General features: G+C 47.4%; 51 protein-coding genes and 2 pseudogenes (2 of these 53 only partly in view). 38 read left to right on the plus strand and 15 right to left on the minus strand.

The window, feature by feature from the left end; translation table 11 throughout:
* From yesR to MHH79_RS03915, 15 genes are all read left to right on the plus strand, one after another.
* A protein-coding gene (gene yesR, locus MHH79_RS03845; RefSeq protein ID WP_063335648.1) for a rhamnogalacturonyl hydrolase YesR crosses the window boundary here: on the plus strand, positions 1-100 show its 3' portion. Its footprint begins 935 nt before the window's first position; only the last 100 of its 1,035 coding nucleotides appear in the window; the start codon falls outside the window, past its left edge; it ends in the stop codon at positions 98-100.
* A gap of 22 nt (positions 101-122) precedes the next feature.
* Positions 123-2,408 carry a transcriptional regulator YesS gene (gene yesS / locus MHH79_RS03850; protein ID WP_340035001.1) on the plus strand — a complete coding sequence of 762 codons (2,286 nt, stop codon included), beginning with the start codon at positions 123-125 and terminating at the stop codon, positions 2,406-2,408.
* Positions 2,409-2,421: 13 nt separating this feature from the next.
* Complete coding sequence (rhgT, locus tag MHH79_RS03855; RefSeq protein WP_309529802.1) at positions 2,422-3,120, plus strand: rhamnogalacturonan acetylesterase; 699 nt, start codon at positions 2,422-2,424, stop codon at positions 3,118-3,120.
* Positions 3,113-3,775 carry a YesU family protein gene (locus MHH79_RS03860; RefSeq protein ID WP_063335651.1) on the plus strand — a complete coding sequence of 221 codons (663 nt, stop codon included), beginning with the start codon at positions 3,113-3,115 and terminating at the stop codon, positions 3,773-3,775. The genes rhgT and MHH79_RS03860 overlap by 8 nt, the downstream gene beginning before the upstream one ends.
* On the plus strand, positions 3,772-4,398 hold the full coding sequence (locus tag MHH79_RS03865) for a YesL family protein (protein WP_100506761.1): 627 nt from the start codon (positions 3,772-3,774) through the stop codon (positions 4,396-4,398). Before MHH79_RS03860 ends, MHH79_RS03865 begins: the two co-directional genes overlap by 4 nt.
* Before the next feature lie 120 nt (positions 4,399-4,518).
* The gene (rhgW, locus tag MHH79_RS03870) at positions 4,519-6,381 is read left to right on the plus strand and encodes a rhamnogalacturonan lyase (RefSeq protein WP_100506762.1); all 1,863 of its coding nucleotides are present in this window, start codon (positions 4,519-4,521) and stop codon (positions 6,379-6,381) included.
* Positions 6,382-6,426: 45 nt separating this feature from the next.
* Complete coding sequence (gene rhgX / locus MHH79_RS03875; RefSeq protein WP_100506763.1) at positions 6,427-8,265, plus strand: rhamnogalacturonan exolyase; 1,839 nt, start codon at positions 6,427-6,429, stop codon at positions 8,263-8,265.
* Positions 8,266-8,423: 158 nt separating this feature from the next.
* The gene (locus MHH79_RS03880; RefSeq protein WP_015482927.1) at positions 8,424-9,077 is read left to right on the plus strand and encodes a rhamnogalacturonan acetylesterase; all 654 of its coding nucleotides are present in this window, start codon (positions 8,424-8,426) and stop codon (positions 9,075-9,077) included.
* 7 nt (positions 9,078-9,084) lie between these two features.
* Positions 9,085-11,076 (plus strand): beta-galactosidase YesZ, encoded by a 1,992-nt coding sequence (gene yesZ, locus MHH79_RS03885; RefSeq protein ID WP_251218297.1) that lies wholly within the window; start codon positions 9,085-9,087, stop codon positions 11,074-11,076.
* Positions 11,077-11,119: 43 nt separating this feature from the next.
* On the plus strand, positions 11,120-13,693 hold the full coding sequence (locus tag MHH79_RS03890) for a hypothetical protein (RefSeq protein ID WP_063335656.1): 2,574 nt from the start codon (positions 11,120-11,122) through the stop codon (positions 13,691-13,693).
* Between the two features lie 121 nt (positions 13,694-13,814).
* The gene (locus tag MHH79_RS03895; protein WP_015482930.1) at positions 13,815-15,323 is read left to right on the plus strand and encodes an extracellular solute-binding protein; all 1,509 of its coding nucleotides are present in this window, start codon (positions 13,815-13,817) and stop codon (positions 15,321-15,323) included.
* A 54-nt stretch (positions 15,324-15,377) separates the two neighbouring features.
* Complete coding sequence (locus MHH79_RS03900; RefSeq protein WP_063335657.1) at positions 15,378-16,334, plus strand: sugar ABC transporter permease; 957 nt, start codon at positions 15,378-15,380, stop codon at positions 16,332-16,334.
* A gap of 14 nt (positions 16,335-16,348) precedes the next feature.
* A complete protein-coding gene (locus MHH79_RS03905; RefSeq protein WP_003242715.1) occupies positions 16,349-17,236 on the plus strand; it encodes a carbohydrate ABC transporter permease in 888 nt (295 codons plus the stop codon).
* 8 nt (positions 17,237-17,244) lie between these two features.
* Positions 17,245-18,585, plus strand: a complete 1,341-nt coding sequence (gene lplD / locus MHH79_RS03910; RefSeq protein ID WP_063335658.1) for an alpha-galacturonidase LplD — start codon at positions 17,245-17,247, stop codon at positions 18,583-18,585.
* Positions 18,586-18,659: 74 nt separating this feature from the next.
* Positions 18,660-19,355, plus strand: coding sequence for a DUF421 domain-containing protein (locus MHH79_RS03915; RefSeq protein ID WP_063335659.1), 696 nt, complete (start codon positions 18,660-18,662; stop codon positions 19,353-19,355).
* A gap of 36 nt (positions 19,356-19,391) precedes the next feature.
* Here MHH79_RS03915 and hmoA read toward each other — a convergent pair whose 3' ends face one another.
* From hmoA to MHH79_RS03930, 3 genes are all read right to left on the minus strand, one after another.
* Entirely contained in the window at positions 19,392-19,718 is a 327-nt protein-coding gene (gene hmoA / locus MHH79_RS03920) for a heme-degrading oxygenase HmoA (RefSeq protein ID WP_003243958.1), read from the minus strand.
* Positions 19,719-19,821: 103 nt separating this feature from the next.
* Positions 19,822-20,184 (minus strand): VOC family protein, encoded by a 363-nt coding sequence (locus MHH79_RS03925; protein WP_003233803.1) that lies wholly within the window; start codon positions 20,182-20,184, stop codon positions 19,822-19,824.
* Between the two features lie 91 nt (positions 20,185-20,275).
* On the minus strand, positions 20,276-20,770 hold the full coding sequence (locus MHH79_RS03930) for a hypothetical protein (protein WP_326225685.1): 495 nt from the start codon (positions 20,768-20,770) through the stop codon (positions 20,276-20,278).
* Between the two features lie 197 nt (positions 20,771-20,967).
* Here MHH79_RS03930 and MHH79_RS03935 point away from each other — a divergent pair, with 197 nt between their 5' ends.
* From MHH79_RS03935 to MHH79_RS03950, 4 genes are all read left to right on the plus strand, one after another.
* On the plus strand, positions 20,968-21,840 hold the full coding sequence (locus tag MHH79_RS03935) for an STAS domain-containing protein (RefSeq protein ID WP_015482933.1): 873 nt from the start codon (positions 20,968-20,970) through the stop codon (positions 21,838-21,840).
* Positions 21,841-21,994: 154 nt separating this feature from the next.
* Positions 21,995-22,162 (plus strand): YezD family protein, encoded by a 168-nt coding sequence (locus MHH79_RS03940; RefSeq protein WP_003244522.1) that lies wholly within the window; start codon positions 21,995-21,997, stop codon positions 22,160-22,162.
* A gap of 109 nt (positions 22,163-22,271) precedes the next feature.
* A complete protein-coding gene (locus MHH79_RS03945) occupies positions 22,272-22,916 on the plus strand; it encodes a Bax inhibitor-1 family protein (RefSeq protein WP_003244397.1) in 645 nt (214 codons plus the stop codon).
* Positions 22,917-23,027: 111 nt separating this feature from the next.
* The gene (locus MHH79_RS03950) at positions 23,028-23,123 is read left to right on the plus strand and encodes a transporter (RefSeq protein ID WP_251218298.1); all 96 of its coding nucleotides are present in this window, start codon (positions 23,028-23,030) and stop codon (positions 23,121-23,123) included.
* Between the two features lie 23 nt (positions 23,124-23,146).
* Here MHH79_RS03950 and yetL read toward each other — a convergent pair.
* Positions 23,147-23,470, minus strand: a pseudogene (gene yetL, locus MHH79_RS03955) (transcriptional regulator YetL); the annotation flags it as partial.
* On the opposite strand from yetL, the pseudogene MHH79_RS03960 reads away from it, so the two are divergent.
* Positions 23,471-23,680, plus strand: a pseudogene (locus MHH79_RS03960) (oxidoreductase); the annotation flags it as partial. It abuts the pseudogene before it with no gap.
* A 34-nt stretch (positions 23,681-23,714) separates the two neighbouring features.
* On the opposite strand, the gene MHH79_RS03965 reads toward MHH79_RS03960, so the two are convergent.
* Positions 23,715-24,785, minus strand: a complete 1,071-nt coding sequence (locus tag MHH79_RS03965) for a DUF3900 domain-containing protein (protein WP_003233793.1) — start codon at positions 24,783-24,785, stop codon at positions 23,715-23,717.
* Positions 24,786-24,934: 149 nt separating this feature from the next.
* Here MHH79_RS03965 and cypD point away from each other — a divergent pair, with 149 nt between their 5' ends.
* From cypD to MHH79_RS04000, 7 genes are all read left to right on the plus strand, one after another.
* Positions 24,935-28,120 (plus strand): bifunctional P-450/NADPH--P450 reductase, encoded by a 3,186-nt coding sequence (cypD, locus tag MHH79_RS03970; protein WP_340035002.1) that lies wholly within the window; start codon positions 24,935-24,937, stop codon positions 28,118-28,120.
* A 701-nt stretch (positions 28,121-28,821) separates the two neighbouring features.
* Entirely contained in the window at positions 28,822-30,741 is a 1,920-nt protein-coding gene (gene ltaS1 / locus MHH79_RS03975; protein WP_251218342.1) for a lipoteichoic acid synthase LtaS1, read from the plus strand.
* 237 nt (positions 30,742-30,978) lie between these two features.
* On the plus strand, positions 30,979-31,743 hold the full coding sequence (locus MHH79_RS03980; protein ID WP_070548693.1) for a glucose-1-phosphate cytidylyltransferase: 765 nt from the start codon (positions 30,979-30,981) through the stop codon (positions 31,741-31,743).
* Between the two features lie 6 nt (positions 31,744-31,749).
* The gene (locus MHH79_RS03985; RefSeq protein ID WP_063335666.1) at positions 31,750-32,718 is read left to right on the plus strand and encodes a GDP-mannose 4,6-dehydratase; all 969 of its coding nucleotides are present in this window, start codon (positions 31,750-31,752) and stop codon (positions 32,716-32,718) included.
* 23 nt (positions 32,719-32,741) lie between these two features.
* Positions 32,742-33,653: a putative nucleotide-diphospho-sugar transferase gene (locus tag MHH79_RS03990; RefSeq protein ID WP_015482936.1), complete on the plus strand. Its 912-nt coding sequence runs from the start codon at positions 32,742-32,744 to the stop codon at positions 33,651-33,653.
* A gap of 28 nt (positions 33,654-33,681) precedes the next feature.
* Positions 33,682-34,860 carry a glycosyltransferase family 2 protein gene (locus tag MHH79_RS03995; protein ID WP_015383062.1) on the plus strand — a complete coding sequence of 393 codons (1,179 nt, stop codon included), beginning with the start codon at positions 33,682-33,684 and terminating at the stop codon, positions 34,858-34,860.
* A complete protein-coding gene (locus MHH79_RS04000; protein ID WP_015482937.1) occupies positions 34,861-35,796 on the plus strand; it encodes a putative nucleotide-diphospho-sugar transferase in 936 nt (311 codons plus the stop codon).
* A 29-nt stretch (positions 35,797-35,825) separates the two neighbouring features.
* Here the strand turns inward: MHH79_RS04000 and MHH79_RS04005 are convergent, their stop codons facing one another.
* The 3 genes from MHH79_RS04005 to MHH79_RS04015 form a co-directional block, all read right to left on the minus strand.
* Positions 35,826-37,055 (minus strand): MFS transporter, encoded by a 1,230-nt coding sequence (locus MHH79_RS04005; protein ID WP_063335667.1) that lies wholly within the window; start codon positions 37,053-37,055, stop codon positions 35,826-35,828.
* Between the two features lie 111 nt (positions 37,056-37,166).
* The gene (locus MHH79_RS04010) at positions 37,167-37,874 is read right to left on the minus strand and encodes a YjjG family noncanonical pyrimidine nucleotidase (RefSeq protein WP_327844157.1); all 708 of its coding nucleotides are present in this window, start codon (positions 37,872-37,874) and stop codon (positions 37,167-37,169) included.
* Between the two features lie 91 nt (positions 37,875-37,965).
* Positions 37,966-39,351: an amino acid permease gene (locus MHH79_RS04015; RefSeq protein WP_003233771.1), complete on the minus strand. Its 1,386-nt coding sequence runs from the start codon at positions 39,349-39,351 to the stop codon at positions 37,966-37,968.
* Between the two features lie 249 nt (positions 39,352-39,600).
* Between MHH79_RS04015 and yfmT the strand changes: the two genes are divergently transcribed.
* From yfmT to MHH79_RS04050, 7 genes are all read left to right on the plus strand, one after another.
* A complete protein-coding gene (yfmT, locus tag MHH79_RS04020) occupies positions 39,601-41,058 on the plus strand; it encodes a benzaldehyde dehydrogenase (RefSeq protein ID WP_340035003.1) in 1,458 nt (485 codons plus the stop codon).
* 13 nt (positions 41,059-41,071) lie between these two features.
* Complete coding sequence (locus MHH79_RS04025) at positions 41,072-41,932, plus strand: methyl-accepting chemotaxis protein (protein ID WP_003233767.1); 861 nt, start codon at positions 41,072-41,074, stop codon at positions 41,930-41,932.
* A 133-nt stretch (positions 41,933-42,065) separates the two neighbouring features.
* Positions 42,066-43,955 carry an ABC-F family ATP-binding cassette domain-containing protein gene (locus tag MHH79_RS04030; protein WP_063335668.1) on the plus strand — a complete coding sequence of 630 codons (1,890 nt, stop codon included), beginning with the start codon at positions 42,066-42,068 and terminating at the stop codon, positions 43,953-43,955.
* 122 nt (positions 43,956-44,077) lie between these two features.
* Positions 44,078-44,524, plus strand: a complete 447-nt coding sequence (locus MHH79_RS04035) for a YfmQ family protein (protein WP_015482940.1) — start codon at positions 44,078-44,080, stop codon at positions 44,522-44,524.
* A gap of 124 nt (positions 44,525-44,648) precedes the next feature.
* A complete protein-coding gene (locus MHH79_RS04040; protein ID WP_014476107.1) occupies positions 44,649-45,071 on the plus strand; it encodes a MerR family transcriptional regulator in 423 nt (140 codons plus the stop codon).
* Between the two features lie 64 nt (positions 45,072-45,135).
* Entirely contained in the window at positions 45,136-46,326 is a 1,191-nt protein-coding gene (locus MHH79_RS04045; RefSeq protein WP_003233759.1) for an MFS transporter, read from the plus strand.
* A gap of 561 nt (positions 46,327-46,887) precedes the next feature.
* Positions 46,888-47,118 (plus strand): hypothetical protein, encoded by a 231-nt coding sequence (locus tag MHH79_RS04050; RefSeq protein WP_063335669.1) that lies wholly within the window; start codon positions 46,888-46,890, stop codon positions 47,116-47,118.
* 41 nt (positions 47,119-47,159) lie between these two features.
* Here MHH79_RS04050 and MHH79_RS04055 read toward each other — a convergent pair whose 3' ends face one another.
* Positions 47,160-48,716, minus strand: a complete 1,557-nt coding sequence (locus MHH79_RS04055) for an ABC-F family ATP-binding cassette domain-containing protein (protein WP_014476110.1) — start codon at positions 48,714-48,716, stop codon at positions 47,160-47,162.
* 172 nt (positions 48,717-48,888) lie between these two features.
* Here MHH79_RS04055 and MHH79_RS04060 point away from each other — a divergent pair, with 172 nt between their 5' ends.
* Complete coding sequence (locus tag MHH79_RS04060) at positions 48,889-50,019, plus strand: DEAD/DEAH box helicase (RefSeq protein WP_015482943.1); 1,131 nt, start codon at positions 48,889-48,891, stop codon at positions 50,017-50,019.
* A 66-nt stretch (positions 50,020-50,085) separates the two neighbouring features.
* A complete protein-coding gene (locus tag MHH79_RS04065) occupies positions 50,086-50,532 on the plus strand; it encodes a GNAT family N-acetyltransferase (RefSeq protein WP_100506775.1) in 447 nt (148 codons plus the stop codon).
* 52 nt (positions 50,533-50,584) lie between these two features.
* Here MHH79_RS04065 and MHH79_RS04070 read toward each other — a convergent pair whose 3' ends face one another.
* The 6 genes from MHH79_RS04070 to MHH79_RS04095 all read right to left on the minus strand — a co-directional run bounded on the left by MHH79_RS04070 (position 50,585) and on the right by MHH79_RS04095 (position 56,019).
* A complete protein-coding gene (locus MHH79_RS04070; protein ID WP_047182266.1) occupies positions 50,585-51,604 on the minus strand; it encodes an NADP-dependent oxidoreductase in 1,020 nt (339 codons plus the stop codon).
* A gap of 104 nt (positions 51,605-51,708) precedes the next feature.
* Positions 51,709-52,509, minus strand: coding sequence for a Fe(3+)-citrate ABC transporter ATP-binding protein YfmF (gene yfmF / locus MHH79_RS04075; RefSeq protein WP_003233737.1), 801 nt, complete (start codon positions 52,507-52,509; stop codon positions 51,709-51,711).
* A 12-nt stretch (positions 52,510-52,521) separates the two neighbouring features.
* Positions 52,522-53,523: a Fe(3+)-citrate ABC transporter permease YfmE gene (yfmE, locus tag MHH79_RS04080; protein WP_340035004.1), complete on the minus strand. Its 1,002-nt coding sequence runs from the start codon at positions 53,521-53,523 to the stop codon at positions 52,522-52,524.
* Entirely contained in the window at positions 53,520-54,521 is a 1,002-nt protein-coding gene (fecD, locus tag MHH79_RS04085) for a Fe(3+) dicitrate ABC transporter permease FecD (RefSeq protein ID WP_015482945.1), read from the minus strand. Before fecD ends, yfmE begins: the two co-directional genes overlap by 4 nt.
* 72 nt (positions 54,522-54,593) lie before the next feature.
* A complete protein-coding gene (gene yfmC, locus MHH79_RS04090) occupies positions 54,594-55,541 on the minus strand; it encodes a Fe(3+)-citrate ABC transporter substrate-binding protein YfmC (RefSeq protein ID WP_049140630.1) in 948 nt (315 codons plus the stop codon).
* 109 nt (positions 55,542-55,650) lie between these two features.
* Complete coding sequence (locus MHH79_RS04095; RefSeq protein ID WP_003233730.1) at positions 55,651-56,019, minus strand: YfmB family protein; 369 nt, start codon at positions 56,017-56,019, stop codon at positions 55,651-55,653.
* A 243-nt stretch (positions 56,020-56,262) separates the two neighbouring features.
* On the opposite strand from MHH79_RS04095, the gene MHH79_RS04100 reads away from it, so the two are divergent.
* Positions 56,263-56,610 (plus strand): general stress protein, encoded by a 348-nt coding sequence (locus MHH79_RS04100; protein WP_003233729.1) that lies wholly within the window; start codon positions 56,263-56,265, stop codon positions 56,608-56,610.
* 189 nt (positions 56,611-56,799) lie between these two features.
* A protein-coding gene (locus MHH79_RS04105) for a pectate lyase (protein ID WP_340035005.1) crosses the window boundary here: on the plus strand, positions 56,800-57,671 show its 5' portion. The gene runs 391 nt beyond the window's last position; 872 of the gene's 1,263 nt are visible here — the first part of the coding sequence; it begins with the start codon at positions 56,800-56,802; its stop codon lies off the right edge, out of view.

Consider the following 57,671-nt stretch of genomic DNA (forward strand, 5'->3'; position numbering starts at 1 on the left):
CAAACAGGTGCCTTACAAACGAATACAAGGATGGGGGCAGGGACTTGCGCTGACGTTTCTTGCTGATGTTTTGAAAACGAAAAAACGCGTGTATCAGTAAAGACAGCGGCGGGGGGAAAGGGATGAAAAAACAGCCTCAACAGAAGGAACGGGTTTCTCGCTGGAAGGGAACGTATTTCAAAAGAAACTTTGTCTTCATTTTGCTGATTGCCTGTATTCCCGGATTGCTGACTGGCGGCGCAATCTACTTTCTTTCGATCGACAAGGTGGAGAAAGAGCTGCAGAGATCGCATGAAACACAGGTGGCGCGTGAGGTCAGCCGAATAGATGAGAAGCTGGGAGTGCTTGAACTGGCACTCACCCAGATGGCCTACGATTCTTCACTGATGAACGGATTGGCCGAGAGGGATTTGGAGAAAGACTATACGTTCTCCTATCAATTAACGAAAAAGCTGTTTCTTTTGCGGGACCAGCAGCCGCTGATCGAGCAGGCTTCCATCTTTCTGAACAGCCCCCGGCCACTTGTGCTGAGCCCTGAATACAGCGCTTTGACAGAACAGGAGGCGCTTCGCAAGTATCGCTCGCTGCTTGCCTCAGACCACAGCATTTATTGGAAACGGTCGGGAAACCAAGCGATGCTGATCCAGCTCATTCCGGGCGCGGCGGAGAAACCGTTCGGCGCGATCATGCTGGCGGTTGATCCGAAAGAAATGGAATCAATCCTGCAAAGCTTGTCCCCCTATCCTGATGGCAGTGCGCTGCTTTTAGATCAAAATCAAGAGGTGCTGTTTCATGAAGGGGAAAAAGATTTTGAAAAGACTTTACTTCAAGAGATAAAAAAACAGCCTGCTGAGAAAGGCCATTTTCAGATGGAATGGGAAGGCAAGGTGTATTCTGTCTCCTTTGGAGAAATGAACCGGATGCATCAGCAATGGACCTTTGTGTCAGCGGCGCCTCTTTCAGCTATTACAGCGCCGATGGTATTTTTATCAAAAGTGATCATCGTGATGCTGGTCATTTGCATCGGTTTGGCGGTATGCATGACATGGTATGCATCAAAAAAAATCTATCGTCCCATTCAGCATTTGCTTGGCTTGTTTACCGGAGGAGAGAAGAAAGTATGGCAGGCGTCCGGGCAGGATGAATTCAAGTGGATTGAAAAGAGATGGCAGGATCTATCCCTTGAAAGCCGGAAGCTCCAAGAGCAGCTTCTGCGGCAGACGCCCCATATGAAAAAGAGTTTTTTGCAGCATCTCTTGCAGGGTGATTTTTACTATGACAACGAGGAAAGCCTCAGATTGCGGATGGAGGAGGCTGGCTGGAACATTGACGGAAACGCGTTTCATGTGCTTGATCTTCAGGTGACAGGGCTCCGCTGTGAAAAAAGCATCTTCCGTGAAGGTGATGAACAGCTTGCCGTGTTTACCCTGACCAATCTGGCTGAGGAATTGGCGGATAAACGCGTTTTTCAGCTCTCCATACTTGATATCGGCCGGCTTTCTGTCACCGTTCTTGTGATGAAAACAAACAGCTCTGATCTGAAGGCGTATATAACGGAGCTGGCACGCCAATTTGGGGATGTAACCGGACTATGCCTGACCTCGACATTGAGCAGCAAAACGGAGCGTATCACGGAAATCCCTTCTTTATTTCAGAATGTGAAAAGCGGCAAATCCCGCAGGCAGTTTGCTAACCGGGATCAGGTCATTGATTTGCAGGCCGACTTTCCTCAGAATGAGCAGTTCGCTCCTTATTACCCTTTTGAGCTGGAAAAACAAATTGTTCAGGCCATCCGGCTGGAAAGAAAACAGGAAGCCAAGGAACTGATAGATGGATGTATGAATGAACTGGCGGAAAAGGCGTCCATAGACAGGCATGTGCATTCCGCCCTGATTCAGCTGTTTTCCCGCATTCAGGAGGATATTTTACATTCCGGGCTCAATCCCAGCGAACTGTTTCAGCACCGGAATCCGTTTCTTGATATTTCAGAATTGCGCGAACCTAACGAAGCGGCGGCCTGGCTGATGGATGTAGTGGTGACGCCTTACCTTTCCAAGCTTGAGGGCAGAAAAAACAGACAGCAAAAGCAGCTGGCAGAACGTGTGATTGCGATGATTCACGAACAGTATATGGCGGACATTTCATTGGAAAGCTGTGCCGATGCGCTTGGCATGAATTCATATACGTTAAGCAAGGCATTTAAGCAAGTGACCGGTATTAATTTTATCGATTATGTGACCCAGATCAGAATCGAAAAGGCGAAAGAACTGCTGGTCAATACGAATAAAAAAATTCATGACGTGTCAGAAGAAGTCGGCTACCGCCACAATTACTTTAACCGGATTTTCAAAAAACAGGTCGGCATGCCGCCGGGTGTCTTCAGGCAAATGTATCAGGAAACGCCGTGAAAGGAGAGAACATGTGATGAAGAAACCGATTCAAGTATTTTTAGCGGGAGATTCCACTGTGAGTGACTGCCCGCCTCATGAAGCGCCGATGGCGGGGTGGGGGCAGGTATTCGGGCAATTGTTTTCAGAAGATGTGCTGGTCCGCAATCATGCCAAAGGTGGAGCGAGCACCAATTCTTTTGTGGAGGAAGGAAGGCTTCAAGCAATTGCTGAACGCATCACACAAGGCGATTATCTGTTGATTCAATTCGGCCACAATGACCAAAAACCGCGGGGGACGAAGCCGTACTCCACATTTCAGCAGTTTCTTACCTTGTTTGCAGATACGGCACGCGAAAAGGGCGCGCATCCTGTTTTCGTCACATCGGTGCAGCGCCGCCGCTTTGATGAAAACGGACGGATCGAGCATACGCTCGGTGAGTATCCCGATGCGATGAAAGCACTGGCGAAGGAGCTCGATGTACCTGTGGTTGATCTGCTTGCGAAAACAAAGGTGCTGTATGAAGCATACGGGCCGGAGGAGTCGAAGCGATTGTTCGTTTGGTTTCAGCCGAATGAACATCCGAATTACCCGGACGGCATTGAGGACAATACGCATTTTTCGGAAGAAGGTGCAATGGAGGTTGCGAAGCTTGTGGCAGAAGGCATTGAAGAGCTCGGACTTCCGCTTAAGGACCATCTTGTGAGCCGGGAGGGGAAAGAACATGTATAAGGAAGGCGCTTGCCTGTATCGCAATCCGCTCCGGTCTAAAAGCGATGTGAAGGACTGGCGGATGGAGGGAGGCGGACAGATCTCATTTGACGATCACAGCTTGCACCTGTCACATGTCCAGGACGAAGCGCACTTTGTCTTTTGGTGTCCGGAAACCTTTCCAGACGGCATCATTGTGACATGGGACTTCTCTCCGATCGAGCAGCCTGGACTGTGTATGCTGTTTTTTGCCGCTGCGGGTATAAGCGGCGAGGATTTGTTTGACCCAAGTCTCAGGAAAAGAACAGGAACATACCCTGAGTATCATTCAGGAGATATCAATGCCCTCCACCTGTCATATTTCCGCAGAAAATACCCGGAGGAAAGAGCATTCCGCACCTGCAATTTAAGAAAAAGCCGCGGTTTCCACCTCGCCGCAATGGGGGCCGATCCGCTGCCTTCTCCAGACGACGCTGATTCTCCGTATCGTATGAAGCTGATCAAAGACAAAGGCTATGTGCATTTTTCAATCAATGGTCTGCCCATTCTTGAGTGGATGGACGACGGCAGCACATATGGGCCTGTGTTAACAAAAGGAAAAATCGGGTTCCGGCAGATGGCCCCCATGAAAGCCGCTTACAGGGATTTTGCCGTGCATCAAGCGGTGAGAAGATGAAGACGACTGTAACGGATGCGCTTTATGCAGGCTGCGAAGCGGTGGTGAAAATAGCATGGCTCAACGGTCTGTGGCTGTTGTTTACACTTTTGGGCGGCGTTCTTTTCGGATGGGCGCCGAGCACAGCCGCGATGTGTGCCGTTATAAGGAAATGGCTGATGGGGCAAAAGGATGTCCCGGTATTTCCGTTATTTCTCGATACCTATAAAAAAGAGTTTTTCAAGGTTAATGCGATTGGATTGGCGTTTTCGGCTCTTTTGCTCATATTGTCCGCGAACTATCATTATTTTTCTGCCAGTACGGATTGGCTGTCCTTTGCCGTAACAAGCTGCACGCTGCTTGCAGGGCTTTTGTATATCATCACGCTGATGTATGTGTTTCCCCTTTATGTGCATTACCAGCTCCCGCTTCGCAAATATATTCCGCAGGCACTGCTTTTTGGCGCCATGAGACCGCTGACGACCGGCTGTATGCTGATCGGGTGCGGATTTGTCCTTTATTTGCTGTATACGCTTCCTGGCCTGATTCCGTTTTACGGCCCATGTTTATTTGGGCTTGTGTTGATGTTTTTTGCTCTTAGGGGATTTCAAAAGACGGAGGCCCAGCATCATCAAGCCGGGTAACAAAAAAATGACAAATACGCAAAAAAGTGCAGTGTCCGAAATAGGCAGATGCAAAAAAGTGAAATTGAAGACAGCTCACACAGCGCATAAAATCCAATTTAAGTAAGCGCTTACAGATAAATGAGAAGGAGCTGTCTGATGATTACACGAAGGAAACGCATGTTTACTGCTGTTACGTTGCTGGTCTTGTTGGTGATGGGAGCCTCTGTATGTCCTGTGAAAGCTGAAGGGGCAGCGCGGCAGATGGAAGCGCTGAACCGGGGGCTTGTAGCGGTCAAGACGGACGGGGGCATTTTTGTCAGCTGGCGGTTTCTTGGAACCGAAAACGCATCTGTTTTGTTCAATGTGTACAGAGACGGGCAAAAACTGAATGCTGCGCCTGTCAAAACCACGAACTATGTGGATAAAAACGGATCGACGGGCTCAACGTATACGGTTCGAGCTGTTGTAAACGGTACCGAACAGCCGGCTTCTGAAAAAGCCTCCGTATGGGCGCAGCCGTATCATTCCGTCCCGCTGGATAAACCGGCTGGCGGCACGACGCCAAAGGGTGAAGCTTACACGTACAGCGCTAATGACGCAAGTGTTGGCGATGTGGATGGTGACGGGCAATACGAGCTGATCCTGAAATGGGACCCTTCTAACTCAAAAGACAATTCACAGGATGGCTATACGGGTGACGTGCTGATTGACGCATATAAACTGGACGGCACAAAGTTATGGCGGATCAATCTCGGCAAAAACATCAGAGCGGGCGCGCACTACACCCAGTTTATGGTGTATGACCTTGATGGTGACGGAAAAGCGGAAGTAGCAATGAAAACGGCAGACGGGACAAAAGACGGCACGGGTAAAGTAATTGGAAATGCCAATGCTGATTACAGAAATGAACAGGGGCGTGTGCTTTCAGGCCCTGAATATCTCACTGTGTTTCAAGGTTCAACCGGGAAAGAGCTTGTCACTGCAAATTTTGAACCGGCGCGCGGTAATGTGTCGGATTGGGGAGACAGCTACGGCAACCGTGTTGACCGTTTTCTCGCCGGCATTGCCTACCTTGATGGGCAGCGGCCGAGCCTGATCATGACCAGAGGGTATTACGCTAAAACCATGCTAGTTGCCTATAACTTCAGGGATGGAAAGCTGTCAAAGCTTTGGACGCTGGACTCCTCAAAGTCAGGAAATGAAGCGTTTGCCGGACAGGGGAATCACAACCTGAGCATCGCGGACGTTGACGGGGATGGAAAAGATGAGATTATTTTCGGCTCAATGGCTGTTGATCATGACGGGAAAGGCATGTACTCGACCGGCTTAGGCCATGGGGATGCCCTCCATACAGGAGATCTTGATCCGGGCCGGCCGGGGCTTGAGGTGTTTCAAGTTCATGAGGACAAAAATGCAAAATACGGCTTATCTTTCCGGGATGCTGCAACCGGAAAAATCCTTTGGGGCGTTTATGCCGGCAAGGATGTAGGCCGGGGAATGGCTGCTGATATTGACCCGCGTTATCCGGGACAGGAGGTGTGGGCAAACGGTTCTCTCTACTCATCGAAAGGGGCCAAAATTGGAAGCGGGGCTCCGTCCTCGACCAACTTCGGCATCTGGTGGGACGGCGATCTGCTGCGGGAACAGCTGGACAGCAACCGAATTGATAAGTGGGATTATCAAAACGGCGTATCGAAAAATGTGCTGACTGCATCAGGCGCAGCATCTAACAACGGCACAAAAGCAACACCGGCGCTTCAGGCTGATCTGCTCGGTGACTGGCGCGAGGAAGTCGTGTGGAGAACGGAGGACAGCAGTGCTCTGCGCATTTACACGACGACCATTCCGACTGAGCACAGGCTGTATACGCTGACGCACGATCCGGTGTACCGGCTTGGCATCGCCTGGCAAAATGTCGCCTATAACCAGCCGCCGCACACAAGCTTCTTTTTAGGAGACGGCATGGCGGAACAGCCAAAACCAAATATGTATACGCCTTAACTGAAAGGGGGAAGGAACGGGCTGCGCGCAGCCCGTTCCCATCAAATGAAACCAAAAAAGAGGCAAATGGAATACTTGACCAGAGGTTTGATTGCAGTAAAGACAGAACAGGGCGTGTTTGTCAGCTGGCGTTTTCTCGGCACGGATCATGAAACGACGGCTTTTCACCTTTATCGGGACGGAATGCGGATTACTCGCGAGCCGATCCTGGACAGCACTAATTTTCTCGATCAAAACGGAACGGCTGACTCTGTTTATCAAGTGGCGGCTGTCAATAAAGGACGGGAAGAAAAGCTTTCCAAGGAAGCTCGTGTTTGGCAGGAAAATGTCCTGGAGGTTCCGCTTGCAAAACCGGAAGACGGTATCACGCCGGACGGAAAGCCGTACACTTACAGCGCCAATGATGCCAGTGTCGGGGATGTAGACGGGGATGGAGAATATGAAATGATCCTGAAGTGGGACCCGTCCAATTCAAAAGACAACGCTCATGACGGTTATACCGGGGAGGTGCTCATAGATGCCTATAAACTGGACGGCACCTTTTTGTGGCGCATCAACCTCGGCAGAAACATCAGAGCGGGTGCTCATTACACGCAATTTATGGTGTATGACCTGGATGGTGACGGAAAAGCAGAAATCGCCATGAAAACAGCTGACGGCACAACAGACGGGAAAGGACATATCATCGGTGATGAGCAGGCCGATTTTAGAAACGAACAGGGCAGAATTTTGTCCGGTCCGGAATATTTGACTGTGTTTAAAGGAGAAACCGGTGAGGCACTCACGACCGTGGAATATGAACCGCCCCGCGGCAAGCTGGAGGATTGGGGAGACGGATATGGAAACCGGATGGACCGTTTTCTCGCTGGAATCGCTTATTTGGATGGGGAGCGGCCGAGCCTTGTAATGGCGCGCGGCTACTATACGAGAGCCGTGCTCGTGGCATACGATTTCAGAAACGGAAGGCTCAAAAAACGCTGGGTATTTGACTCCAACCATCCGGGACATGAAGCGTACGCAGGACAGGGGAACCACAGCTTGAGCGTGGCGGACGTAGATGGAGACGGAAAAGATGAAATCATATACGGCGCAATGGCGGTCGATCATGACGGAACCGGCCTGTATACAACGGGGCTCGGGCACGGAGACGCGATGCATGTAGGGGATCTGGACCCATCACGAAAAGGGCTTGAAGTGTTCCAGGTGCATGAGGACGCCACAAAGCCGTACGGACTGTCACTGCGAGATGCCGGAACCGGTGAGATATTATGGGGCGTCCATGCTGGAACTGACGTTGGCCGGGGCATGGCGGCTCATATTGATCCAAGCTACAAAGGGGCGCTCGTCTGGGGAATTGATCCGCCGGGCAATGATGGCATGTCGTATGGGCTTTTCACGAGCAAAGGCGAAAAAATCAGCGACAAAGCGCCCGCTTCAGCCAATTTCGCCATCTGGTGGGACGGCGATCTGGTCAGAGAACTGCTTGATCATGACTGGGACGGAACGATTGGCAGGCCAAAGATTGAAAAATGGGATGCTGAAAAGCGCTGTCTGAAGACGATATTTCAGCCGGCCGGCGTGCTGTCCAACAACGGCACGAAAGGAAACCCGGTTCTTCAGGCCAACCTGTTCGGAGACTGGCGGGAAGAAGTGATATGGAGAACGGAAGACAGCAGCGCGTTCCGTATCTATACAACGACACATCTCACCCGCCACCGCTTTTACACGCTGATGCATGATCCGGTTTACAGGCTCGGCATCGCCTGGCAGAATACCGCCTACAACCAGCCGCCGCACACGAGCTTTTACCTCGGAACGGGAATGAAAAAACCGCCGAAGCCCGCCCTGTACATAGCGGGAAGTAAAGCGGAGGCGCCGCTGTAGGAGGACTAAGAGATAAGACGCAAAGGCTGAACGCTACGACAAGATGATTAACGAACGGGCAGGACAAACCAATGCTCAAGCGCCTGTACGCACCTGTCTTTTTCAAGGGAAGAGCTATCCGTGATGGAAGCTGTATAAAAAACGAGGGGGAATGAAAAATGGCAAATCATATTTATCTTGCCGGCGATTCGACTGTTCAAACGTATGGAGACAGCACAAATCAAGGGGGCTGGGGGCAGTTTCTCGGCTCGCATTTGCCGGAGCATATTCAAGTGATCAACAGAGCGATCGGGGGAAGAAGCTCGAAAACATTTGTGGAAGAGGGCAGGCTTCAGGCAATCCTTGATGTGATCGAGCCGGATGATTGGCTGTTCGTGCAGATGGGCCATAATGACGCGTCGAAAAATAAGCCGGAACGCTACACCGAGCCCTATACCACCTACAAAGAATATTTAAAGCAGTATATCGCTGGCGCGCGGGAAAAAGGTGCCCACCCGCTTCTCATTACCCCCGTAGCCCGCTTTCATTACGAAAACGGCGTGTTTTTGAACGATTTTCCTGATTACTGCATTGCCATGAAGCAGACGGCTGAAGAGGAGAATGTCCAGCTCATTGATCTGATGGAGAAAAGCCTTGCTTTCTTTACTGAGAAGGGCGAGGAAAAAGTATACACCTATTTTATGATTTCAGAAGGGATTAACGATTACACGCATTTTACAAAAAAAGGCGCAAATGAAATGGCGAAACTTGTGGCAAAAGGCATAAAGGAGCTCGGCCTGCCATTGACAGAATCGATCATCAAAGAAAGGTGAAAATGTGATGAGAAAACTCTATCATGGCGCTTGCTATTATCCGGAATTATGGGATGAAGAGACGATTCAGCAGGACATTGACATCATGCGTGAAGTTGGCGTAAATGTTGTGCGGATCGGCGAATTTGCCTGGTCTGTCATGGAACCTGAAGAAGGAAAAATTGACGTCGGTTTTTTCAAAGAAATCATCGCCCGGCTGTATGATAGCGGGATCGAAACGATTATGTGCACGCCGACGCCTACCCCGCCGATTTGGTTCTCACATGGCCGGCCCGAACGCATGCATGTCAATGAAAAAAGAGAGATCATGGGGCATGGCTCCCGTCAGCATGCCTGTACGAACAACCCGTATTTCCGAAAAAAAGCCGCCGTCATCACCACAGCCATCGCCAAGGAGCTTGGCCGGCTCCCGGGGCTGATCGGATGGCAGCTAGACAATGAGTTTAAATGCCATGTTGCAGAATGCATGTGTGAGACATGCTTGCGCTTATGGCATGACTGGCTCAAAAATCGCTACGGGGTGATTGAGCGCTTGAATGAAGCTTGGGGAACCGATGTGTGGAGCGAAACCTATCAGACGTTTGAGCAAGTCCCGCAGCCGGGACCGGCCCCGTTTCTGCATCATGCCTCTTTACGCACTATGTATCAGCTGTTTTCGATGGAGATGATCGCTTCGTTTGCGGATGAACAGGCCAAAATCATCCGCTGCTATTCAGATGCGCCGATCACGCATAACGGATCAGTCATGTTCAGCGTGGACAATGAGCGAATGTTTCAGAATCTCGATTTTGCCTCCTATGACACGTACGCTTCGCAGGAAAACGCCTCTGCCTTTTTATTGAACTGTGATTTATGGAGAAATCTGAAACAGGCGCGCCCGTTTTGGATTTTGGAAACGAGTCCGTCGTATGCTGCCTCGCTTGAAAGCTCCGCTTACCCGCACGCAGACGGGTATTTGCAGGCTGAAGCCGTATCGTCCTACGCCTTAGGAAGCCAGGGGTTTTGCTACTGGCTATGGCGACAGCAGCGTTCAGGCAGCGAGATTTCCCACGGTTCGGTTCTCAGTGCCTGGGGCGAACCCACCATCGGCTACCAAAATGTGCTGGCGGTTGAGCGGGCAAGAAAGGAAATCGAGCCTGTTATTCTATCAACTAAACCCGTTCAAGCCGAGGCGGCGATGACTTACTCTGACAGAGCCAAAGCATTTATTAAAACTGAGCCTCATTGGGGACTCCGGCATCGTTCGCTTGTGACGCATTTTTATGAACGTATTCTCAACACGGGGATTCACCGTGACCTTATTCCGGAAGGCGCTCCGCTGGACGGCTACCGTTTGCTGTTTACGCCATTTGTGCCGTATTTGTCTTCTGAATTTATCAAAAAAGCTTCGGCATTCGCTGAAGCGGGCGGCATCTGGATCGCCGGTCCGCTGACAGGAGGGCGCACATGCGAGCATACCATTCATACCGATTGCGGACTTGGCGAACTTGAGAAAACGTCAGGGATCAAAACACTGTTTACCTTTCCGATGAATGAGAACGTGAATACAGGAAAAGCGTTTGGCATCACGGCGCCGCTTGGGCTGTGGAGCGCGGTGTTTGACACAGAGAGCGGAAACACCCTTGGCACGGTTGAATCAGGACCGGGGGCGGGCCATGCTTTTCTGACGGAACGGAATTACGGCGAGGGGAAAATTGTCATGCTGGGCTCGCTTCCATCCGGGAAAGAAGGGGATGCGATGCTGGAAGCGCTCGTCAGGCATTACGCGGAGGAAGCTGTTATTTCCAGCCGGTCGGATGTTACGCCCGGCACGATCGTTGCCCCGCGCAAAGGCGATAGCGGCCTTGTGTGGATCATCGTGAATATGGATGGAAAAGGAGGAAGTGTGACACTGCCGGAAGCGGGAACAGATCTGTTGACGCACCGCTTGGAAAAGGCGGGGAGGCTGGCGGTCGGACCGCATGAATACCGTGTGATTCAATTTGACAATCACAGCTGATTCTTTGCATCGAATCAGCTTTTTTCTATGGAGGGAGAGACCGATGAAAAAGATCAAATGGTTATCAGGACAGCCAAAGGTGACAAGCGGCGTGACGTGGGGCGTGCCATGGAAAAAAGGAGAATTAAAAAAGGGTGACCGTCTGGCGCTTATGAATGAAAACGCGGAAACGCGATATGTGCAAAGCGAACCGTCGGCCTATTGGCCGGACGGGAGCATCAAGTGGACGAAGCACGCGGCGGTGTTTGGCGGTAAGGAAAACCAAAGCTTTATCGTGCAAAAAAGAGAAGTCCCGCAGCCAACTGAATCGCTCAGCATTCATGAGACAGAGCATGATATCCAAGTGGATACAGGAGCACTCGTTTGTACCATTCATAAAACAGGATCCGATTTCATTCAATCATTGCAGATCAACGGAAAGCCGATCGCCGCAGGTGGGAGGCTCGTTGCCATAAGAGAAACGAGAAAAGAGTCGGCGGCGGAAACGGTTCTTTTGCATGAAAGGTCTGTCAGCTTTATCAAACGGTCGGCGATTGAGCAGAGTGGTCCTGTCAAAGCAGTAGTCAAAATCGAGGGAGTGCATGTGCTCCATAAAACGAATGAAGAATGGCTGCCGTTTGTCATCCGATTGGCGTTTTATGCCGGGCTGTCTGAGATCGGCCTTGTGCACACGCAGCTGATTGACAGGAACGGTAAACAAGAATTCATTAAGGGCCTCGGCATCGAATTTGCCCTTTTTTTGGAGGGGGAGCCGTACAACCGCCATTTCCGGTTTGCGGGAGAGAAAGGGATGTATAAAGAACCCGTCCAGCTGTTTGGCACACGTAAATTCAATGAACGATATCCGCTTTATGAAAAACAAATCAATGGCGAAATGCTGTCTCCAGATGAAGAGCATAAGGAATGGTTTGCACATGGCACACAGAATGCGGTTTGGGACGATGTGAAGCTTGTTCAGGATTCCAGCGATCATTACAGCCTGTCAAAACGGACCGGAAAAGATTATGCGTGGGTTGGAATGCTGCATGGCAGCCGGGCGAAGGGGCTCTGCTATGCGGGCGGAAAAAATGGCGGTGTGGCTCTCGGCCTGCGGTATTTCTTTGAGAAATATCCTTCAGCACTGGAAATCACAGGTCTTGCCGGCAGCCGCCCCAAAATGACTATCTGGCTTTGGCCCCCAGACGGCGAAGCGATGGATTTGCGGCATTATACAGGAAACACCCACGTGGCCAGCGCGTATGAAGGCTTTGATGAAATGCTTTCTGATCCGACAGGCATTGCGAACACAAATGAAATCAGCCTGGCGTGCTTTTCGCACATGCCGTCTGACGAAGTCCTCAATGCGCTCGCTGACAAATGGCAGGCGCCGCCGCTCATTGTATGCGAGCCGGACGTCTATTACGAATCAAAAGCACTCGGGGTTTGGAGCATCATTGACACATCCCATCCGCTCAAAAAAGAGCTGGAAGAACAGCTCGATGCGGCCTTTCTGTTTTATAAAAAGGAAGTAGAGCAACGCAGATGGTACGGTTTTTGGCATTATGGCGATGTCATGCATACGTATGACCCGATCCGGCATATGTGGCGGTACGATCTCGGCGGATACGCATGGCAAAACAATGAGCTCGTTCCGACCTTATGGCTGTGGCAGGCGTTTTTCCGCTCAGGCAGAGAGGATATGTTTCGCATGGCAGAAGCCATGACCCGCCATACGAGCGAAACGGACAGCTTTCACCTCGGTGAATACGCAGGGCTTGGTTCACGGCATAACGTTGTGCACTGGGGATGCGGCTGCAAGGAAGCGAGAATCAGCATGGCCGGGCTTTATAAATTCTATTATTATCTGACGGGTGATGAGCGGACGGGAGATCTTTTGACAGAAGTGAAGGATGCCGATTATGCCCTCGTCAAAACCGATCCGATGCGCGCTTTTTACGAGAAAGGCAAGCACCCGACTCACGCCAGAACGGGACCGGACTGGGCGGCGTTTTGCTCGAACTGGCTGGCGGAATGGGAGCGGACCGAAAATCCGGAATATCTCAAAAAAATCGAAACGGGAATCAACTGTCTGAAGCGGCTGCCGCTCCGCTTATTATCCGGCCCGACATTTGAATATGACCCGGCGACCTCGATGCTTCATCACATGGGAGACGGCATTGCGGGCGGATATCATATGATCATTGCCTTCGGCGCGCCGCAAGTGTGGATGGAGCTAGCTGAGCTTCTTGATGACCGGGAATGGGAGGATATGCTGAGTGAATTCGGCGAATTTTACACACTCAGTGATGAGGAAAAACGGAAAAAAAGCGGAGGCGCTCTTCATGACGGGCATTTTCACTGGCCGATGTTCGCCGCCGGTATGACAGCCTACGCCGCGAGAAAAAAGCAAGATCCTCATCTCGCCGCCAATGCGTGGAATCTTTTGCTCGATGATAAGCTCAGCCATACGCCGCTTCCGATCAAACCGGAGCGCATCGAGACATGGACGCAGCTAGAGGAGCTTCCATGGGTGACAACGAACACTGTCTCTCAATGGTGTTTAAATGTCATAGCGGCGCTGGAACTGATCGGAGATTCCCTTCCGGCAAAAAAAGAAACATCGGGCAAAAAAGGATAACAGCCGGAATTTCATAGGAGAAATGGTGCAAAAAATGAAGATTGCAAGAATTTATGTAAGCGCTTTATATTGAGAGGGGCAAAGGGGAAATGCAAATTGAAAAAAGGGGGACTTACGCATCATGAAAATAAGAATGCGAAAAAAATGGATGGCCTTGCCGCTTGCTGCCATGATGATCGCCGGATGCAGCCATTCGGAAACTTCCAATTCAGCAAGCGGTTCGAAAGATACGATCAAAATTATGGCGCCGCTTTTATCGCCGGAAAGCCCGAGTGATAAGAGCCCTTCATTAAAAGCGCTCGAAAAATACACAGGCAAAGAGATTAAGGTCACATGGGTGCCTGATTCATCCTACAACGACAAATTCAACATCGTCATGGCTTCAGGAGAGATGCCTCACGCGATTGTTATTAAAGATAAGTCAGCCGGCTTTATCAAGTCTGTCAAAGCAGGGGCGTTTTGGGAACTGTCTCCTTATTTAAAAGACTACAAGAATGTAAGCCAGGCAGATGAAAAGATTTTGAAGAACAGCTCGGTGAACGGCGAGGTGTACGGAATCTACAGAACGAGGGACCTGATCAGGGCGTGTATGATTATCAGAACCGACTGGCTGAAAAATGTCGGTCTGGATATGCCGGAAACGCTTGATGATTTCTATGAAGTGCTGAAAGCCTTTAAGGAAAAAGATCCTGACGGAAATGGCAAGGATGATACGTACGGCATGGTCGTGCCGAAATGGATGGGACTCGGCAACGGAAGCCCATGGGATGTTCTGCAAATCTGGTTCGGCGCTCCGAACCGCTACGGTGTTGAAAACGGAAAGCTGATTCCGGATTTTACAACGAAGGAATACATGGATGCGCTCACGTTTTTTAAAAAGCTCTATGATGAGGGCTTGATCAATAAGGACTTTGCTGTCATGGATTCTGCGAAGTGGAATGATCCGGTTGTAAAAGGAAAAGCGGGTGTCATCGTTGATACAGGCTCAAGAGCGTCTCAAATCCAAAGCGCGATGGAGGAGGCGGATGAGTCGAACAAGGATATCATTGATATCGTCGGCTCGCTTGAGGGACCGAATGGCAAGCGCACCTTCCCGACATCTGGATATTCAGGCATGATCGCGATACCAAAATCAAGCGTCAAAACCGAAAAAGAGCTGAAAGAGGTGCTGTCCTTCCTCGATAAGATGAATGATAAGGAAGCGCAGATTCTCACGAACAACGGAGTGAAGGGCCGCAATTACGAGCTCAAGGACGGCGTATTCACCTCACTTGAAAAAAACAACAAATCTCTCCTGTATGAGCATGAAGGCTTGGCACAGTTCAGCATGTCGATTCCGAAAAGCGAGTATTACATCGAAGACCAGAAAACCAAGCTCTTCCAGCATCGCAAGGACATCATAACCGAAGGAGAAAAAATAGCGGTCTTTAACCCGGCTGAGTCGCTTGTATCTGATGTCTATACCCAAAAAGGAGCCCAGCTTGACAACATCATCCTCGACGCGAGAACACAATTTATCATTGGAGAAATTGATGAAAAAGGGTTCGATGATGCAGTGGAGCTTTGGAAAAAAAGCGGCGGCAATGAACTGATGAAGGACTTGAACAAATTGTATCAATCGTCAAAATAAACCGATGCGCCTGCCTTTCGGCGGGCGCCCCGGTATCACGAAAGGAGAACAGATATGGAAACAGTGCCGAAGAAGGGAGATTCACCTGTTCTCACCGCTGGAAAAGGCATCAGCTGGATGGCTGCGCTCAAACGGGACAAATGGCTTTATCTTCTTCTTATTCCCGGTCTGCTTTATTTCTTGATTTTCAAATACTTGCCGATGTGGGGTGTGCTGATCGCTTTTAAAGACTATTCGCCATATCTCGGCTTCTGGAAAAGCGAATGGGTCGGCTTTGATTTTTTCAAAGACTTTTTTATGAATCCGGATTTTTTCCGGCTGCTGCGCAACACCCTCATGCTGGCGAGCCTGGATCTTTTGTTTGCCTTTCCCGCGCCTCTCATTTTGGCCCTGCTTTTGAATGAGGTAAGAAAGGCCGTGTATAAAAGATGTATCCAAACCTTTATTTACGTACCCCATTTTGTATCATGGACAATTGTGGTCAGCATCACCTTCGTTTTCTTTACTGTCGATACAGGTGTGATCAACAAATTGATTATGAAACTGACAGGTGAGCAGATTTCTTTCTTGTCGGATGCAGACTGGTTCCGGCCGATGATTGTGATGCAAAGCATTTGGAAGGAGACAGGCTGGGGAACGATTCTATTTTTGGCAGCGCTTGCTACGGTTGATCAAGAGCAGTATGAAGCGGCCATCATGGACGGAGCGGGGCGGTTCAGGAGAATGTGGCATATTACGATGCCGGCGATTAGAAGCACCATTATCGTTTTGTTGATTTTAAGAATCGGCAGCTTTTTGAATCTGGGCTTTGAACAGGTGTATTTGATGACGAACTCGCTCAACCGCAGTGTGGCTGACATCTTCGACACGTATGTGTACATGATGGGGATTACCCAAGGGGCGTATAGCTACAGCACGGCGGTCGGTTTGTTTAAATCAGTTGTCGGGATTATCTTGATTTTTGGCGCCAATTACATTGCGAAAAAGTTTGATCAGGAAGGATTGTTTTAGAGGAGGGGAGAGGTATGGCTGAAATTCACACGATGCACAACACCAAAGCCGGACGGGTGTTTGACGTCTGCAACATTCTGTTTCTCGGCGGTGTCGGCGCGATTACCATTTTGCCGTTTTTGTATATTATCGCCGGTTCCTTTGCGACAGAAGCGGAACTCGCCCAGCGGAGCTTCTTTATTTTCCCGAAAACCTTTACACTTGATGCTTACAAGTATGTGTTTTCGACACCGACGTTCCTTCGAAGCATGGGTGTGTCCATCTTCATCACCGTGGTCGGGACGGCTGTACAGCTGTTTTTCACCTTCACGATGGCGTATCCGCTGGCGAAGCGGCATGTGAAGGGACGGAATCTGCTGTTGAATCTGGTGATTTTCTCCATGCTGTTTTCAGGCGGCATGATTCCGACGTACCTTGTCGTAAAATCACTTGGCCTTTTGGATACGTATTGGGCATTGATTCTGCCGATGGCAATTAATCCGTTCAACCTTATTATTATCAAAAACTTCTTTCAGCAGCTGCCGCGCGAGCTGGAGGAATCAGCAAAAATTGACGGCTGTTCCGAAATCGGCGTCTTCTGGCGGATCGCCCTGCCACTGTCAAAGCCGGTTATTGCGACCTTTGCGCTGTTTTATGCGGTCGGGATTTGGAATGATTTCTTCCACGCTCTCTTATATATCAATGACAGTGCAAAATGGCCGCTGCAAATGGTGCTTCGCCAAGTCACGATTTTATCGGATTTAACGGCGACCAATGGCGATACGATGCAAAATGCCGTTCCGCCGGAGCAGGGAATTAAACTCGCTGTCATTGTCATTGCGACGCTGCCGATTTTGGCGGTCTATCCATTTTTACAAAAACACTTTGCAAAGGGAATGCTGATCGGTTCGGTGAAAGGCTGAGAAAGGGAGTGTTTCATATCAGTACATTAGATCAGATTAAGATTGCCTATATCGGCGGGGGGTCCCAAGGCTGGGCCAGAAGCCTGATGAGTGATTTGTCGATTGATGAACGGATGTCAGGCACGGTGGCGCTCTATGATCTTGATTTTGAAGCCGCTCAGAAAAATGAAGTGATCGGCAATCACAGCGGGAACGGCAGATGGAGATATGAGGCTGTTTCTACTTTGAAAAAGGCGTTATCAGCCGCGGATATCGTCATTATTTCCATTTTGCCGGGATCACTGGATGATATGGAAGTCGATGTCCACTTGCCTGAGCGCTGCGGTATTTATCAGTCTGTAGGTGATACTGTCGGGCCTGGAGGGATCATCAGGGGCTTACGTGCTGTGCCGATATTTGCGGAAATTGCCCGGGCAATAAGAGACTACGCACCTGAATCATGGGTCATTAATTATACAAACCCGATGTCTGTCTGTACAAGAGTGCTGTATAAAGTGTTTCCCGGAATCAAAGCGATTGGCTGCTGCCACGAGGTATTCGGGACGCAAAAGCTATTGGCGGAAATGGTCACGGAAAGGCTGGGGATTGAGGTGCCGCGGCGTGAGGATATCCGCGTTAATGTGCTCGGCATTAACCATTTTACATGGATCACAAAAGCCTCTTACCGCCATATTGACCTGCTGCCTATATTCCGTGAATTCAGCGCGCACTATGGGGAATCAGGGTATGAGCTGGAGGGGGAAAGCTGGAGGGACAGCGTCTTTTGTTCGGCACACCGTGTTGCGTTTGATTTATTTGAAACGTATGGCGCCATCCCTGCTGCGGGAGACAGGCATCTGGCAGAGTTTCTTCCCGGCCCATACCTCAAACAGCCTGAAGTATGGAAATTTCATCTCACACCTATATCATTCAGAAAACAAGACAGAGCTGAGAAACGACAAGAAACAGAACGGTTGATCGTGCAACAACGGGGCGTTGCTGAGAAAGCTTCGGGAGAAGAAGGCGTGAACATCATAGCGGCTCTTCTCGGATTGGGTGAACTCGTCACAAATGTAAATATGCCGAATCAAGGCCAGGTCTCAAACCTTCCTATACAAGCCATTGTCGAAACAAACGCATTCATCACAAGGAACCGTGTCCAGCCGATTTTTTCCGGAGCGCTTCCGAAAGGTGTGGAAATGCTGGCGGCTAGGCATATATCCAATCAAGAGGCAGTGTCGGAAGCAGGTCTAACAAAGGATACTGGCCTCGCGTTTCAAGCTTTCCTCAATGACCCGCTTGTCAAGATTGACCGCAGTGATGCAGAGCAGCTTTTCAATGACATGCTCCAATGCACCATGCAACGTTGAGCGGAGCTTTTCCGGTTTAGAATAGAAACCATTGACCATACTGATAGTATTATCAAGAAGTAGGTGCTATCAATATGGGAAATTATTTAAGTGTTGCGGCAGAACTGGTCTGCGGTTTAGGCATTTTATTTATCATCTTAAAACTTCTCGGGAAAACCCAATTTTCTCAAATTACGCCGTTTGACTTTATTTCTGCTTTAATTTTAGGTGAATTAGTCGGAAATGCCGTCTACGATCATGAAATCAAAATCAAAGAAATCATTTTTGCTTCGCTGCTGTGGGGCGTGCTGATTTATATTATTGAATTTATCACGCAAAAAATGAAATCATCGCGAAAGTTCTTGGAGGGTGAGCCGAATATCGTCATCCGCAAAGGAGAGCTTCAATATAAAGTAATGAAGAAAAATAAGATAGACATTAACCAGCTGCAAAGCCTTTTGAGGCAAGCGGGGAGTTTTTCGATCCAAGAAGTAGAATATGCGATTTTGGAAACAAACGGGATGGTCAGCGTGCTCCCCAAATCTGATTTTGACAAACCGACAAATAAGGATTTGCAGATTCCTTCGAAGTCCGTTTCTCTGCCGATCACTTTAATCATAGATGGAGAGGTTGTCCGGGATAATTTGAAGGAAGCAGGTGTGGATGAACAGTGGCTGAAGCAAGAATTGAAAAAGAAGAACATTGATAAGACGGAGGACGTGTTATTTGCAGAATGGCATAAAAATAAGCCGCTGTATACCGTAACATACGAACAAAGCAGATCAACATGACTCTTAGAAAAAAGCTTGCAGCAAGGCGCAAGCTTTTTATTGATTGTATGTCCCTTGTTTGACAGCACGTACATGGTACATGCTCACTTCAGTGCTGATCAGATAGTCAGGCTTTGGTTTGCCTTTGTTTGCTTTATGGCCGGCGATATGCGCATCGCTTTTTTCCCATTGCTTCCAGTGATCCTCTGATTCCCAGCGAATCATGACAACAACTTCTTCATCACCGCGGCGCACATTTTTCTCAAGCACTGTCACATCAATTAAACCTTCTTGTTTTTCAATGATTCCTTCAGCACTGAAACGTTCTATGACTTTATCTGCAAAGCCTTCTTTAACCGTCATTTTTCTCAACTGTACAAACATTTGTCTCACTCCAATCATTCTCACATATGAATAATTGTAAATGAAATTCATTCTCAATGTCAAAGAAAGCGCAGGGCGGAATCGAACCGCCGTGCGCAACAGTTTATTCTTTTAATAAAAACACATTTCCGTCTTCGTCCTTAAATTGAACGAAGGTGCCCCACTCCATTTGATTGGGCTCACCGAGAAATTCTACACCGTTTGTCTTCATTTTCTCGTATGTACCAAAGATGTCTTCGCATTCAAACACAATAGAAGCCTTCATTTGCTCTGAGCCTTTCATCATGGCTTTCGGGTAAATGACTAAACGAGTCTCGGCCCCTTTTGGCGCAACCTCCAGCCAGCTTGCTTCAGGTCCCATTGGGTGGTCCGCTGCAATATCAAAGCCTACCTTCTCTGTCCAAAATTGCTTCGCTTTCTGCTGGTCCTCGACATATACAGCAACAGTGCCAATTTGTTTGATCATAGGGAAACCTCCAAGTTGAAAAGATAATAATACTATAACCTGTTTACGGCCGAAGTAACATAAAAAAATCAGCCGGGAAACCGGCTGATTATTAAAATGAGCAGCTTACAACATCGATGTGATTTGTGTCTAAGGCGAAATAAACCCAGCGGCGCCGTGAGGAATCCCAATAAAAGCCGCCGACGGACCTTCTGCCAAGGATGATCGGGTAGAACCAAAATGAGCGGCCATTGGTTAACCAAACATAGGTAAATCGGAAAAGGCAAGGACGAATGGTGATTGGTTCAACTAACAAAACGGCTCCTTGAGAACCCTGCGGTTTTGGGGGTTTCGCTGGTATTTGGGAAGGCGGAGGTCCCTGCGGCGCACCGCCGAAGCCTGGGACGGCACCGCTGCCAATGCCAGGGCCGGAGCCGCCGCCAAAGCCTGGAACAGCACCGCCGCCAATGCCAGGGCCGGAGCCGCCGCCAGAGCCCGGAACAGCACCGCCGCCAATGCCAGGCCATGGATATCGGTATTCATATTCAAAAGCAGGCCAAGGCTCATAAAAATGCCCCGCAAACATATAAGGATCAACATAATACATGTGATTACGTCCTTTCTCATTGTAAACTGTACATTGCAGTTTATGCGGGCGGACTCTTATTGGTGCATTCGCCTAAGGATATGAAGCTAGGATGCGCTCAGAGAGCAGAATCATTTGATTTTTCTCTAGTCTTATTCACAATTCCGATTTATCATTTTATAATGAAAGTGCTTCTATTACGAAAAAGGAGACAGACCGTGAATATCGATCAATTATTATATCAATATATCATAGACAACACTGCGGATATTACTGAGAAATGGTTCAGTTTGCGTTGCCAGCTAAAAGGCGAGCTATATTCCGCCAGCCATTTAAGTGAAGCAACGAAAACGCTTTTAACCGAGCAGCATACATTTACCAATATAACAATCGCAAGCGCATTTCTGGAGGATCAAACCGATTTTCAAGAAAACATGACAAAATGGGCGGAAAACGTTGCGAAAAACAGGGTAGAGCAGGATGTTCAAGTTCATGAGGTCGTAGAAGCCATATCCAATTCAAGAATCTCATTCTGGGACGCAGTCGTCACATTTATAAAAGAGAATCAGGAGATTGTGACAAATGAGGATGCAGACCGATGGAACCGCATTGTGAATCAGTCGTTCGATAAGCTGATTATTGAATTCTCCGAGCAGTACCAAAAATTCATGCTGATGAGGCTCACATCTCAGCAGGAATTGATCTCAGAGCTTGGCTGCCCGGTTATTTCCATTGCCGATGGAATCGGGATATTGCCGCTTATCGGCTCCATTGATACAAAACGGGCACAGGTCATTTTAGAAACAGTGCCGGTCCGCTGTGTCGAGAGAAAAATCACAAGCCTCGTCGTTGATCTTTCGGGTGTTCCGATTGTGGATACCATGGTGGCTCAGCAATTGTACAACCTGTCTAAAACGCTTTTCTTATTAGGCGTCAAAGCCGTATTTTCAGGGATTCGCCCGGATGTGGCCCAAACATCGATTCAATTGGGGCTTGATTTTAGTGAATATGAAACGTATGGCACGCTGAAGCAGGCATTAGAAAATATGGGTGTCCGCTGTATTGTTGAGGAATTGGAAGAAAACAAATAGGAAGTTTCCAGGCATATGATTGTCCGTCACCGGGTGATCATATGCCTTTTTGATTTGAACAGAAATCACCATTGATTTATCAAAAAAAACATAATATTATAATTCTTATAAGAATACTGTGAATTAAAACCTATTCAACAGGGGGGAAGGTCTTTTGGTTTCAAAATCAACGATTGATCCGGAAGTGATTGAAAAAATAATCAGCTCGCTGGAAACACTCGATTTCGGCACCGTTCAGATTACGGTTCATGATTCTCAGATTACCCAAATTGAGAAAATAGAAAAGCACCGTTTTTCGCTGAAAAGGAAAGAATCAAAATGATAATGTAAAGGGCGTTTGTTTTCATTAAATTCTCCTTAAAACATATACATATTTCATCCAATTTTTATATAATAGACCTTTAAGATCATTTTTTAGGAGGATTTTTGACATGCAAGCTACGGTTCACGAGAGTAAGCAATCGATCATGCAACGCATTTTGACAGTCTTTGTCTTCACATTGCTGATCGCGACTGTCGGCCTTTTTATCGGCCAATTTGTTCCTGTCGCTTTGATGCTGCCGCTTTCTATTCTTGAAGTGGCGATGATTATTCTGGCCTTCTGGATGCGCAGAAGAAAAGCGGTCGGGTATGCGTTTGTATATACATTCGCGTTCGTTTCCGGCATTACCTTATTTCCGATCGTCAGCCATTACGCTTCCATCGCCGGCGCCTATGTCGTGCTTGAAGCCTTTGGTTCTACATTTGTCATTTTTGCCGTCTTGGGTACAATCGGCGCAAAAATGAAGAAGGATTTATCCTTCCTGTGGTCATTTCTGCTGGTAGCGGTGCTCGCACTCGCAGTGGTAGGGATTTTCAACATTTTCAGCCCGTTAAACTCAGCGGCGATGATGGCGTATTCCGTGATCGGAACCATCGTCTTTTCCCTTTACATTTTGTATGATTTGAATCAAATCAAACACCGCCACATTACGGAAGACTTGATTCCGGTTATGGCGTTATCGCTGTACCTTGACTTTATCAACTTATTCATCAACCTGCTCCGCTTCTTCGGCATTTTGAGCAGTGATGATTAATGAAAAAGCGCCTGTCATTGGATAGGCGCTTTTTGCTATACATAAAAAAGGCAGGTGGAGTCGTGCGTCTGTCATGTTGTCAGGCGTGCATTGAAGGAGCCGTTTGAGCTTATGCACATTGCATGTGTCATCAGCGGCATATTTGTTACGGCCATAAAGAAAAAACAGCCGGATGCGTATCCGGCTGCAGAAGAAAAGACGCTGTAGCCTGTCCTGATGGGACGGGTTTTTTAGTCTTTAAACACGCTCAGCCTTTCAAAAAGATCACCTAACATCTTCACGAACATGTCTTTTTCCTCGATGCTGTAGTTTTCCATAACCGCGGATATTTTGCTGAAATGGCCGGGCAGAAATTGCTCAAGGCGTGCTTTGCCTTCCGTTGTCAGTTCAATGCTGATTTTTCGTTTATCCTCTGTGTGGTGCCTGCGGCTGACAAAACCGTCTCTCACCAGCCCGTCCAGCAGGCCTGTAATCGTCGCTTTCGTGACGTTTGACTGTTTGGCAAGTTCTGTCGGACTTAACCTATGATCCTTGGCATCAAAGAGCAGCATCAGGCGATCGAGGATGCCATCGTCCTCGCCGAAGAACTCCAAAACCACACCGACCACGAAACAGCATTACAGGCGTACTACAAAAGAAGAGCCCCACGAGCGCTCAAAGTCCAGAACCTATCCTCAGAAATCGTCCGCCGCGGGCTGAAAGGAGAGCCGGGAGCGGAAGAACTGATTGGGGAGTGCTATGCGGTGTTGAGGGAAGGGTATTAAATAGGAAAAGTCCAGAAAGTGATTTCTGGACTTTTTAGTCTTGCTCTGTTTTATTCCTTATCCGCTCAATCACCTCATGCAATCCCTCAGGCTTATAAAACTCCACCGGTGAACTGCCTTTCTCAAACGAAATTGTCTCGGCTTCAATCAGCGCGACATAGCGTCCGTTTACTTTTGCGAGATGAATAGAATCGCCAAAATCCGCTAGCAATCCCTTAATCTCTGTTTCTCCGACTTTCATCTTCAGCTGGGCCTCTGGCGTGTGCTCGATGATTTGGGCGGAGGCTTCGATCACTTGATGGGTGTCGAGGCGCTCTTGGATTTCCCGTTTTTCGCTTGCTTCCCAAATCTCAATGTCGTGCTCGAACTGCTTGAGCTCTTCGCTGTTGTCTTCAAATGTCTCGTAGACGTGCTCCTGTACCATGTTCATGACCTGATTTTTCATGATTTCCGGCATCGATTCGCCGTACTCGACGAATTTCAGAAAGTCCTCAAAATAGCGGGCGTGTGAGGCCTGGTGGATTTTTAGCTCACCTTCCTCGACCATTCCTTCCTCTGGCATGTACGGGTATTGGATGCTTTTCATGTTTTTTGTCGTGATCGCCATTTCGACTTTTTTAATGAGAGAAGACGCGTCAGAGATGCGGGCGACCTTCGGCTCAAAATCACATTTCATAATGAAGACAAATGACTCGTCAAAGTATTTTCTCGGCACGGCCGAAGCGACGAGAAACACGCCGCCGCGAACCGCGCTTGTGTCAAGGTACGTTCGGACGAACTGCTCGCTCAGCTCATTGAAGTCTTCTTTTGTTTCCGCCAGACGCGCGCGGTTGAACATGTTGTAGTTTGGATTGGAATCGAGCTCGTGGCCGGGCTCGACGATAAAATGGCCGATTTTCGTCGGGACCTGCTCGGACTGCGGATGGCGGTCTGCTTTCCGTTTGACGATTTTTTTCAGTTCCCCGTCGAGAAAGTCCTTTAGCTCGCTTTCTTCAAATTCGCCCGTATCAAGGGTCTGGAAGTGCTTGAACTGCTTGTTCGCCTGCTCATCTTTGCCTTCCACCTGTATGACATAAAAGGATAAAAACCGAATTTCAAAATCCATATATAAACTCACCTTATTCGCGTATTGTACAGCTTCTCAAGTATAGAAAAAACAGCAATCATGCGTCAATTGGGAGAACGGAATAATCATGACCATGAAAGGGAAATGTAGTCAAATAGAAGGCATCTCATACGGAAAGGAATGGTTCGATGAAGGAAACAAGCCCGATTCCTCAGCCGAAGACGTTTGGGCCGCTCGGCAATTTGCCTTTAATCGATAAAGACAAGCCGACGCTTTCGCTGATCAAACTGGCGGAAGAACAGGGCCCGATTTTTCAAATCCATACACCCGCGGGCACGACCATTGTAGTGTCCGGCCACGAATTGGTGAAAGAGGTTTGTGATGAAGAACGGTTTGATAAAAGCATTGAAGGCGCCTTGGAAAAGGTTCGCGCATTTTCCGGTGACGGATTGTTTACGAGCTGGACGCATGAGCCTAACTGGAGAAAAGCGCACAACATTCTGATGCCGACGTTCAGCCAGCGGGCCATGAAGGACTATCATGAGAAAATGGTCGATATCGCTGTTCAGCTCATTCAAAAATGGGCCAGGCTCAATCCGAATGAAGCAGTCGATGTCCCGGGAGATATGACCCGGCTGACGCTCGACACCATTGGGCTATGCGGGTTTAACTACCGCTTTAACAGTTACTACAGAGAAACGCCCCACCCGTTTATCAACAGCATGGTGCGGGCGCTTGATGAAGCGATGCATCAAATGCAGCGGCTTGATGTTCAAGATAAGCTTATGGTCAGAACAAAGCGGCAATTCCGCCATGATATTCAAACGATGTTTTCGTTAGTCGACAGCATTATTGCAGAGCGCAGGGCGAATGGAGACCAGGATGAAAAAGATTTGCTCGCACGCATGCTGAATGTGGAAGATCCGGAAACGGGTGAAAAGCTCGACGATGAAAATATCCGCTTTCAAATTATTACGTTTTTGATTGCCGGCCATGAAACAACGAGCGGCCTGCTTTCCTTTGCGACCTACTTTTTATTGAAGCATCCTGACAAACTGAAAAAGGCGTATGAAGAGGTCGATCGGGTGCTGACGGATGCAGCGCCGACCTATAAACAAGTGCTGGAGCTTACATACATACGGATGATTTTAAATGAATCACTGCGCTTATGGCCGACAGCTCCGGCTTTCAGCCTTTATCCAAAAGAAGATACAGTCATTGGCGGAAAATTTCCGATCACGACGAATGACAGAATTTCTGTGCTGATTCCGCAGCTTCATCGTGATCAAGACGCTTGGGGAAAGGACGCCGAGGAATTCCGGCCGGAACGGTTCGAGCATCAGGACCAAGTGCCTCATCATGCGTACAAACCATTCGGAAATGGACAACGGGCCTGTATCGGCATGCAGTTTGCCCTTCATGAAGCCACACTTGTGTTAGGCATGATTCTAAAATATTTCACGCTGATTGATCATGAGAATTATGAGCTTGATATCAAACAAACCTTAACACTTAAGCCGGGCGATTTTCACATCAGGGTTCAAAGCCGTAATCAGGAAGCCATTCATGCGGACGTCCAGGCAGCTGAAAAAGCCGCGTCTGATGAGCAAAAGGAGAAAACGGAAGCAAAGGGCGCATCGGTCATCGGTCTTAACAACCGCCCGCTTCTCTTACTGTACGGCTCTGATACCGGCACTGCAGAAGGCGTCGCCCGGGAGCTTGCTGATACTGCCAGTCTTCACGGCGTAAGGACAGAGACAGCACCTCTGAACGACCGAATTGGAAAGCTGCCGAAAGAGGGAGCGGTTGTCATTGTGACCTCGTCTTATAATGGAAAACCGCCAAGCAATGCCGGACAGTTCGTGCAGTGGCTTCAAGAAATCAAACCGGGTGAGCTTGAGGGCGTTCATTACGCGGTATTTGGCTGCGGCGACCACAACTGGGCGAGCACGTATCAATACGTGCCGAGATTCATTGATGAGCAGCTTGCGGAAAAAGGCGCGACTCGGTTTTCTGCGCGCGGAGAAGGTGATGTCAGCGGTGATTTTGAAGGGCAGCTTGACGAGTGGAAAAAAAGCATGTGGGCGGACGCCATTAAGGCATTCGGACTTGAGCTTAATGAAAACGCCGATAAGGAACGAAGCACGCTGAGCCTTCAGTTTGTCAGAGGGCTGGGCGAGTCTCCGCTGGCTAGATCATACGAAGCCTCTCACGCATCCATTGCCGAAAATCGTGAACTCCAGTCTGCAGACAGCGATCGAAGCACTCGCCATATCGAAATTGCATTGCCGCCGGATGTTGAATATCAAGAGGGCGACCATCTTGGCGTATTGCCAAAAAACAGCCAAACCAATGTCAGCCGGATTCTCCACAGATTCGGTCTGAAGGGAACCGACCAAGTGACATTGTCGGCAAGCGGCCACAGTGCGGGGCATCTGCCATTGGGCCGTCCTGTCAGCCTGCATGATCTTCTCAGCTACAGCGTCGAGGTGCAGGAAGCAGCCACAAGAGCGCAAATACGTGAACTGGCGGCATTTACAGTGTGTCCGCCGCATAGGCGCGAATTAGAAGAACTGTCAACAGAGGGTGTTTATCAGGAGCAAATATTGAAAAAACGAATTTCCATGCTGGATCTGCTTGAAAAGTATGAAGCGTGCGACATGCCGTTTGAACGATTTTTAGAGCTTTTACGGCCGTTAAAACCGAGATACTATTCGATTTCAAGCTCTCCAAGAGTGAATCCGCGGCAAGCATCAATCACAGTCGGTGTCGTGCGCGGCCCTGCGTGGAGCGGCCGTGGCGAATACAGGGGCGTGGCTTCAAATGATTTAGCTGAGCGTAAAGCCGGTGATGATGTCGTGATGTTTATCCGCACACCGGAATCCCGGTTTCAGCTTCCAGAAGACCCTGAAACGCCAATCATTATGGTCGGACCAGGCACAGGAGTAGCGCCATTCCGCGGTTTCCTTCAAGCCCGTGAAGTTTTAAAGCGGGAGGGGAAAACGCTCGGTGAAGCTCATCTCTATTTTGGATGCAGGAACGATCGTGATTTTATATACCGCGATGAGCTTGAGCAGTTTGAAAAAGACGGAATCGTCACTGTCCACACAGCCTTTTCCCGCAAAGAAGGCATGCCGAAAACGTATGTCCAGCATCTCATGGCTGACCATGCAGAAACATTAATATCGATCCTTGACCGCGGAGGCAGGCTTTATGTATGCGGTGACGGCAGCAAAATGGCCCCGGATGTGGAGGCGGCCCTGCAAAATGCGTATCAGTCTGTCCATGGCACCGGGGAGCAAGAAGCGCAAAACTGGCTGAGACATCTGCAGGATACCGGTATGTACACCAAAGATGTCTGGGCAGGGATATAGATAATGAAGACTGGAGACATCCAGTCTTTCAGCGTGTCGGCAAACCCTCGCATTCGTTGTCAGGACTGCGCTTCGGTGCTCAATGCGAAGTGGATCAACGGCTAAATTCTCAGGCGTCCTGCCTAAACGCCGTCGTCATCACATCCTGTGAATGCCCGCTCCTATGCTCGTCCTTCCTAGACTTCAAGGGTTTTCAATCACGCTGAAAAGATGACAAAATCCTAAAATGAAAACCATTTTAGGATTTTGTCAACAATCTGGAAGACTGGAGACATCCAGTCTTTTTTGTCCTTTCGAAAAAATGGTGATCGCGCTAAACATTGATGCATACAATAACTTCAGTCCGCCGGAAGGGCGGGCTGTCTGCAAAACCTATTTTTCGTTTTTGCTAGTTTATGTTATTCTTATACTCGGTATCTATTTCTTTTTTCAAAGGCACACATGACAAAAGAAATCCTTTTTTTATTTCCGAGAAAAAAATGTGAAACGAAATGAAGGTTTCTTTCGTCCAGTGATTGGTTTCCAAATGGTTGTAATAAAAATGATATGGTGCGAAACATAAATATTCCGGCTTGCCGCGGTGTATTTCTTGTTGTGTGATGCCTTGATTTTGTTTGGAAAGAAGGAATTGGAAGGCAGGATATAAAGAGCAGGTAAATATGAATGAAGAACTTAAAGTGTTTAAGAAAGTAGAGGTTGCCATGAAGAAACTTTTTTCTTACAAACTTAGCTTTTTTGTGCTGGCTGTTATACTGTTTTGGGCAAAAACGTATTTATCCTACAAGACTGAGTTTAATCTTGGGGTAAAAGGCACAACTCAGGAGATCCTCCTGATATTTAACCCATTCTCAAGCGCCGTCTTCTTTTTAGGACTGGCTTTGCTGGCGAAAGGGCGTAAATCAGCCATTATTATGCTGATTATCGATTTCTTGATGACATTTGTGTTATATGCAAATATTTTATTCTATCGTTTCTTTGACGATTTCTTGACGTTCCCGAACATTAAACAGTCCGGAAACGTTGGAAACATGGGAGACGGGATTTTCAGTATCATGGCCGGTCATGATATTTTCTATTTCTTAGATATTATCATTTTGATTGCGGTATTGATCTGGAGACCTGAATTAAAAGAATACAAAATGAAAAAACGCTTTGCATCTTTAGTGATCCTTTCTGGGATCGCACTGTTTTTCATCAACCTGCACTATGCGGAAAAAGACCGTCCGCAGCTGCTGACAAGAACGTTTGACCGCAATTATATTGTGAAATATTTAGGTCTATACAACTACACCATTTATGACGGTGTACAGACGGCTCAAACAGAAACGCAAAGGGCCTATGCAAGCAGCGATGATTTAACAAGCGTCGAGAATTACACGACGTCTCATTATGCGAAACCGAACGCCGAGTACTTCGGCTCTGCCAAAGGCAAAAATATCGTTAAAATTCACCTCGAAAGCTTCCAGTCATTCCTGATTGACTACAAGCTAAACGGTGAAGAGGTGACGCCTTTCTTAAATAAACTTGCGCACGGCGGGGAAGATGTGACGTATTTTGATAACTTCTTCCATCAGACAGGCCAGGGAAAAACATCTGATGCCGAGCTGACAATGGATAACTCGATCTTCGGTCTTCCTGAAGGCTCCGCGTTTGTGACGAAAGGCGAAAACACTTACCAGTCGCTTCCTGCGATTTTAGACCAGAAGGAAGGCTATACAAGCGCCGTCCTGCATGGTGATTACAAATCGTTCTGGAACCGTGACCAGATTTACAAACATATCGGATATGACAAGTTCTTCGACGCAAGCACGTATGATATGTCAGATGAAAATGTGATTAATATGGGGCTTAAGGATAAGCCGTTCTTTACAGAATCGATTCCAAAGCTTGAATCTCTTAAACAGCCGTTTTATGCGCATTTGATTACATTGACAAACCATTATCCGTTTAACCTTGATGAAAAAGACGCGTCTCTTAAAAAAGCGACAACAGGCGATAACACAGTTGACAGCTACTTCCAGACAGCGCGTTACCTTGACGAAGCGCTTGAGCAATTCTTCAAGGAGTTGAAGGAAGCCGGCCTGTATGACAACTCAGTCATCATGATTTACGGTGACCATAACGGTATTTCTGAAAACCATAACCGAGCGATGAAAGAGATTCTTGGAAAAGAGATCACAGATTATCAAAACGCACAGAACCAGCGTGTGCCGCTGATGATCCGCGTTCCTGGCAAAAAAGGCGGAGTGAACCATACGTATGGCGGCGAAATTGACGTTATGCCGACACTTCTGCACTTAGAAGGAATTGATTCTCAGAAATATATCAACTTTGGTACTGATTTATTCTCTAAAGACCACGACGATACGGTGGCATTCAGAAACGGAGACTTCGTAACGCCGAAGTACACATCAGTCGACAATATCATTTACGATACGAAGACAGGTGAAAAACTGAAAGCGAATGAAGAAACGAAGAATCTGAAAACAAGAGTGACCCAGCAGCTGAGTCTTTCAGACAGTGTCCTGTACAAAGACTTGCTGAGGTTCCATAAACTAAGTGATTTCACAGCCGTTGATCCGTCTGACTATCATTACGGCAAGGAAAAAGAAATCAAATAAAGATGAGAAAGAGCCTTGAGCGGGCGCATTGCCTTCGCTGAAGGCTCTTTTTTTTGGTTACATAACTAACTTCAAAAAATAGATTCTATTTGGTCACCAAGGCCGTCTTTCTCTCATATCATTACAGTAGATTTTGAAACCGGATTGAAATCGGACAAATTATCGGGGAAATGCCTTGATAGATTGTGAAGATGTACCAGGTTTCGAACTCAATATTCATAGAGATGAGGGGTAGAGATGAAAGCGGTCATTCTCTGCGGCGGAAAAGGAACGAGAATGAGTGAAGTCACGAATGACATTCCTAAACCGCTCGCCATGATAGGCGGCAAACCGATTCTATGGCATATTATGAAAATTTATCAGTACTACGGAGTAAACGAGTTTATTCTGCTGTTGGGCTATAAAGGCGAAAAAATCAAGGAATACTTTCTCGACTATGAATGGAAGCACAACAGCCTGACACTCGACAGCTCTACGGGAGAGGTACAGATCCTGGGGCAGCCTGAAACGTGGAAAATTACGTTTTTGGAGACTGGGGAAGATACGCTGACAGCCGGAAGAATCTTGCAGGCGAAAGACTATATCGGTGATGAAACATTTCTGCTCACCTATGGGGACGGGCTGGCCAATATCAATCTTTTCCATCTCATCAGCTATCATCAGACAAAAGGTGCTGCCGCGACTGTCACCGGCATTGACAAAGTCTCGCAGTTTGGCACCTTGACGGTTGAGGACGGCATGGCGAAAACATTTTCTGAGAAGACATCAAGTGACGGAATCATCAACGGCGGATTCTTCGTTCTCAGTCCAAAGGTTTTCGAGTATTTGCCGAAGGACGGGAACGCGATGTTCGAAGATGAACCGCTGAAGAACCTTGCCAAAGACGGGGAGCTTGCTGTGTACCGCCATTACGGATTTTGGACGGCTATTGATACGTATAAAAATCTCTTAGAAGTCAACAAAATGTGGAATCAAGGACAACAAGTATGGAAGGTATGGTGAATCGATTTGAGTTTCTGGAAAAATAAAAACGTATTTGTCACGGGATGTACAGGTCTTTTAGGAAGCTATTTGGTGAAAGAGCTGATCGAACAGGGCGCAAACGTTACGGGGCTTGTCAGGGATCATGTGCCTCAATCCAATCTTTATCAGGGAGAACATATCAAGATAATGAACATCGTGCGGGGCTCTCTTGAGGACTTGTCTGTGATTGAACGCGCGCTTGGCGAGTATGAGATCGACACGGTCTTTCATCTCGCTGCACAAGCGATTGTCGGCGTGGCAAACCGCAACCCGATTTCTACCTTTGAAGCGAATATCCTCGGCACATGGAATATTCTCGAAGCCTGCCGCAAGCATCCGTTAATTAAGCGGGTCATTGTCGCTTCAAGTGATAAAGCTTACGGCGATCAAGAAAACCTTCCATACGATGAAAACATGCCGCTGCAAGGCAAGCACCCGTACGACGTCTCAAAAAGCTGCGCAGATCTGATCAGCCACACCTATTTTCACACGTACGGGCTTCCGGTCTGCATTACGCGCTGCGGAAACTTATACGGCGGCGGAGATTTGAACTTCAACCGCATCATTCCTCAGACGATTCAGCTTGTGCTGAACGGGGAAGCGCCGGAAATCCGAAGCGACGGTACCTTTGTACGGGACTACTTCTATATTGAAGACGCCGTTCAGGCTTATCTGCTTCTTGCAGAAAAAATGGAAGAAAACAATCTTGCCGGAGAGGCCTTTAACTTCAGCAATGAGATCCAGCTGACCGTACTTGAACTGGTAGAGAAAATATTAAAGAAAATGAACAGTAATCTGAAACCTAAGGTGCTGAATCAGGGAAGCAATGAAATCAAACATCAATATTTATCCGCGGAAAAAGCAAGAAAGCTGCTGAATTGGACACCGGCCTACACTATTGATGAGGGACTTGAAAAAACGATTGAGTGGTATACGGAATTCTTCAAAAAGTAATGTGAAACGAGGTGAACAAGACTGTGACCAGCGCGTATTGCACCGTTTTATCAAAAGGAAGATTATATCAGGCAGTCGCTTTGTTTAAGTCGTTAGAGCAAGTTGATCAAGACAGTCCCATTTTTATACTTTGCATGGATGAAGATACGCACCGCGTGTTACAGAAGCTGAAGTTGAAGCAGCTGAACCTTGTGCCGGTGGCCGCTCTTGAAAATGAATTGCTGCTGAAGCTGAAGGAAACTAGAGATCAAAGTGAGTATTGCTGGACGATGAAGCCGATCTTTCTGCAAGCTGTGCTGAACAGCAATCCTGAGCTGGAGCGTGTGACGTATATTGACGGGGATCTCTTTTTCTATGCAGATCCATCGCCGATTTTTGAAAACCAGCCGGACTGCTCGGTGCTGCTTTCACGGGGGGATATTGTAATCCCTTCTTTTGAGAAAGAGCAGATTGACATGCTGCAGCGTCTTTTAGGCAGATATAATTCCGGGTTTATCAGCTTCAAGCATGATGATGCAGGCACGGATTGCTTGGAGTGGTGGAAGGAACGCTGTCTTGAGGAATGCAAAAATGCACCGGGTGAAGGAAAATTCGGTGATCAGGGCTATTTGGATTATATGTCTGAGCTGTTTCCGAATGTGTGTGACATTACAACACCCGGCGTGAACATCGGGCATTGGAATTATGGGCAGCATACGTTTTCCTGGAAAGATGGCCGGATCGTGCTGGAGGATGGCAGTCCGCTGATCTTTTATCATTTCAGCGGATACCGAATCGTCAGCATCAATGAAATCAAACAGATTCATGAAACAACCCGCACAGATCTGCCGTTTGTGCATGAACTGTATCAAGAGACACTGCCGCATATCATTCAGCACATGAAAACGTTAGACCCTGAATTTAACGGTTTTGCTTCAAAAGATGACAACAAATAAATGAGTAAATACAGGAAGTGAAAATGAAGTGAAAGCAAGCGTTATTATTCCTGCATATAATTCAAAGGAGCGCCTTTACAACAGCCTTCTGTCATTAAACCAGCAGGAGTGCGATGAAGAATTCGAAGTCATTGTAGCGGACAATGGCTCTGAGGACGGGACGCTCTCGATGCTTGAGTCATTTCAAGCGGATTTTCCGCTGATCTTTACACGGATTAAAGAAAACAGGGGCATTGCGTACGGACGAAATCAGGCGCTTCGCAATGCCAGAGGAGACATCCTGATTTTCCATGACAGCGATATGCTTGCGGCAAAGGACCTTGTGGCAAAACATATTAAAGCCCATGAGAACGAAGAGAATCTCGTCGTGTGCGGGTTGTTTTGGAAACGGATCTACAGTTTTTATTATGAACGGTTTGAAGAAGAACATAAGGAACAGCTCGCAAAGCTCACAGATGAAATGCCGAAGAAAGACAAACAAAAGCTGCTGGAGGAAGCGGACATCAAAAACGGAAGCTTTCTTGATAAAAGCTTTGACCTCGATACCGACTTTATAGACGTGCTCAAGAAGATTTTAGATGAGTACGGCGATGACTTGAAAGGCTATCATATGCCATGGCGCTTTTTTATCACGAATAATTCCTCTGTGAAACGCAAGCATGTGGTTGACCTCGGTTTATTTGACGAAGGCATTGTACGGTACGGGTTTGAGGATTATGACCTCGGGATCAGGCTTCATCAGGCCGGATTGACCTTCAGGCTTCGTCGCGATATTGTCAGTGTTCATCAGGAACATCCAAGCAATTGTAAGTCTGTAGACGATATTCGGGCAAACATTGCCTATATGTGCGATAAATACAATAACATCCGCTCCTTAGACGTTCATCTCGCATTTAATGGGCCGTTCCCGCCTGACATGACGAACAGAATCATGGCTGATATTCAAAAGCTGCTGGAATCACAGAAATATGATATGCTGCTGAATCTGTTTCTTGAGCTTCTACATGTTGTTAAAGAGCGCAACATTGATCCGGATTGGAGAAAGAAATCCCCAAGGGTGACGGCGAAAAGCTTTGATTTACAAACTGTCCGCAAGCTTCTGCCGAAAGCGAAGAAAAAGCTAGGCGTGAACGATTTTGCCAACGCACTGTATGCGCTTGTCAACGATTTGCTGCACGTGGATCTTAGATCATTGGATGTGGTATAAGTGAGTACATTTCATTTTTCAACGATAGTGTCAAGGACACATATCTTTAAGCTCATGCCTATGATTCATTCTCTCCATGAGCATTGCGATGATTTTCATTTATATGTGCTGTGTGTCGACCAGAAAGCGTATGAATTGCTTCAGCACGTGCCATGGGAGCATGTCACCTTTGTGCAGCTGCATGAAATGGAAGACCCGGAGCTGCTGAAAGCGAAAAGCAACAGAACGTTTCATGAATATTGCTGGACGTTAAAGCCCGCCTTTTTGTTTCATGTGATGAGCAAGTGGGATGACGCTGAATACTTTGCCCATATGGATACGGATCTATTTTTCTTTTCTGATCCGGCACGTATTTTTGCAGAAAACCCAACGGCGTCTCTGTATTTGACTGATCATCGTAATTCGCCGCGCTTCATGTCTTACTACGACCGAACCGGACGCTTTAATACAGGCTTTGTCGGTGCCGGTAATACAAAGGAAGCATATGAAGCGGTGTGGCAGTGGAGACAGGACTGTATTGAATTTTGCACGGTCGAAATGGATACGGAACGCAAGACATACGGTGATCAAAGATATGTGGAGAAATGGCCGGCGCAGTTTAAAGGTGTTCATGTTGTCAAATCAATAGGAGCCAATACAGCGCTTTGGAATATCGAAAACTATAAGGTCGGGCAAAAGGACGGCCGCGTGTATATAGATGAAACGCCGCTGATTTTCTATCATTTCTCTGGGTTTACGCTGGTGACAGAAAAAGAGTTTAATCTTTGCTGGTACTACCGGATTGAAGACGAAGCGACAATTGAGATGATTTATATGCCGTATATATTAAATCTGAAAAGATGGATTGATGAAATACAGTCGGCGTTTCCGGACTTTGCGGATGGCTTTATCCCGAAGCACGCAGTGCCTGACACTCATTTTATCCAGCTGGATTAAAAAACCCCTGCCGCCTGGCAGGGGTTTTTTCAGCTATGCCATTCTCTCAGCTTCTGGTCACTCGGCAATAGGAAGGCAAGGATGCCGAGGACAGGGAGAAAGGCAATGGCGATCATCGTCGGCGTCAGTCCCGCTGCATCAATCAGAGCGCCCAGCGCCACAGCGCCGATTGCGCCCATCCCGAAGGCAAGCCCGACGGTTAAACCGGACATTGTGCCAATTTTTCCAGGAACTAGCTCCTGTGCATAGACGACCGTTACGGAAAAGCTCGACATCAGAACCACGCCAATCAATGCGAGCACGCCATAGGCGAGAACCGGGCCGGCAAATGGCAGCAAAATCGCCAGCGGCGCCGAGCATAACAGCGAACCGACGATCACGAAGCGTTTTCCAAAACGGTCTGCAAGCGGGCCGCCGAGAAACGTGCCGATCGCGCCAAACAGCAAGAAGACAAAAATATAGCTTTGTGCCTGCTGAATGCTTACGTGATAGGTATCCATCGCGTAAAACGTGTAAAAGTTACCGATCGCACTCGTATACCAAGAACGAGCAAAAATGAGAAATATAATAATAATAAGAGCAGATACAACAGATTTGGTGATGGCCGTGTTTTCAGCCGTTTTCTTTTGCTTGCCTGATTTCTGGGCAAGGCTGCCGAGACGTGAGGCGTACCATTTCGCGATATACATGAGAAACATAACAGCAAGCGCGGCGACAAGCGTGAACCAAACAGCGCCGAATTGCCCGAGCGGCACAAGGATCAGCGCGGTGATCAGCGGGGCCATCGCCTGGCCTGAGTTTCCGCCCACCTGATAAATCGACTGGGCGAGCCCGCGTTTTGTGCCGGCGGCCATATACGCCACACGGGAGCCCTCCGGATGGAAAATGGCCGAGCCTAATCCAATGAAAAACACACAGCATAGGATCGTTATGAATGACGGGGCAAATGCAAGGCCCAAAATGCCAAGCATGCTGGCGGTCAAACCGACTGGCAGCGCATACGGCCGCGGCCGTTTATCGGTATACCAGCCGACAACAGGCTGCATGACGGATGACACCATGTTTAATGTGAAAGCGATGATGCCAAGCTGTGTAAACGTCAGGCTCATGGAGCGTTCCAAAATAGGGAACATGGCCGGAATCACAGCTTGAAGCGAATCGTTGAGCATATGGCAAATTCCGATAATAATCAAAATCGGATACACCGTGGTGCCTGGTTTTTGAACTGTTTTTTCTTTTACCGGGGCGGCGATAGCCAATTGAGTCTCCTCCTTACATATATAACCAAAGCATACCACCATATTATTCATAAGGTGAAGAATTTATCAAGAGGAAAAAAGACTCTTATAAAAGAAATACCGTCAGCCTGATTAGCAGCTGACGGTATTTTCGATATTCAAAATGTGATATAGCTCTTCAAGCTTACGAATCTCATAGGTTGGTATGATCTCTGGCACATTCGGCTTCATGTCAGGGTTCATCCAGCAAGTATCAAGCCCGGCGAGCTGTCCGCCTTTGATATCAGCAGTTAGTGAATCCCCGATGATTAATGTGTGCTCTGCTGAAAATTGAGGAATCCGTTCAAACACGTAATCGAAATATTCCTTCATCGGCTTTTGGAAGCCTGTGTCTTCAGAAACGAAAATGTCCTTGAAGAATGGAAATAATCCTGAATCACGGAGACGCTTATATTGTGTGTTAGACACACCGTTTGTCACGATGTACAAATCATACTGTTGCTGCAGATTTGAGATGAGATCAAATGAACCGTCAATAAGCTGATGTCCTTCTTCAAGAAAGCGGCGGTATTTTTGCTCAAGCAAAGCGCCGTCCGCCTCGTAACCGTACTCCTTGAGCAAAGCGGAAAAACGCGTGTTTACGACTTCCTCCCGTGTCACCTTACCTTCTTCAAAGGCTCTCCAGAGACCTTGATTGATGGTTTTATACTGCGCCTTCATGTCATTTGTTAAAGGAATGTTCTGATCTTCAAACAGCAAACGCAGGGCTAAAGCTTCTGCCGCTTGAAAATCAAGGATGGTATCATCTACATCAAATAATAAAGTGCGGTATTGTTTCATCTGTGTGTCTCCCTTTCTCATGTGTACTCAAAGTATAGCACATAAAAAAAGGAAAAAGCCGTCGGGTGAGGCACCGCCGGCTAAAAAGAGATTATTTGTTTAATAAGCTGTGTTTTCTCGAATATAGGAAATAAACCAGTGTTCCGACAGCGATCCAGATGACAAATGAAAGCCATGTGACACCGGGAAGGCTGTACATGAACCAAAGGCAGATGCCTGCGCTGATAATCGGCACAACTGGAACGAACGGCACTCTGAAGGACGCTTTGATTTCAGGATGTTTCTTTCTTAGCACAATGACAGCAATAGATATGACCGTAAACGCGGCAAGTGTTCCCATGTTCACCAGATGGGCCAGCGTTCCGAGGTTAATAAAGCCGGCGATTCCCGCTGCGACGATCCCTGTCAGCCATGTGTTGCGGAACGGGGTTTTAAATGACGGATGAACCTTTGCGAACAATCCAGGCAGAAGGCCGTCTCTGCTCATGGCAAATGTCAAACGAACCTGAGCGTACAGCAAAGCGAGCATCACCGTCGTAATCCCGATAATCGCACCGACAGAAATAATTCCGGCAACAGCGTCCTGTCCGACAAATTTCAGCGCAAAGGATACAGGATCTCCGACATTCAATTTGGCATAAGGCATCATGCCTGTCAGCACAAGCGATACCGCGATGTACAGAACCGTACAGACGGCTAGAGCTGAAATAATGCCGACGGGCATGTTTTTTTGCGGATTTTTTACTTCCTCTGAGGCGTTAGAAACCGCGTCAAACCCAAGATACGCGAAGAATACAGTGGCAGCGCTAAGAATGACGCCTTTCATCCCGAATGGCATAAAAGGAGACCAGTTGTCCGGTTTCACATAGCCGATACCGACAATAATGAACAATAAAATGATCGCGATTTTCATCAGTACGATGACGTTGTTAAAGCGTGTGCTTTCCTTGACGCCTCTGCTGACAATCGCAGTGATGAGGAGAATGATCACCGCAGCCGGAAGGTTAAATACGGCGCCCGCCGTGCTTCCCGGCGCTCCTGTCAGTGCAGCCGGAATATGAAGATTGAAGCCGGCAAGCAGTGATTGAAAGTATGAAGACCAGCCGGTGGCAACCGCTGACAGTGCAATGACATATTCAAGCATGAGATCCCATCCGATCAAAAAGGCGAGCAGCTCTCCAAGTGTCACGTATGAGTATGAGTACACGCTTCCCGAAATCGGAATGGAAGACGAAAACTCAGCATAACAGAAAGCAGCCAGCGCACAGGCGAGCCCCGCTAAAATAAACGATATGATGAGGGCGGGACCTGCACCGGTCGCTGCCACTGTTCCTGTAATGACAAAAATCCCTGTACCGATGACACAACCGATACCGAGCAAGGTTAAATCAAATGCGCTTAACGTACGGGCAAGGCTTTTTGACTTGCTCTGCGCACTCAATGTTTCAAGCGGTTTTTTTCTAAATAATGAACTCATCAAAAGTTCCTCCTGAAAATATTCAAAATATTCTAATCATTATATACAGTTCTTGTTGTATTATATTGTCGAAATTTGACGCAGTCAATAAAATATTTTTCTGCTTTAAATGATAGAAGCGAAACAGCGTTGTCGTATCATAGGATAGTAATTTTTACTAATCGTATATTCAATTTTATGCAAGATGAACCGATAGAAAAAATAGATTCGCCCATATTTTGATTTGCGGTTATAAAGGAGATGCTGACCATGTTTCAATATGAAGAGTTGAATAAACAGTTTATCGGCGGGAAATGGCAGGAGGGCAGCAGCCCAAATGTATTGGAAAACAAAAATCCTTATACTCAAAAAACATTCACAACATTCCGTAAAGCGACTGCTGACGATGTAGATGAAGCGTATCGGGCAGCGGCGCTGGCAAAGAAAAAATGGGATGCGGTCAACCCGTTTGAGAAAAGAACCATTTTAGAAAAAGCCGTCACGTATATTGAAGAAAATGAAGAAGCCATTATTTATTTGATTATGGAGGAGCTAGGCGGTACAAGGCTCAAAGCGGCTTTTGAAATCGGACTTGTCAAAAACATCATGAAAGAAGCGGCAACGTTCCCAATCCGCATGGAGGGGAAAATTCTTCCGTCCACAATAGATGGCAAGGAAAACAGATTATATCGCGTGCCGGCAGGCGTTGTCGGTGTCCTCAGTCCGTTTAACTTCCCATTCTTTTTATCTATGAAATCAGTGGCGCCTGCACTCGGAGCCGGCAATGGCGTTGTGCTAAAGCCGCATGAGGAAACGCCGATTTGCGGCGGAACGCTGATTGCGAAAATTTTTGAGAACGCGGGAATTCCAGAGGGACTGCTGAATGTTGTTGTCACAGACATTGCTGAAATCGGCGACAGCTTCGTTGAGCATCCAGTGCCGCGGATCATCTCATTTACCGGTTCTACGAAAGTCGGCAGCTACATCGGACAGCTTGCGATGAAGCATTTTAAAAAGCCGCTTCTTGAGCTTGGCGGGAACAGCGCCTTCATCGTACTTGAGGATGCAGATATAGAATATGCGGTCAATGCGGCGGTGTTCAGCCGATTTACACATCAAGGACAGATTTGCATGTCAGCCAACCGCGTGCTTGTTCATTCTTCTATTTATGACAAGTTCCTTGAGCTGTACCAGGCAAAAGTGGAATCGCTGAAAGTCGGCGACCCAATGGATCCTGATACGATTATCGGGCCATTAATCAACAGCAGACAAACGGACGGGCTGATGAAGACTGTTGAGCAAGCAATTGAAGAAGGCGCTGTACCAGTGAAGCTTGGCGGATTTAATGGGACGATCGTGGAACCGACGATCTTAAAAGACGTCAAACCGTTCATGAGCATTGCCAAGGAAGAGCTGTTCGGACCAGTCGTCTCCTTTATGAAGTTTGATTCAGAAGACGAAGCGGTGGATATCGCAAACGAAACCCCGTTTGGCTTGAGCGGTGCCGTTCATACGTCAAATCTTGAGCGCGGCGTGGCTTTTGCGAAACGCATTGAAACAGGCATGATTCACGTCAATGACACGACCATCAATGATGAACCGAATGTAGCCTTCGGCGGTGAAAAGCAATCAGGCCTCGGCCGTTTAAACGGTGAGTGGAGCCTCGAAGAATTTACAACGCTGAAATGGATCTCGGTCCAGCACGAAAAACGCAGCTTCCCTTATTAATGAAAAGGAGTGAATGGAATTGACCATAAATACGGAAAAAGAAACCGCAGATATTCTGGACGCATTTATCAAAGTAGCCCCTTATTTAAACAGCCTGGTTCAGGATGATATTACAATCGGCATTTATGATACGGAAAAACTGCTCGTGAATATACCGGCCAAAACCTTTTCGCTGAACGTAAAAGCCGGCGATCCGCTGCAGGAAGGGGATATCATCACAGATGCCATCCGCAGCAATCAGAAGAAGACGAGCATGGTTCCGAAAGAATTGTTCGGCTTCCCATTGATCGCGCGTGCCATCCCGCTGCACGACGAGAATGGAAGAGTCATTGGAGGCGTCGGCCTCGGAACGAGCCTTGAGGAGTCGTCAAAGCTGCATGATGTGGCGGAAAGCTTATCAGCTGTCGTTGAACAAACAGCCGCGGCTATTTCCGACATTTCTGAATCAATTAACGGGTTTTCAACTCAAATGTCGGGCATTTCCTCTCAGGCGAAAAAAGTAAGCGAAAGCGCCGGTGAAATCGCCGATATTTCAGTAACTGTTAAAGGCATCTCTGACCAAAGCAATCTGCTCGGCTTGAATGCCGCGATCGAAGCGGCAAGAGCAGGGGAGTCCGGAAAAGGATTCTCTGTCGTCGCAGATGAGATCAGAAAGCTAGCGACGCATTCAAAAGAAAATGTCGGCCAAATTGACCAGATTACGAAAAAAATCCACAGCCTGCTGAAAGGGCTGGAGGAATCCATTGAGTCGATTAATCAGCATACAGACGGACAAGCCGCTGCCGTTGAACAAATTTCCGCCACGATGCAGGAGATTTCAGGAAGCGCGCAGCATCTTGCAAAAATGGCTGAAAAAGCGCTTGAGGAAGAGTAAGAGACCGGGGACAAATGTCCCCGGTCTTTTTCTATCCTGCATTTCCATGAAATTTGTCTGACGTTTTACTAGTTTTATTCCAGCGGCTGATTTAAAATGTACACATGAACTTACGTGAGGATTGATAGGAACCATGAGCATATTAAAAGCGGAAAATCTTTATAAAACATACGGAGATAAAACATTATTTGACCATATCTCCTTTCATATTGAAGAGAATGAGAGAATCGGATTAATCGGGCCAAACGGAACAGGCAAATCAACGCTGCTGAAAGTGATTGCCGGCTTGGAATCTATCGAAGAAGGAGAAATCACGAAATCCGGAAGCGTGCAGGTCGAATTTCTTCATCAAGACCCGGAGCTGCCTGCGGGGCAAACAGTGCTGGAGCATATCTATTCCGGTGAATCGGCTGTGATGAAAACCTTGCGTGAATATGAAAAAGCGCTGTATGAACTGGGGAAAGATCCCGAAAATGAACAGCGCCAGAAACACCTGCTGGCAGCACAAGCGAAAATGGACGCAAACAATGCATGGGATGCAAACACCTTGGCAAAAACCGTATTGTCTAAGCTGGGCGTCAACGACGTAACAAAACCGGTCAATGAGCTCTCAGGCGGCCAGAAAAAACGGGTAGCCATTGCCAAAAACTTAATTCAGCCCGCTGATCTGCTCATTTTGGACGAGCCGACAAACCATTTGGATAATGAAACGATTGAGTGGCTTGAAGGGTATTTAAGCCAATATCCCGGCGCCGTCATGCTGGTGACGCACGATAGATATTTCTTAAACCGTGTCACCAACCGCATTTATGAGCTTGAAAGAGGCAGCCTCTACACGTACAAAGGCAACTATGAAGTGTTTTTAGAAAAACGCGCGGAACGGGAAGCGCAGGCTGAGCAAAAGGAAACGAAGCGGCAAAACCTGCTGCGCCGCGAGCTGGCCTGGCTCAGACGAGGAGCGAAAGCCCGCTCCACAAAACAAAAAGCGAGAATTGACCGGGTAGAGTCGCTTAAAGAGCAGAAAGGCCCTCAGTCATCAGGTTCACTCGATTTTGCCATTGGCTCGCACCGTCTCGGAAAACAGGTTATTGAAGCGGAGAACGTCATGATCGCTTATGAAGGCCGCATGCTCGTCGACCGTTTTAATGAACTTGTCATACCAGGTGAACGGATCGGGATCATCGGGCCGAACGGCATCGGGAAAACAACGCTGTTAAATGCCCTTGCCGGCCGTCATACGCCGGACGGAGGCGATATTACGATCGGACAGACGGTCAGAATCGGCTACTATACTCAGGATCATAGTGAAATGAACGGTGAGTTAAAGGTCATTGACTATATAAAAGAAACGGCGGAGGTCGTAAAAACGGCAGATGGCGATATGATTACAGCTGAACAAATGCTCGAGCGTTTCCTCTTCCCGCGTTCGATGCAGCAGACGTATATCCGCAAGCTGTCCGGCGGGGAAAAACGCCGTTTATACTTGCTTCAGGTTCTCATGCAGGAGCCGAATGTCCTGTTTCTCGATGAGCCGACGAACGATTTGGATACTGAAACATTAAGCGTTCTTGAGGATTATATTGACCAGTTCCCTGGCGTCGTCATCACCGTATCCCATGACCGCTATTTCCTTGACCGCGTCGTCGACCGTTTGATTGTATTTGAAGGAAATGGCGTCATTTCCCGCTTTCAAGGCTCCTATAGCGACTATATGGAGGAGTCAAAAGCGAAAAAAGCGGCCCAAAAACCGACAGCTGAGGAAAAAACGGCTGAAGCCGAGCCGAAGAAAAAACGGAAAAAGCTTTCTTACAAAGACCAGCTGGAATGGGACGGCATCGAAGATAAAATTGCCCAGCTGGAAGAAAAGCATGAGCAGCTCGAAGCTGACATCGCCGCAGCAGGCAGTGATTTTGGCAAAATCCAAGAGCTGATGGCCGAGCAGGCGAAAACTGCTGAAGAGCTTGAGGCTGCGATGGACCGCTGGACAGAATTGTCCCTCATGATCGAAGAACTGGAAAGCTAAAAAGCGTGGCCGCAGCAGGCCGCGCTTTTTTTCACATAATGGACAAAAACGAACCGGCCTGCTTATGTTAGGATAAAATTGTGTGTCAGCGGCACATGGAAAACTAACGGAGATGATGAAGTATGACATGGGCGATCGTGATGTTAATTCTCATGAGTCTGGTGAAAATCGTATTAACCTGTCTTCCTACAGGCGTCATAGAATGGCTGCTCGGCAAATTTGAAGTGCACGCCAAGCTGAGTGACGAAAATGCGAGTCTCTCTCTAGATGGAAAACGCCTCGAGGGTGCAGAGAAGCAGAAAGTGATTGATCAATTTAACGAAGCTGTCTTCCTGGAAAAATATTATATCTATCCAGGTGATGAAGAGCGTTATTTACATCCGGAAAACGGCGGCACGCCGCTGGTAATAGATACAAAAAAAGGAAAAAAAGACGTGAAGCTGTTCGTGTACCGCTACGACGACCATATCGACGTCGTGAAACAGTACAAGAAGAAAGTGATCGCGTATCGAGTGCTTTCTGAAAGCCTTCAAAAAGAGTCTCTGTCAGTGGCGGGAAGTTTAGCTTAAACAGGAAAGTGAAAGACGGGTGCTTTATGCTACTCGTCTTTTTTATTGCTTTTTAAAACTTAACGTTTACGTTAAGGTTCAAAAGGTGTATAATGGTAACAGAAACGGCGAAGGGGGATTTACCTTGGAATGGATGAAGATTGATCAAGTGGCCAAAAGAAGCGGACTGACAAAGCGGACCATCCGGTTTTATGAAGAAATCGGCTTGATTCCGGCGCCGAAACGGACAGACGGCGGTGTAAGGCTTTATTCAGAGGATGATATGGAGGAGCTTGAGAAAGTCATCAGCACAAAAGAGGTGCTCGGTTTTTCCCTTCAGGAGCTTCAGCATTTCATGGAAACCAGCCGCCAGCTAGAGTTAAACAAAGAGGGGTATTTGTTGTCACTGGATCCTAAGGAACGGAAAGAAAAACTGGAGGAAATTCAGGAAACCCTGAATCACCAGCTGGATTTGATTGATGAGAAAATCCGCACATTCCAAAGCTTTAAAGAACGCCTGCAGGGCATGAAAAATAAAGCGGAACGTGCCATTCAATCAATCGAATGAAAATTTGCCAAACGCTATTTTTGTAGCGTTTCTTTTAATGGAATAAAGATGGAGGTCAGGTCAAATGGATAAGACAACACAAGTGAATCAGAAAACAGGCTTGCTCAGCCAGCCGAAAGCAGTATGGGCTGTCGCGTTTGCCTGTGTGATTTCTTTTATGGGAATCGGGCTGGTCGATCCAATTCTTCCGGCCATTGCCGCACAGTTACATGCTTCACCTAGTGAAGTATCACTCTTGTTTACAAGTTATTTGCTTGTAACCGGATTTATGATGTTTTTCTCAGGAGCCATTTCCAGCCGCATCGGCGCGAAATGGACATTAATTCTCGGACTTATTTTTATTATTGTGTTTGCGGGGCTTGGCGGCAGCTCAAGCTCAATTGCTCAGCTTGTCGGTTATCGCGGCGGCTGGGGGTTAGGTAACGCCTTGTTTATTTCAACAGCGCTTGCGGTCATCGTCGGTGTATCAGTCGGAGGAAGCGCCCAAGCGATTATTTTGTATGAGGCTGCGCTCGGTCTCGGGATTTCTGTCGGGCCGCTTGCAGGCGGAGAGCTTGGAAGCATTTCATGGCGCGCACCGTTTTTCGGAGTATCTGTCCTGATGTTTATTGCGTTAATCGCGATTTCTTTCATGCTTCCGAAATTGCCGAAACCGGCGAAACGCGTCGGTGTGTTTGATGCGATGAAGGCGCTCAAATATAAAGGCCTTTTAACAATGGCGGTATCGGCATTCTTATACAACTTTGGATTTTTTATTTTGCTTGCTTATTCTCCGTTCGTTCTGGATTTAGATGAACACGGTCTTGGATATGTCTTCTTTGGCTGGGGCCTTCTGCTGGCGATTACGTCAGTCTTTACGGCGCCGCTCGTGCACAAAGCGCTGGGCACAGTGCGTTCGCTCGTCGTTCTCTTTATCGCCTTTGCGGCCATTCTCGTTATTATGGGGATCTGGACAGACCATCAGACTTTGATTATTACATGTATCGTTGTCGCTGGTGCTGTCCTCGGTATGGTGAATACGATCATGACAACCGCTGTGATGGGTTCTGCGCCGGTTGAACGTTCAATCGCGTCTTCAGCCTACAGCTCAGTCCGCTTCATCGGCGGTGCGCTCGCTCCGTGGATTGCGGGAATGCTGTCAGAACACTTCACCGCAAGCACACCATATACAGTAGGAGGAATCGTCGTTTTTGTCGGCATGCTTGTCCTTCTCATGGGACGTAAACATCTTGCCGGAATTAAGGCGGGGCATTAATAACGAAAGACACTGCGCATATGCAGTGTCTTTTTTTAATCGTGGAATCTTCCCATTACTACCGTATTGTAGTAATTTCCGTCAGAAAGCAATTTCTCCTTTTTTTAAGATTCCTTCTGCTTCAAATCCGTATGTTTTATATAGTGAAAGGACGTTGGTATCCGGCCAAGAGAGAGACTGCTGTAAAAGATGTTTCTTGATGCCATAGCCCCAAAATTCTTTTAACACGCATATCCATCTATTTTCCAATGTTAATGCAGACAGCTTATATGCATCCTCTGCACGAGCTGATCAAATAATGTATTGAAGTTCATTTACATTGAATTCTTTTTTTTGCCGATGATCATGTTATTACCCCTTTACGGTCAGTATGTATTATTCGTTATAATGGCATCATAATCGAATTGGTGCAGGAAAGGACAGCGGCGTTCGCGGAAAGGGCATCCGCTTCGGTCAGGCATTGATGCGGCTGGGATTTATCTTGCAGAAGCTGAGAATGTGTCCGTTCATTTACGATTGCCATTTCAAGTGATGGTTCATGCTGTAGAGGGGACGTTTGCCATGGATAAGGCAAAGCCTGACGAATATGATCAGAAGTGTTTACAGGTGCTCTATCATTACATACACAGCATCATGAAAAATAGCTTTTCGGTTGAATGGTTCACCGCATGGGCTGATGAGGAAGACTATGAGCTTTCTGGCAAAAAAGAGCTGACACTTGATGAATTCACATCTCCATTGCAGCTCATTTTAAAAGACAGAGAGCTTTTGAGAATCGTTCAGAAAAAATGACAGTGAAAAACCCGCCCTTCATCAGGCGGGTTTTTTATAAATTAAAGCACTTTCGTCGTCCAAGACTCGCAGTTCCATGTTTCTGTCGCGATATCCATATAAAAGTCTGGCTCGTGGGAAATGAGCAGAATGGAGCCTTTATATTCTTTGAGGGCGCGCTTGAGCTCTTCCTTGGCATCGACATCCAAGTGGTTTGTTGGCTCATCGAGCACCAGCAGGTTTGTTTCTGAGTTGATTAGCTTGCACAATCTGACTTTCGCTTTTTCGCCTCCGCTTAATACGGAGACGCGGCTTTCGATATGCTTTGTCGTCAGTCCGCATTTTGCCAGAGCGGCACGGATTTCATACTGCGTATAAGAAGGGAATTCGCTCCATACTTCTTCGATGCACGTATTGTTGTTTGTTTCCTTGACCTCCTGCTCGAAATAGCCGGTATAGATGTGCTCACCGCGTTCTACAGAGCCTTCGAGCGGTTGGATTTCGCCAAGCAAACTTTTCAGCAACGTCGTTTTTCCGATCCCGTTTGCGCCGTAAAGGGCGATTTTTTGGCCGCGTTCCATGCGGAGGTTGAGCGGACGGGACAGCGGGGAATCGTAACCGATCACGAGATCCTTCGTCTCAAAAATCAGCTTGCCTGACGTTCTCGCCGGCTTAAAGTGGAATTCCGGCTTTGGCTTTTCTGCCGCAAGCTCGATCATATCCATCTTATCGAGTTTCTTTTGGCGGGACATCGCCATGTTTCTCGTGCTGACACGCGCTTTGTTGCGGGCAACGAAATCCTTCAGCTCCGCGACTTCCTGCTGCTGCTTTTTGTAGGCCGCTTCAAGCTGCTGTTTTTTCACCTCGTAGACTTCCATAAACTGATGGTAGTCGCCGACATAGCGTGTCAGCTCTTGATTTTCAACGTGATAAATCAGGTTGATGACGCTGTTTAAGAACGGAATATCGTGGGAAATCAGAATGAACGCGTTCTCGTATTCCTGCAGGTAGCGCTTCAGCCATTCAATATGCTGTTCATCAAGATAGTTGGTCGGCTCATCGAGAAGCAGAATTTCCGGCTTTTCAAGGAGAAGCTTAGCGAGAAGGACCTTTGTGCGCTGTCCGCCGCTCAAATCGGTGACATCGCGCTCTAATCCGATATCGCTCAAACCGAGACCGCGGGCGATTTCTTCCACCTTGGAATCAATGACATAAAAATCATTGTTTGTCAGCGCGTCTTGAATGACGCCGACTTCTTCAAGCAGCTTTTCGAGCTCGTCGGGATCAGCCTCGCCCATTTTGTTGTAAATCTCGTTCATTTCCTCTTCCATCGCAAATAAATAATGGAATGCGTCTTTCAGGACGTCGCGAATAGATTTTCCTTTTTCCAGCACGGTATGCTGATCAAGGTATCCGACACGGACATTTTTTGACCATTCGACTTTTCCCTCATCAGGTTCAAGCTTTCCGGTAATAATATTCATGAAGGTTGATTTTCCTTCACCGTTTGCGCCGATCAAGCCGACGTGCTCGCCTTTTAACAGGCGGAAGGAAACGTTATTAAAAATGGCCCGGTCCCCGAAGCCGTGGCTTAAATCCTTTACAGATAAAATACTCATGTTTACACCTCTATCGTTATCAAACACGCACAATCGGCGTGTAATATTCACCCTTTTGATTATAAAGGAGGATTCGGAATGTTGAAAGGTATAGGAAAGAAAAAGAAAAATTGCGTTCCGGGCGAGGTTTTGAGATACTATGGAATAGATTTCAGGAATTGAGGAGAACAAAATGACGCAAACTTGGCCATTTTTACATAATGCACAATCATTTATACAAGAGAATTGGAATGCTTCCGGCTTTCAAACGCCAACCCCTGTTCAGGAGCAGGCAGCCCAGCTGATCATGGACGGAAAGGATGTCATTGCAGAATCGCCGACAGGCACAGGGAAGACGCTGGCGTATGCGCTGCCGGTCTTGGAGCGGATAAAACCAGAGCAAAAGCATCCGCAAGCGGTGATTTTAGCGCCTTCCCGTGAGCTGGTCATGCAGATTTTTCAGGTAATTCAGGATTGGAAAGCGGGCTCAGAGCTGCGTGCGGCTTCCTTAATCGGCGGGGCGAATGTGAAGAAGCAGGTCGAAAAGCTGAAGAAACATCCGCATATCATTGTCGGCACACCGGGCAGGGTATTTGAACTGATTAAAGCAAAGAAACTCAAAATGCATGAAGTGAAAACGATTGTACTTGATGAAACGGATCAGCTTATCCTGCCGGAGCATCGCGAGACGATCAAACAAATTATTAAAACGACATTAAGAGACCGCCAGCTTCTATGTTTCTCTGCCACGCTTAAAAAGGAAACAGAGGATGTGCTCCGCGAATTGGCGCAAGAGCCTGAGGTGTTGAAGGTACAGCGAAGCAAGGCGGAGGCAGGGAAAGTGAAGCATCAATACCTGATTTGCGACCAGCGCGACAAAGTGAAGCTGCTGCAAAAGCTGTCAAGGCTTGAAGGCATGCAGGCACTCGTATTTGTGAGAGACATTGGCAACCTGAGTGTATATGCGGAAAAACTGGCATATCACCACGTTGAACTCGGCGTTTTGCACAGTGAAGCGAAAAAAATGGAGCGGGCAAAAATCATTGCCGCATTCGAAGACGGAGAGTTTCCTCTTTTATTGGCGACTGACATTGCCGCACGCGGTTTAGACATTGAAAACCTGCCCTACGTGATTCATGCTGATATTCCTGATGAAGATGGCTATGTCCACAGATCAGGACGAACAGGCCGGGCCGGAAAAGAAGGCAACGTGCTGAGCCTTGTTACGAAATTGGAGGAATCTAAGCTGAAAAAAATGGCGAAGAAGCTTGGTGTTGAACTGAGTGAAGCTGTGTATGCAGGCGGAAAACTGAAGACGAAATAAAAAGAAGGGCGAAAAGCCCTCTTTTTTTGTTGTAAAATAATAGAAAAGATTCGCGGGGGTGGGAAGATGGCTTCAATAGACAGGTTTCAAGCAGTGAAGGAGTCAGAGCTGAAAATCCTTGAACACTGGTTTGAGAATGAGGATACCAGACGGAGAATGGATGGGATGCTGCCATTAGATGAGTGGTACGCACGAGTAAATAAAAACAAACACGATACTGTCATCATGGCGTATGATGGACAGCTGCCGGCAGGGATGGTCGTTATTGAGTTCGGAGAGGAGCGGACGTATATTGGATTGATCGTCAATCCTTTGTACCGGCTTCAAGGGTACGGAAAACGGATATTGCAAAAGCTGCTGACCGAACCTGAATTTACTAGAGTGCGGGAATGGGTGGCATGCATCGAAGAAAACAATCGAATCAGTTTAGCTTGCTTTCAAGCAGCAGGATTCACTTTGGAAGATACGGAACCTGATGAAGATGGTTTTCTTACGTTGATTCTTCGCAGCTGATCTCATCTAAATACATAAGGAGGGCAAAAAGCCCTCCCGTTTTCATCTTCATTCAGCTCGGATCACTGACCTTGATCAGCTGTTTCCCTTTATTTTCTCCCTTAAATAAACCGAGAAACGCGTCAGGAATGTTTTCGAAGCCTTCTGTGATGGTTTCTTCGTAATGGAGTTTACCAGCTTTCAGCCATTCGGCCAGCTGTTTTGCTCCCTCAGAAAAACGATCGGAGTAGTCGCTTACGATAAAGCCTTGCATCAGCGACTTCGTTTTAATGAGTTTTGATTGGACACGAGGGCCCATGTCATCTGCTTCGCTTTCTGCGTTATAGGAAGAAATGGCGCCGCACACCGGAATTCGGGCAAATTCATTGAGCAGATTCATCACCGCGTCTGAAATCGGTCCGCCGACATTGTCAAAATACACATCGACACCGTCAGGACAAGCGTCTTGAAGCGCTTTTTGGATATCATCCGCTGTTTTGTAATTGATGGCTTCGTCAAACTGAAGCTCCTGTTTTAAATAGTCGATTTTTTCATCTGAGCCCGCGATACCGACAACTCGAGCGCCTTTGATTTTGGCAATTTGACCGACTGTTGAACCGACGGCTCCGGCAGCTCCGGAGACGACCACGGTTTCGCCTTCCTTCGGGCGTCCGATGTCCAGCAATCCGAAGTATGCTGTTAAGCCGGTCATTCCCAAAATGCCGAGATAGGCCGAAGCGGGAGCAAGGCTTGTATCAATTTTTCGCAAGGCAGACTCGCTCACAGCGGAAAATTCCTGCCAGCTGAGATTTCCGATGACGATATCGCCTTTTTTCAGATGATTCCCGTCTGAAACAACTTCAGCGATAACCCCGCCAGAAAGCGCTTCATTTAAAGCGAACGGCTCAACATATGACTTCGTATCCTGCATACGGCCGCGCATATAAGGGTCAACCGAAACATAAAGCGTTTTGACAAGCACTTCCCCTTGCTTGGGTTCAGGAACCGGAATGGTTTCAAAGCGAAAGTCTTCATGAACAGGAATACCTTGTGGACGTCTTGCTAATTGAATTTGCTGCTGAGATGCTGTCATTTTCATCCTCCTATCACTTGGTTGACACCACTGTAACATGGACAGGAGAGGAAATACAAAAGGTAAGCCGGCATACAAAAAAGGAGAGGGGGCTCCTCTCCTTTTCATTTCGCCCGTAATTTCGGACACAGTCCCGTCGGCAGGCACATTGGCTTCTGGTCGATCGGGCTTCTCATGATGCAGCATTCCAAGCCGAAGACTTCACGGAAAAATGGCTGGGTGAACACATCTTCCGGTGTTCCGGCGTTGTATATTTTTCCGTCCAGCACACTGATTAGATAGTCAGCATATTGAGCAGCTTGGTTTAAATCATGGAGCACCATGACAACAGTGCGGCCATGGTCGCGGTTCAGCTTTTTCAGCAGTTCAAGTACTTCAATCTGGTGTGAGATGTCTAAATACGTGGTCGGCTCATCAAGCAAAAGCAAATCAGTGCCTTGTGCAAGTGCCATGGAAATCCAGGCTCTTTGTCTTTGGCCGCCTGAGAGGGCATCAAGTGTCCGATCCTTCAGTTCAATCATGCCCGTTGCTTCCAGCGCCCACTCTACCATGTCATGATCCTCTTGGGTATGCTTGGATAACAGCTTTTTGTGAGGATGTCTGCCAAAATAGCATAATTCCTCTACCGTCAATCCTTCAGGGGCCTGAGGAGATTGTGGAAGAATGGCCAGTTTTTTTGCGACTTCTTTTGATGGCTGGCGGTGGATGTCTTTTCCTTCTAGTAGCACTGTACCGCTTTTCGGAGCCATCAGCCTGGCGAGCGATTTGAGGATTGTTGATTTACCGCAGCCATTAGCGCCGATGAGCGCAGTGATTTTTCCTTCTTCTATCTTTAAGTCGACTCCGTCAATAATCACTGTACTGTCATATGAAAGAGTGAGCTGGTCTGCAGCCAGTTTTCCCATGGTATCCTCTCCCTACTGTTTCCTCGCTTCGAATTTCAATAAATATAAGAAATAAGGCGCGCCGATCACGGCTGTCAGTATTCCGGCAGGTATTTCAACCGGAGGCATGATGCCACGCCCTAACGTATCTGCAATTAATAATATAATAGCACCAATCAATGCCGATGCAGGCAGTAAATATTTAGCTTTTTCTCCGGTAAGCCGTCTGGCGATATGCGGAGCAAGCAAGCCGATAAAACCGATTGAGCCGACGACGGCTACACAGCTTCCCGCCAGCGCCACCGCGGTGAAAATCAGGATGAATCGCAGCCGGTTTGCGTTTTCTCCGAGACCCTGCGCAAGCTCATCCCCGAGTGACATAAGATCCAGCTTCGGTATGAGTATGCAGACGATCGGAAAAAGAATCAAAAGCCATGGCGCAAGCAGCTTGACTTCTTCCCAGTTTCTTCCCCAGAGGCTTCCTGTCAGCCAAATGAGTGCAGCATTCACGTCGCCCGGAAACTTGACCATCATATATTGCATTCCGGCGTGGCAGACCGCGCCTAAAGCAATGCCTGATAAAGCCAGTGAAGAGGGCTGAATGCTCTTTTTTCGGGCTATCATTAATAATAGTACAGCAATAATGGCGGCTCCGGCAAATGCGGAGAACGGAAGCACGTATACCGGCGACTCAGGAAAGATGAGAATCACAGCCATCGCCGCAAGTCCTGAGCCTTTTGAAATGCCGACAACGTCCGGGGAAGCGAGCGGATTTCGGATCACACCCTGTAAAATCGCTCCGGCAGTGGCAAGCCCAGCTCCGGCCAAAATCGCTAATATGATGCGGGGCAGACGATATTGTTGGATGATAAATTCAAAGGAATGATCCAGTCCCAGCAGATTCGTCACTACCGCATTAGGTGAAATGTATAATGCACCGATTCCAATGCTGATGACGGACAGAACGATCAAAATCACGGCCAATATGAGTATCGCCAGCAAGGGGCGTTTTTGTTTTCTGGTTGTTTTCTTCATTTCAGATGTCGCCCTTTCCTTGCCAAATATAAGAAAAACGGCGTTCCGATAATCGCGGTGACAATGCCGACCGGTGATTCATAAGGAAATGCAATCCATCTGGCCAGAACATCTGCGTACACCAGCAAAATGGCACCGAACAGTGCCGAAAACGGAAGCACGTATTGATAATGTTCTCCGATCAGCTTGCGGACAATATGCGGGACAAGCAGCCCGACAAAGCCAATCGGCCCGGCGACGGCTACGGAAGCGCCGGAAAGGATTAAAATAATCAAACTGATCAGAATCCGGATGCCGTTCATATTTTGTCCAAGCCCTTTTGCTGTTTCGTCTCCGAGACCGAGAACAGAAACAGAACCGGAAAATACGAGGGCAAGCCCGATGCCAATGACAGAAAACGGCGCGATGGTTATGACGTCCTGCCAGTTGCTGCCGTCGATTGCGCCTGTCATCCAGTACAGAACATCCTCACCTGACTCATTTAAAATAATGATGGCCTGTGTCATAGAGGAAAGGAACAAGTGCACGGCCATTCCTGACAGCGCCAGCTTGACAGGTGTCATTCCGCCGGATGAGGCAATCATATATACAATCGCGCCGCCTGCTGCCGCACCCGCAAAAGCGAATATAACAGATGAATAGGGCGATGCCGGCAGAATGACGAGAGAAGCAACGACAAAAAGCGATGCACCCGCATTCACACCGAAAATTTGGGGTGAAGCCAGAGGATTTCTGGTCATAGCCTGCATCAGCGCCCCTGCTACAGCTAGGCTGGCGCCGACAAAAACGCCGATTAATGTGCGGGGAAGGCGAAGAGTAGAGATGATGAGCTGTTCCTTTGAACCGTCCCATACAAAAAGATATTTCAATGAATCTATGATGCCGATGTCTGAGGCTCCTACTGAAAGATTCAGCCCAAGCCCAAATATAAAAATAATCAGTGCAATGATGAACATCATCAGTCTTGATGATGAGCGCCGTTTGGCTGAATGATACAACAGTCTCACTTCCTTACTGCGTCTGGTTGCAAAAACGAAGAAGCAAGGATTTCCCCTCGCTTCTCATTTGTCCTATTTATTATACACTTTTTTAAGCACATCTTTGGCGCTTGTTTCACTAGACTTGATGCCTCTGAATCTTGTCCAAGTGTCACGGTCCGCATCATAGACTTGTCCATTTTTCACCGCTTTGAGATTTTTCCAGAGCGGGTTCGTTTTCCACTCGTCTACAATGGTTTTGCCTTCGTTGGCTGAGATGAACAAAATATCAGGATCGATTTTGCTCAATTGCTCGAGGCTGACCTCTTGATAGGCGTTATCTGACTTCACAGCGTGTGTAAAGCCTAGCATTTTAAAGATTTCTCCGTCATAGGATGATGATGTATGAAGCTGGAAGGAATCCGCTCTTGCAACGCCGAGAACGATGTTGCGGTTTTCATCTTTCGGAAGTTCGGCTTTTAGATCGTTGATGACTTTTTTGTGCTCGGCAAGCTTTTCTTTTCCTTCATCTTCTTTATTTAATGCTTTAGCAATGGTCGTAAAGCTGTCGATCGTTTCGTCATATGTCGCTTCACGGCTTTTTAATTCAATTGTCGGAGCGATTTGTTTCAGCTGTTTATAAATGTTTTTATGGCGCTCAGCGTCAGCGATGATTAAATCAGGCTTCAAGGAACTGATGACCTCAAGATTGGGTTCGCTGCGTGTGCCTACAGATGTGTAATCAATGGAGCTGCCGACAAGCTTTTTAATCATATCTTTTTTGTTGTCATCGGCGATGCCCACCGGCGTAATGCCGAGATTGTGAACGGCATCTAAGAATGAAAGCTCAAGCACAACCACCCGCTTAGGTGTGCCGCTTACTGTCGTTTTTCCTTCTTCGTCATGGATCACTCTGGAATCTTTAGACTTGCTTTCGCCGCTTCCGTTGTTATTCTGGCTTGATGAACAGCCGGATACAATGAGGCAGGCGAGCAATAAAACACTCATGATGGCAATCAACTTGTTAGAATAGGTGCGCATGTCATTCTTCCTTTTTTCAGATTTAGTAATGAGAATCATTATCACATGTAACACTATAATAGCATGGCTTATCATGTCAATATTTTTTTAGTAAAGAAAGCTGCGTTTTTTACTGCTTTCTCATGAAAGCATCATCAGACACAAATAAGTGGTATGCAGCGTTACCGTGTCTTCGAGACAAAAACGCATGGGCGTTGGCTTTAGAGGTTTCGAACATATCAGCAGTGACATAAGGAAGGAGAGTGCTGAGATAACCGGACAATTTCTTTTCTATTTCATCTGTTAGTGCAAATTCAATGTCGCCGATATTCATGATAATCGAGAAAACAAAGTCGATATCGATATGAAAATGTTCCTCGGCAAAAACCGCAAGCTCGTGAATTCCTGGTGAACATCCGGCACGCTTATGGAAAATCTGTTTGACTAAATCACTCACAATCCAAGCATTGTATTGCTGTTCTGGTGAAAAGTATTGCATTAGACATACCTCCTGCTCGTACGGATAAAGGCAGCATTTCATGGTCGTGTGCTCCGTGCAGCGGCTTCTCTTTAATTTTGATTTTTCTGAAAATAGGTCCCGTTCCTATCACTTTACCATGGACGGAAAACAAATAGCTACTACCATTCCTCCTGTTTTTCTCTTTAATGTTCTGGAATCTGTTTCAGGTACAGACGATCGGGTATGAAAGAAATATAGAAAACATGAAGGAGGAATATCGACATGAAACCAGTTGTAAAAGAGTATACAAATGACGAACAGCTCATGAAGGATGTAGAGGAATTACAGAAAATGGGTGTTGCGAAAGAGGATGTATACGTCTTAGCTCACGACGATGACAGAACGGAACGCCTGGCAGACAACACGAATGCCAATACGATCGGAGCCAAAGAAACAGGTTTCAAGCACGCGGTGGGAAATATCTTCAATAAAAAAGGAGACGAGCTCCGCAATAAAATTCACGAAATCGGTTTTTCTGAAGATGAAGCCGCTCAATTTGAAAAACGCTTAGATGAAGGAAAAGTGCTTCTCTTTGTGACAGATAACGAAAAAGTGAAAGCTTGGGCATAAAGCAAAGAAAAAACCAAAAGGCCATGACGGCCTTTTGGTTTTTTTGCGGTCTTTGCGGTGGTATTTTGCAGAATGCCGCAATAGGATAGCGGAACATTTTCGGTTCTGGATGTCCCTCAATTTGCTATTATATTTTTGTGATAAATTGGAATAAAATCTCACAAAATAGAAAATGGGGGTACATAGTGGATGAAAAAAGTGATGTTAGCTACGGCTTTGTTTTTAGGATTGACTCCAGCTGGCGCGAACGCAGCTGATTTAGGCCACCAGACGTTGGGATCCAATGATGGATGGGGCGCGTACTCGACCGGCACGACAGGCGGGTCAAAAGCATCGTCCTCAAATGTGTATACCGTCAGCAACAGAAACCAGCTTGTCTCGGCATTAGGGAAGGAAACGAACACAACGCCAAAAATCATTTATATCAAGGGAACGATTGACATGAACGTAGATGACAATCTGAAGCCGCTTGGTCTAAATGACTATAAAGATCCGGAGTATGATTTGGACAAATATTTGAAAGCCTATGATCCTAGCACATGGGGCAAAAAAGAGCCGTCGGGAACACAAGAAGAAGCGAGAGCACGCTCTCAGAAAAACCAAAAAGCACAGGTCATGGTGGATATTCCTGCAAACACGACGATCGTCGGTTCAGGGACTAACGCTAAAGTCGTGGGCGGAAACTTCCAAATCAAGAGTGATAACGTCATTATTCGCAACATTGAATTCCAGGATGCCTATGACTATTTTCCGCAATGGGATCCGACTGACGGAAGCTCAGGGAACTGGAACTCACAATACGACAACATCACGATAAACGGCGGCACACACATCTGGATTGATCACTGTACATTTAATGACGGTTCGCGTCCGGACAGCACATCGCCGAAATATTATGGAAGAAAATATCAGCACCATGACGGCCAAACGGATGCTTCCAACGGTGCTAACTATATCACGATGTCTTACAACTATTATCACGATCATGATAAAAGCTCCATTTTCGGATCAAGTGACAGCAAAACCTCCGATGACGGCAAATTAAAAATTACGCTGCATCA

It is taken from the genome of Bacillus sp. FSL K6-0993 (assembly GCF_037977205.1).
GTDB lineage: Bacteria > Bacillota > Bacilli > Bacillales > Bacillaceae > Bacillus > Bacillus subtilis.

Excerpts from the sequence above, each read along its gene's own strand:
- MHH79_RS03965 (WP_003233793.1), bottom strand. The coding sequence starts at position 24,785 with ATGGATTTTGAAATTCGGTTTTTATCCTTTTATGTCATACAGGTGGAA.
- MHH79_RS04070 (WP_047182266.1), bottom strand. The coding sequence starts at position 51,604 with ATGACAGCATCTCAGCAGCAAATTCAATTAGCAAGACGTCCACAAGGT.
- MHH79_RS04010 (WP_327844157.1), bottom strand. The coding sequence starts at position 37,874 with ATGAAACAATACCGCACTTTATTATTTGATGTAGATGATACCATCCTT.
- yfmC (WP_049140630.1), bottom strand. The coding sequence starts at position 55,541 with ATGCGCACCTATTCTAACAAGTTGATTGCCATCATGAGTGTTTTATTG.
- yfmE (WP_340035004.1), bottom strand. The coding sequence starts at position 53,523 with ATGAAGAAAACAACCAGAAAACAAAAACGCCCCTTGCTGGCGATACTC.
- yesS (WP_340035001.1), top strand. The coding sequence starts at position 123 with ATGAAAAAACAGCCTCAACAGAAGGAACGGGTTTCTCGCTGGAAGGGA.
- MHH79_RS03905 (WP_003242715.1), top strand. The coding sequence starts at position 16,349 with ATGGCTGAAATTCACACGATGCACAACACCAAAGCCGGACGGGTGTTT.
- yesZ (WP_251218297.1), top strand. The coding sequence starts at position 9,085 with ATGAGAAAACTCTATCATGGCGCTTGCTATTATCCGGAATTATGGGAT.
- MHH79_RS04045 (WP_003233759.1), top strand. The coding sequence starts at position 45,136 with ATGGATAAGACAACACAAGTGAATCAGAAAACAGGCTTGCTCAGCCAG.
- MHH79_RS04065 (WP_100506775.1), top strand. The coding sequence starts at position 50,086 with ATGGCTTCAATAGACAGGTTTCAAGCAGTGAAGGAGTCAGAGCTGAAA.
- MHH79_RS04060 (WP_015482943.1), top strand. The coding sequence starts at position 48,889 with ATGACGCAAACTTGGCCATTTTTACATAATGCACAATCATTTATACAA.
- MHH79_RS03865 (WP_100506761.1), top strand. The coding sequence starts at position 3,772 with ATGAAGACGACTGTAACGGATGCGCTTTATGCAGGCTGCGAAGCGGTG.
- rhgW (WP_100506762.1), top strand. The coding sequence starts at position 4,519 with ATGAGAAGGAGCTGTCTGATGATTACACGAAGGAAACGCATGTTTACT.
- MHH79_RS04030 (WP_063335668.1), top strand. The coding sequence starts at position 42,066 with ATGAGCATATTAAAAGCGGAAAATCTTTATAAAACATACGGAGATAAA.
- rhgX (WP_100506763.1), top strand. The coding sequence starts at position 6,427 with ATGAAACCAAAAAAGAGGCAAATGGAATACTTGACCAGAGGTTTGATT.
- cypD (WP_340035002.1), top strand. The coding sequence starts at position 24,935 with ATGAAGGAAACAAGCCCGATTCCTCAGCCGAAGACGTTTGGGCCGCTC.
- MHH79_RS03890 (WP_063335656.1), top strand. The coding sequence starts at position 11,120 with ATGAAAAAGATCAAATGGTTATCAGGACAGCCAAAGGTGACAAGCGGC.
- MHH79_RS04100 (WP_003233729.1), top strand. The coding sequence starts at position 56,263 with ATGAAACCAGTTGTAAAAGAGTATACAAATGACGAACAGCTCATGAAG.
- MHH79_RS03880 (WP_015482927.1), top strand. The coding sequence starts at position 8,424 with ATGGCAAATCATATTTATCTTGCCGGCGATTCGACTGTTCAAACGTAT.
- MHH79_RS03930 (WP_326225685.1), bottom strand. The coding sequence starts at position 20,770 with ATGTATTATGTTGATCCTTATATGTTTGCGGGGCATTTTTATGAGCCT.
- MHH79_RS03915 (WP_063335659.1), top strand. The coding sequence starts at position 18,660 with ATGGGAAATTATTTAAGTGTTGCGGCAGAACTGGTCTGCGGTTTAGGC.
- MHH79_RS03945 (WP_003244397.1), top strand. The coding sequence starts at position 22,272 with ATGCAAGCTACGGTTCACGAGAGTAAGCAATCGATCATGCAACGCATT.
- MHH79_RS03900 (WP_063335657.1), top strand. The coding sequence starts at position 15,378 with ATGGAAACAGTGCCGAAGAAGGGAGATTCACCTGTTCTCACCGCTGGA.
- MHH79_RS03980 (WP_070548693.1), top strand. The coding sequence starts at position 30,979 with ATGAAAGCGGTCATTCTCTGCGGCGGAAAAGGAACGAGAATGAGTGAA.
- yfmT (WP_340035003.1), top strand. The coding sequence starts at position 39,601 with ATGTTTCAATATGAAGAGTTGAATAAACAGTTTATCGGCGGGAAATGG.
- MHH79_RS03950 (WP_251218298.1), top strand. The coding sequence starts at position 23,028 with ATGCACATTGCATGTGTCATCAGCGGCATATTTGTTACGGCCATAAAG.
- yfmF (WP_003233737.1), bottom strand. The coding sequence starts at position 52,509 with ATGGGAAAACTGGCTGCAGACCAGCTCACTCTTTCATATGACAGTACA.
- MHH79_RS03895 (WP_015482930.1), top strand. The coding sequence starts at position 13,815 with ATGAAAATAAGAATGCGAAAAAAATGGATGGCCTTGCCGCTTGCTGCC.
- MHH79_RS03925 (WP_003233803.1), bottom strand. The coding sequence starts at position 20,184 with ATGATCAAACAAATTGGCACTGTTGCTGTATATGTCGAGGACCAGCAG.
- MHH79_RS04050 (WP_063335669.1), top strand. The coding sequence starts at position 46,888 with ATGGATAAGGCAAAGCCTGACGAATATGATCAGAAGTGTTTACAGGTG.
- hmoA (WP_003243958.1), bottom strand. The coding sequence starts at position 19,718 with ATGTTTGTACAGTTGAGAAAAATGACGGTTAAAGAAGGCTTTGCAGAT.
- MHH79_RS04025 (WP_003233767.1), top strand. The coding sequence starts at position 41,072 with ATGGAATTGACCATAAATACGGAAAAAGAAACCGCAGATATTCTGGAC.
- MHH79_RS04055 (WP_014476110.1), bottom strand. The coding sequence starts at position 48,716 with ATGAGTATTTTATCTGTAAAGGATTTAAGCCACGGCTTCGGGGACCGG.
- MHH79_RS04035 (WP_015482940.1), top strand. The coding sequence starts at position 44,078 with ATGACATGGGCGATCGTGATGTTAATTCTCATGAGTCTGGTGAAAATC.
- MHH79_RS04015 (WP_003233771.1), bottom strand. The coding sequence starts at position 39,351 with ATGAGTTCATTATTTAGAAAAAAACCGCTTGAAACATTGAGTGCGCAG.
- ltaS1 (WP_251218342.1), top strand. The coding sequence starts at position 28,822 with ATGAAGAAACTTTTTTCTTACAAACTTAGCTTTTTTGTGCTGGCTGTT.
- MHH79_RS03860 (WP_063335651.1), top strand. The coding sequence starts at position 3,113 with ATGTATAAGGAAGGCGCTTGCCTGTATCGCAATCCGCTCCGGTCTAAA.
- MHH79_RS04095 (WP_003233730.1), bottom strand. The coding sequence starts at position 56,019 with ATGCAATACTTTTCACCAGAACAGCAATACAATGCTTGGATTGTGAGT.